This is a genomic window from Dokdonella sp. (assembly GCF_035703485.1).
Lineage (GTDB): Bacteria > Pseudomonadota > Gammaproteobacteria > Xanthomonadales > Rhodanobacteraceae > Dokdonella.
On record NZ_DASSYD010000017.1, the window covers coordinates 1 to 42,432 of the forward strand.

Below are 42,432 nucleotides of genomic sequence, written 5' to 3' on the forward strand. Positions count from 1 at the left end.
GGTCTGGCGGGCGGTGCAGGAGCATCGGGTGACCGCGTGCCCGACGGGCGATCTTCCGAACCCCCAATCCCGTCTCCCGTCTCCCGTCTCTCCCTCATCGCTGCACTTGATCGCGACTACGCCATCGGCAAGGGCAATGCCTTGCCCTGGCATCTGCCGGATGACCTCACGCGGTTCAAGGCGCTGACCTTGGGCAAGACCGTGCTGATGGGGCGCAAGACGGCACTGTCGATTGGCCGGAGTTTGCCGGGCAGAACCAACCTGGTGATGTCGCGCAACGGCGATGTGCCGTTTGCCGGGCAGATTGGCGTCGATTCTCTGGATGCCGCCGTCGCCCAAGCCAGCGGAGATGAGCTGATGGTCATTGGAGGTGGTGAAATCTACGCATTGGCCATCGCGCGCGCCGAGCGCATGCATTTGACCTGGGTCGATACCCAGGCCGCATCGGCTGATACGTATTTTCCGCACTTCGATGCTGCTCAGTGGAAGGTCATCGCCGACACGGCGCATGCGGTCGATGAAAAGCACGCCGTCGCGTTTCGCTTTGTTGACTACGTTCGAAAGCCGGTCAACAGCTAGGCCTGTTCGCACTATTACGACGATGGCGCCGGAATAGTGCGAACAGGCCCTAGTCGGTCTTGCCTTGAGGCACGGGCCGATCGGATTTGAGGACGACGTATTCGGGTTCCTCGACATCGATGCGCATGGCCGTCAATGCGCCGCCCCAGACGCAGCCGGTATCGATCGCGTGGACGCCGAGACCGGCGAAACGGCCCAGGGTCGACCAGTGGCCGCAGACAATTCGCAGTTCGCGAGGAATGTGGCCGGGTACCGAGAACCATGGGTAAATCCCCGGACGCTGGGTTCCGGGCATGCCTTTCTCTGAAAACGCGATCCGGCCGCGAATGTCGCAAAAACGCATCCGGGTCAGCACATTGATGCCGGCACGAAGGCGATCAATGCCTCGCAGTCGCGCCGACCAGGTATCCGGCTTGTTGCCGAACATCTGGCGCAGCAATCGCTTGTAGTCGTTGGCGCGCAGTTGTGATTCGATTTCCCGGGCAACGCTTTCGGCGCGGGCGAGATTCCAGTTCGGGGCGAGGCCGGCGTGGATCATCATCGTGCCGAGATCGCGATCCACATGCAGCAAGGGACGCTGACGCAGCCAGCCGAGCAGCTCTTCGCGATCAGGCGCAAACAACACGGCACGCAGCTCCGGATTGACCCTGGCCTGATCCTTTTCACTACGCGCGCTGACGGCGAGCAGGGAAAGATCGTGGTTGCCGAGGGTGACCACGGTTCGCTCATTGAGCGATTTGATCAGGCGCAAAACCTCCAGCGATTGGCCGCCACGATTGACCAGGTCGCCACAAAACCACAGCTCATCCCGTGCCGGATCATGGTTGAGCTTGTCGATTAGCCGGGCCAGTTCGTCGTAGCAGCCCTGAATGTCTCCGATCGCCCAGACCGCCATGTCAGAGCGTCTCGTCTGGGTGATCGAAAGTCGATCCGGCGCTGGGCATCAGTGCAGAGTCCGCGGGATCGAAAGCACGAACGAGGGGATGGTCGCATCAAAATGCGTTCCGTCATCGGCGAGCATCTGGTAGCTGCCATGCATCGTCCCGACGGCAGTTTCGAGTACTGCTCCCGACGTGTATTCGTAACCTTCGCCAGGGCGCAGCGAAGGTTGTTCGCCGACAACGCCGTCACCATGAACCTCACGGATGTCACCGTTGGAATCGGTGATGACCCAGCGGCGGCTGATCAGGCGGGCACCCATTTTTCCGCGATTGTGGATGGTGATCGTGTACGAGAACACGTAGCGGTTTTCCTGCGGCTTCGATTGATCATCGATGAAGCAGGCTTCGACCGAAACGGCAATATCATGGAGTTTCTTGGCATTCATGCAGTGATTGTCGGGGAGTGGGCGACGTGCGGCAAGCTGCATTCGCGGGCAAGTGCGCTGCTGGCCCGGAATCGTGAGGCCTAGCCGGTTTGTTGCCGAGCAAGAAACTCGGCAAGCCGAACGAAGGATGGTGGTGAAATCTGCTCGGCACGGGCACGCGGATCGATGTCGACAGCACGCAGATCATCGGCGCTGGCGAGACCGTCCAGCGAATTGGAAAGCGTCTTGCGCCGCTGTCCGAAAGCGGCACGCACCAAGCGCGCAATCGAATCAAGCAGTTCGACCGGGCGCTGTTCGCGTGGCAGCGGGGTAAGCCGGACCACCGCCGAATCAACCTTGGGTGGCGGACGGAATGCCTGCGGCGGAACCGGCAGCAGCGGTTCGACCCGGCAGGCCAGTTGCAGCATTACGCTGAGGCGTCCGTAGACTTTGCTGCCGGGCGCGGCCGCCATGCGATCGACCACCTCTTTTTGCAGCATGAAGATCATGTCCTCGATGGCATCCAGGTGGGTGATGCAATGAAACAGGATTGGTGACGAGATGTTGTAGGGCAGGTTGCCGATGATGCGCAGTTTGCTGGCATTGCCGGCGAGTTGGCTCAGATCGACATTGAGCACATCGGCATTGATGATTTCGACTTCGCCGATGCCTTCGCAGCGCGCCTTGATTCGCGGTACCAGATCCCGATCCAGTTCGATCACGGTCAGCTTGCCGGCTTTGCGCAGCAACGGCAGAGTGATCGCGCCTTCGCCGGGTCCGATTTCGATGAGGCGTTGGCCAGGCATAGGTGCGACCGCCTGGACGATGCGCGAGATGATCTCTTCATCGTGCAGAAAGTGCTGGCCGAAGCGCTTGCGCGTGACGTGGGGCGCATCGGCGGATCGTTCGAAAGTTCGGCTCACGGAGATTGTTTGCCATCAGGCGCTGAAATCGGGTCCGCTAGGGTACGCGAGAACCTGGCAGGCTGCGAAAATTTCCATGTCGCAATGGCTTCGGCACTCGTAAAATGCGCAATTCTCGCCCAGACCTCGCGGTCTGCCGATGGTGAGCTAAAAATTGGATGGTGCGGGCTTTTGCATCGCCACAAAACGGGATTCGGATGCCGGTTTCTTCGCTGATTCGCCTGCTTTTGCTAGGAATGATCTGGGGCGCATCGTTCCTGTTTCAGCGCATCACCGTGCCGGTGGTGGGCGCGCCGTTCACGGCGGCGATACGCATCGTGCTCTCGGCACTCATGTTGGTACTCGTGTTGCGCCTGCTCGGGCGCGCACTGGATTTGCGCAGGCAATGGCGTGCCTGGCTCTGGCTTGGCACGATCAGCGCGGCGCTGCCGTTTCTGTGTTTTGCCTACGCGGCGCGCAGCCTGCCGGCCGGCTACATGGCGGTGATCAATGCGACCGTGCCATTGCTGACCGTGATCATGGCTTCGATCATGCTGCGCGCGCGGCCATCGTGGTCTAAACGAATCGGTGTCGTGGTCGGCTTGCTCGGGGTCGGCGTACTGGCCCGCTATGGCAGCCTTGGCATGAATCAACAGACCCTCATTGCGATCGGCCTGTGCTTTTTTGCATCGACTCTGTATGCCTACAGCTCACTGTTCATCCGTCAGCGTCATGCCAGCGTCAATCCGTTGGTGCTGGCTGGTTCCAGTCAGCTCGGCGCAGCCATCGTGATCCTGCCGCTCGGTTTGTGGAGTTTGCCAGCCACCTGGCCTGATCCCGGAGTGATCATCTGCCTGCTTGCGCTGGGCTTGATCTGTACGGGACTGGCATATGTGCTCTACTTTCGCCTGATCAGTGACGTCGGCAGCGAAAAGGCCGTGACCAATACCTTTCTGGTGCCGGTATTCGCCCAGCTATGGGGTGCCCTGTTCCTGCATGAGAGGCTGACCGTGGCCGGTGCCGTTGGCTTTGCTCTGGTTTTGCTTGCGATTGCCCTCGTCCTGGAGTTCCATCCCTGGCGTCAGCGTGTAGCCTGATCGCGTAGTCGGTCGCTATCGCCCCGCCTGTTGGCGATGGGCTGCGAGTTCAATGGCGAGGTCCACTGCGGCGTGCAGGCTGCCGGCATCGGCACGGCCCGAACCGGCAAGATCCAGCGCCGTGCCGTGATCGACCGAGGTGCGGATCCAGGGCAAGCCCAGACTGACATTGACGGCATGGCCGAAGCCTGCGTGTTTTAGCACGGGCAAGCCCTGGTCGTGATACATCGCCAGCACCGCATCGAAATGTTCGAGGTGCATGGGTACGAAGGCGGTGTCGGCTGGCAGCGGACCGATCAGGCTCATGCCTTCGCCGCGCAATTGTTCGAGTACGGGAGTGATTGTTTCGATTTCTTCGCGGCCCATGTGCCCGCCCTCGCCAGCGTGCGGGTTGAGACCAAGTACGGCAATTCGCGGTGTGTTGATGGCAAATCGCTGGCGCAAATCACGATGAAGGATGCGCAGCGTTTCGAGCAAGCGCGCTCGGGTAATAGCGGCCGGAACGGAGGACAAGGGCAGGTGGGTCGTGGTCAGAGCCACCCGGAGTGACCCGGCGACCAGCATCATCACGACTTCGCAGTCGGCATGCCCGGCAAAGAATTCGGTATGCCCCGAGAACGCCACGCCAGCATCGTTGATCACGCCCTTGTGCAACGGCGCGGTGACGATCGCATCAAATTCGCCAGTGTGCGCACCATCGGCGGCGCGCTTGAGAATATCGAGCACGTGGCCAGCGTTGCGGGTATCCAGCTGACCGGCGATTGATGGTGTGGCCAGCTCGATGTCGATGACGGCAATCTGGCCGGGAACACGTCGCGTCGTGTCGATATCGTAATCGACAAATTCGATTTTTTGCCGGGTTGCGCGAGCGCGCTCGGCGAGCAACTCGATATTGCCGATCACGACGAGGTCGGCGGCGAATTCCCCGGCGGCGAGAGCGGCAACCAGTTCAGGACCGACGCCGGCGGGTTCGCCGGCAGTCAGTGCAATCCGCGGTCGTTCAGCTGCCTTTTCCGGTAGCACTTTCGGCTCCCGGAAGACGGATTTCGATGTACGCCTCAGCGCGTAGCTGGCGCAGGAAGCTCGCGTATTCTTCATCGGCCTTGCGTGAACCGATGGTTTGACGCGCCTTGTTGCGCTCGGCCTCCTCGGTTTTGTCTTCAATGCGAGTGTCGAGAAGTTCGAGAATGTGCCAGCCGGCGTCGCTCAGGAACGGCTGACTGATCTCGCCGACCTTGAGCTTGCCGAGCACCTCGGCGACCTTGTCACCATAGCCGCCGAGCACAAACCAGCCCATGTCGCCCCCAAGGTTGGCCGTCGCGGTGTCATCGGAGTTTGCCTTCGCCACCTTGGCGAAATCCGCACCCGCGACGATTTCGGCACGGAGATCCTTGATTTCCTTTTCGGCCTGCGCGGCGCTGACGATTTCGGTTGGGCGGATCATGATATGGCGCGCGTGGTATTCGGTAACCACATCGGAGGTCGGCTCACGACGCTCGATCAATTTGATGATGTGGAAGCCGTTCGGACCGCGCACGGGCGGGGCCACTTCACCCGGTTGCAGCTTGTCGGCGATCTCGGCAAATGCACTGGGCAACTCATCGTAGCCGCGCCAGCCAAGATCACCGCCATCGAGAGCATTCTGGGCATCGGAATAGCGGATTGCGGCAGCCGCAAAATCCATGCCGTTGCGCAACTGCGCACTGACCTCGTTCGCTTTCGCTTCCGCGGCAGCGATCTGATCGGCGTTGGCGCCTTCCGGAAGGGTAATCTGGATATGCCCCAGGTGCAGTTGGCCGCGTTTGACGCCGCCGCTCTTGAGCAGCAAGTCGATTTCGGTGTCACTGACCTGGACCTGGCTCTGGATGACACGCTGGCGCAGCTTCTGGATCAGCGACTCATCGCGCACGTTGTCGCGGAACTGCTCCCAGGACATGCCCTGGCTCTGGATTGCCTGACGCAACTGGTCGAGCTGCATGCGATTCTGCTTGGCAATCTGACCGAGGGTCTGATCGACCTCGGCGTCGGAAATCTTGATGCCGGTATCGTCGGCACGGGCGATTTGCAGCTTGCTCATGATCATGCGCTCGAGAACCTGGCGCTCAAGCTCGTTGCGCGGTGGCAGCTGCTCCGGCTTGTTTGCGTACTGGGCGACAACCATGCCGACCTGAAGATCAAGTTCGCTTTGCAAGATCACGTTGTTGTCGATAACGGCGACAATGCCGTCGAGCTTTTCGGTCGGCATCAATTGAGCATGGGCAATGGGTGCACCAAGGATGAAAACCAGGATCAGGGAGACAAGCAGCTTGTTCATGCGCATGAAGAGTCCGCAGCAGCCGGAAGGAAACGGGGCTGGATTGTAAGGGGGTGTGATCACGACGGCGTTAAGGAAACGTGCGTCGACAATTCTGCTTGCAGCAGACTGCCAGGCGGTGCCGCCACCTGACTGCCGGTCTGGAGCCGAATTTGTCAGTAGCCGAGAATAGCACGACGCAGGAAATCACCGGTCTTCTGGCCGATCGAACCGACACCCTTGAATTCGACTTCGAAATACAGGGCATTGGTCATGTCGCGATCGATGTTGTGCACATAGCGACGGGCCAGCAAACGCCAGGCCACACAGCAGCTATCGTGTTCAATGCCAGCGAAAGCCTCCAGTGTCTTGCGGTCGAACATCGAGTAATTCCAGCGACCAACCAGGCGCCACGAGGGATTCAGCGGAATCAGCACCGAGGCGTCGGCTTGTTCAAGCAGGTTGCGGCGGAACCGATAGGACAAATTGAATACGCCCTCACGCCCGAAACGGTTCTGGATGCCGACAGCGGAAAGATCGGTTTGATCGGTATTCGGATTCCACTGGTTGGAGAACGTCGCGCGCCAGCGGTCGTTGATGCGCAGATCGAGTTCGCCGACGTAGGTCGAGCCGTTGAAGTCCGTTTCGGCACGCCCCGGCAACTGCACGCGCTGATCACCAAAGTAGCGGATCTGACCGATGCTCGCTGAGACCCGATCAATGCCGCTGCTGTCTTCGATAAGGCGCGAAGTGAGGGCGATGGTCAGATTGTTCGCATCCATCTGTCGATCAGCACCGACAAAGCGGTTGCTGCGGAACAGCTGGCCGAAGCTGAACGGAACCTCCTGGGTGTCGAACAGTGGCAGGTTGTCCTGGTCGCGATACGGAACCCGCAAATAGTAGACACGGGGTTCCAGCGTCTGCGTATAACCCTCGCCAGCGAAATCCAGTGCGCGTTCGAAATGCAGGCCCGCATCAATGCTGGCGATCGGAGTCCCGCGATGCGGTGACTTGTCGGTATCGCGATCGATCTGGTAACTGGTGTAGCGGAAGCCCAGCTCGGGCCGGAAGAACCACGCGGCAGCTTCCATGGGGTAGGCAAGATACGGGTACAAATCGAGGCGATGAGCGTCAACCGCGCTGTCCTTGCTGAAAGAGACATATTCGGAGCGCAAGCCGGCTTCGAGATCACCAACCAGTACCTGATCAGCATCGAAGGTTGCCCGCGGCAGACGCCGATAGGGTTCGGCTGAATGGGCCAGGGTCGGATCGGTGATCTGGTATTCGTCACCACCGATGCGCGCCTTCCACCAGCTGCCCTGGCCGACGAAATACGCGCTCGATGGCAGCAAGGTGGTTGCGGCGATATCAAGACTGCGCCCGAAATCCTCAAAATAACGGTCGTCGGAGACGTGGTTGATGTTGACCAGCGCACCCCAGTTGGCATTGAAGTGGGTGGTGTTGCCCCAGTGGATCAGGCTGCGACTCGAATCGGCAGGGGTGTCACGATCGTTTGCCAACCACTCGGCTTCGAGTGTTCCGCGGCTTGAATCGGTCAGGTAGCGAAATTGTCCGCCGAGCATGAGTCCACGTTGGGTCATCAGACGTGGCGTCAGGGTCACATCGTAATTCGGCGCAAGGTTGAGGTAGTACGGCGCGCTTATGTCGATGCCACGCTCGTTGCTGTAGCCGATGGTCGGATAGAGAAAGCCTGATTTGCGCCGGTCATCGATTGGAAAGCTCGCATACGGTAGCCAGAAAATCGGTACATCGCCGACTCGAAAGGTCATGTCATGGGCACGACCGATGCCATTGGCTTGATCGAGCTCGATGTCTTCGGCGCGAAATTCCCAGCCCGGTGAATCGAGCGGACAGGTTGAGAAGGTCGCCTTGGTCAGCGCCGCATGCTCGCTGTCGACGATTTTTGCGGTAGCGGCTCGCCCGTTGCCGCGCGAGGAAAGCAGCTGATAGCGCACGTTGTTGATCGTGGCTTGATTCGGATCAGTCGTGCCTTTGGCGTCGCTGGCCGACATCAGCATGTCGCGATCCTGATAGCGAACGTTGCCTTCGGCGGTCCACTGGGTCGAGGTCCGCGCGTAGGTAAATCGATCGGCGCGAATCAGCTGGTCAAGTTGCTGGATGCTGGCATCGCCTTCAAGCGTATAGTTTTCGCCGTCGCTGGATTGGGTCTGTCGGCCCTTGATCTCGGTATCCGCCAGGCTGCGTTCGCCGCTGCTCGGCAGGTCGGCAACGTGGAAATCAAGCAGGTCACTTTTCTTGCACAGCGACCAGTCAACTGCCGGCTTTTTGCAGATCAGGGTGCCAATCGGACAGGCCGGCGACGTGTCGGCCGCCCATGCCGGAGCGGCAAGGATGATGACAATGGCGGCTGCGACAGCGCGGCGACGGAACTTGCGAAGAGTTGAGGGCAGCACAGTATTGAGGTTTGCCAAGGCTCGGGACGCGCTAGTGTAATGCTTCACCGTCATCATCGCCGAAGTTCGTCACCAGGGTTTGGATTGGACAGGGCATTGACGTGGGCGATGGTCGACTCGTACAGGGCGTTCAGGCTGTAACCGCCTTCGAGCGAAGAGATGACGCGGCCTTCGGCATGCCGGTTGGCGATACCGACCAACATTTCCGTGACCCACGAAAAATCCTCGGCAGCCAGGTTCAGACTGGCCAGCGGATCGAGGCGATGAGCATCGAATCCTGCCGATATCAATACCAGTTGCGGCGCGAAATGATCCAGCGCAGGCAGGATGCGGGTTTCGAAAGCGGCGCGGAATTCCAGGGTCCCGGCGGCGGTTGGCAGCGGGACATGAACGAGGTTGCCGACACCACACTGGTGCACTCCACCGGTACCCGGATACAGCGGCGATTGATGCGTCGAGGCGTACATCACGCGCGCGTCGGCGTGGAAAATGTCGGCTGTGCCATTACCGTGATGGACATCGAAATCAACAATGGCGATGCGCTCGATGCGGTACTCGGCCAAGGCATGCGCGGCGGCTACGGCGACATTGTTGAACAGGCAGAAGCCCATTGCCGTGTCACGTGTTGCGTGATGCCCCGGTGGGCGCACTGCACAGAATGCGCGACGCTGCGGACTGCTGAATACCGCATCGACAGCGGCGCAGACCGCACCGGCAGCGCGCAGGCCGGCGATCAGTGACCCGGGCGACATGACCGTGTCGGCATCGAGGAAGATCTGTCCGCGCAGCGGAGATGCGCCAATGACTGCATCCAGCATGGCTGGCGAATGGACGCGTGTGAGTTGTTCCCGGGTAGCCAGCGGCGCATCGAAACGTTTGGTTTGTGTGCAAGCCGGATCGTCGAGTGCTCGAAGCACGGCTTTCAGTCGTGACGGCGATTCGGGATGTCCCGGCCCGGGCTCATGGCCGAGACAATCTGCATGCGTATAGACAAGAACCATCGTGCGACTGCTGCGGATTCAGCGCTTGACGCGTTCATGTTGCCAAAGCACTTCGCCATGTGCAGAAGCTCGCGCAAGCACGCGCGCGATGACGAAAAGCAGGTCGGAAAGGCGATTCAGGTAGCGAATGGCCTCACCGCGCACGGATTCCTCACGGGACAGGGATATGACGCAGCGTTCGGCACGTCGGGCAATGGTGCGCGCCAGATGGCATTGCGCCGCGGCCATGCCGCCACCGGGCAGGATGAATTCCTTGAGGACGGGAAGATCCTCGTTGAACCCATCGAGATCATTTTCCAGACGTTCGATATCGCTGTCATGAACCATGGCCATGCCCGGAATGCACAGTTCGCCGCCAAGATTGAACAACTCGTGCTGGATACGGATCAGGACTTCGCGCACATCGTGCGCAATCTCGCATGCCAGAACCACGCCGATTGCACTGTTCAGTTCATCGGTCGTGCCGTAGGCGGAAACACGCAGCGAATCCTTGTCGACACGGGTGCCGTCACCAAGGCCGGTGCTGCCGTCATCGCCGGTACGCGTGTAGATTTTCGACAGTCGATTACCCACGGCGGGCCTGAGCGGCGGCTTGTTCGCCTGGCAGGTTCAGCCAGCGCGCAACAATGACGTGGGCGGCAACTGCGATACAGACGTACATCGCGCTGGTGCGCAGATAAGGCACGTACCAATCGGCCATGTTCTGCATCCAGCCGCTCATGCTTGGCGACACCACACTGTCACTGAGCCAGTAGAAGCTGCCGTTGGAAATGACAAAGCAGACGCTGGCAGCGGCTACCAGGCTCAGGCCGAGCAGGCCGAGCGTACGCAGACCCTGTCCCTTCATGTGCGCGCGCAGCAAACTGCCGCCAAACCACATCGCCGCGTAAGCGGCAATCAGGAACCAGTACGCCGCGGAGACACAGTAATGACTCCAGAAGCTCAGGCCCTGGCTGCTGATGACAAGAACATCAATGCCCACGGCAAGCGCCATCAAGGCCGGAAATGCCCAGCGCATCGAGCCGCGAAGATAGAAGCCGGCGAGGAAAAACACCGCCCAGGAGGCATCGGGGAGCGCACTGAAATGGTTGATGCGCGTACCCGCCATGACGAGTGCGAGAACGATGAAGATGCCGAGGCGTTGTGGCTGCGTGAGTGTCATGTTGTCAATTCCGGGAAAGCACAACCGCTATCTTAGCCGATGACTGGCTTCCCCGGGATATTCAGGATCGGACGGTCAATCGACTTCAAACCGGGTGGCATTGACGTAGCGCACGTCGAATTGACCGTTTTCGTAGCGCAGACGCGAGACCCGTGACGCATCAACGTTAATCGTCTGCGCTCGACCCGGTGGTAGTCCCAGTGCGTGGCAAAGCAGTGCGCGGATTGAACCGGCATGGGCAATCGCCAGTACGCAATCGTCATTCGCCGTTGAGCCAAGCAAGGCCGCCAGCCATGCGCCGGTGCGACGCAGGACATCGGCAAAGCTCTCACCATCCGGTGCTTCCTGAATGACCCAGTTGTCCAGCCAGTGACGATAGCTGTCTGGCTCGGATTGCATGATCTCGTTCCAGTGCCGTCCATTCCAGCGGCCATAGTCGATTTCACGCAAACGTGGATCGGTCAGCGGTTCGGTGGCAAACGCCGCGGCAAACACCTGCGCCGATTGCTGGGCGCGGCGCAGGTCGCTGGAAAAGAGAAAGCGCGGCGCGCTGCCGTTCCAGGTTGCAGCCAGTTGCTGGACGTCGGTAAAGCCCCGCGTCGACAGCGGTCGCTCCGCCTGGCCCAGACAGATGCCGGGTTCGACATCGGTGTTGCCGTGGCGAACAAGAATCAGATCCATGCATCTTCTGCAACAGAAACGTCGCTCAAGAGCCTACCACTGCCACTTGCGCTAGTCTTTGCATCCCAAGCGCTCGTTGCGTCTGTCTGGGGCAGTTGTCGATCAGCACGCGGAAAGCCAACGCTGCAAGGAATCTTCAATGAAGCCGGTCTCTGCATCCATGAGCAGTCGTCAGCACCAATTTGAAGCCCTGGTTCGAGGGCACTCGACGGATCTTTATCGCTATGCCTACTGGCTTTGTGGTCAGGACGCGCTGGCCAAGGATCTGGTTCAGGACACGTTCCTGCGCGCCTGGCGTGCACTCGACAAATTGCGCGAAGTGGGTGCGGTCAAAGCGTGGCTGATTACGATCCTGCGCCGCGAGCATGCGCGTCTGTTCGAGCGCAAGGCGATGTCATCGGATGATATCGACGATTTCGATTTGCCGGATCCGCAAGCGACACCGGAGCGCCGCACCGAAGAATCCGTTCTGCGTCAGGCGATCGCGAATCTCGACCCGAAATATCGTGAGCCACTTGTCTTGCAAGTGCTTGGCGGCTTTACCTGTGCCGAAATTGCCGAGCAGCTCGGTCTCGGTGAAGCAGCTGTAATGACCCAACTTTTCAGGGCGCGGCAGAAGTTGAAAGGGCAACTGGGATCTGAAAGCCAGAATGCCGAGGTGAGTGAGCTATGAACTGTCTGGAATTTCGCCGTCGACTCGGAAGTGAGCCTGCGAGCACGCTGGCCGCATTTGTCGCGCATCGCGAGGAGTGTGCGCGCTGCGCTTCCGCGCAGATCGCGGCGGATGAGTTTGAAAAATGCATCCGCGGATCGCTGAGCATTCCCGTGCCGGCCAATCTGGCCGATCGCATCATTCTGGCCCAGACCACGGAATTCCGTCAGCAACGGCGCAACAGCAAGCGAGGAATGGGCGCGATTGTTGTCGCGGTGGCGGCTTCGATCCTGATCGCGGTAGTTGCGCTAAGCAATCGACAAACGGAAATGCCGGCGCTTGCCGGCATGGTTGTCGAGCACCTGCAAAAGCATGTCGTCAGCGCGACGGATGCACGGAATCCAATTCCGAAACAGGATGTCATGGCCGCGTTCGCCGATCGTGGTGTGCGCCTCAACTCGGTCCCTGACGGCGTCAACTATGTGCACGAGTGCCCGGCGGGTCCTTACAAGTCGGTGCATATGGTCATGCCCGAGCGCGGTGGTCCGGTCAACGTTGTTTATGTCGTCGACAAGCCGTCTCAGCGTTCGATAGATTTCAGCCACGATGGGATGCGCGGAAGGGAGGTGCCGATCGGCAAGGGCTCGCTGGTCATGCTGGCCAGCAGCGATGGAGATTTCGATGCCATAGAGCACAGTTGGAAGCAGGCGATGGTTCAAGGCAGTACCAGCTATCTTGAAAATGCTCGTGCGTATCGGGTGGGTGTCGATCACGCCCTCAGTCCACTGGTCCGAAACACATTTCCTGCGGCGCCGTAGTTCAAGCCTGGCAGTGACGTCTTTCCTGCGGCCGGCACGACGGTATTCGCGTTGATGCATGTTCAGGTTGATTCGCGGGCGGCTCACGCGCATCTTTTCTGCGCCATGAATCGTAGTTGGGTTTGTGGCGATCAAATCGGTGTTCCGGAATCAGGCAGTTTCTGCGGAATACTTGTTGGGCCTGGGTGAGATTGCGAATTCGCAATCTTTCTCTGGTTCAGTGCGATGGAGCCCGGCGCAGTCTCGTCGGACCCTCTGTTGGAGCGCCGCTTTGGATCCGGTCGGAGTTGGCTGGATTTGAGAATGCCGCATGCCATTGAAAGGAAGCTTGTGTTGGCATGGTCTTTTGACCTGCGCGTTCGCCATGTCGGCAAACGTTGCGGGGGATGGAAGGAAAATCCTTCAGGTCGCATCAAATCAATTCAACCGTATTGGAGAACAAGACAATGAATACAATCAAAGCAGGAATCTCGGGTTTCGGTCTCGCTCTGGTCGCCGCAAGTCTGGCCAGCGTTTCAGGTCAAGCCAATGCGGCTGGGCACGACGCCGCAGCCAAAGCTGAAGTCGGTCATTGCATGGGCGTGAATGCATGCAAGGGTCATAACGACTGCAAGACCGCCGCCAATGCCTGCAAGGGTCAGGGTGCCTGCAAGGGCCAGGGTTTTGTCGCCACGAGCGCCGATGCCTGTGCTGACCTCGGTGGCAAAATGGACAAAGAGGCCGGCATGGCCATGGTCGAATCGGCTGATCACGTGAAGTGCTACGGCGCGAATGCGTGCAAAGGCCACAACGACTGCAAGACCGCTGACAATGCTTGCAAGGGTCAGGGTGCGTGCAAGGGGCAGGGCTATATCTCGATCGCTTCCGCCACTTGTGCCAATGTCGGTGGCACGACCAAGTCGTAATGACTGAGCGCGCTGAAATTGCGCGTACGCCGGCGCCCGAAGCGGATGCTTCGGGCGTTCGGCCCTGGTATGGCTACGGACTCGGTCTGCGCACCGAACATTTCGATGCCGTGCTGGATGAGAGCCCGGCGGTTGACTGGTTCGAAATCATTTCCGAAAACTTCATGGTTGCCGGTGGCAAGCCGCGTCACTATCTCGATGCCATTCGAGCGCGCTATCCGCTGGCCATGCATGGGGTGTCCCTGTCGATCGGCAGCACCGATCCGCTGGATCTCGATTATCTGCGCGAGCTGGGCCAACTGGCCCGCGATATCGAGCCGATGTGGATTTCCGATCATCTGTGCTGGACCGCGAACGGCGGCATCAATAGTCATGACCTGATGCCGTTGCCCTACACCGAAGAAGCGATCGCGCATGTCGCATCCAGGATCGGCGAGGTACAGGATTTTCTGGGGCGCGAGATTCTCATTGAGAATGTCTCGACCTATGTCAGCTTCGCCAACGCCGAGATGGACGAAGCGGCTTTTCTGAGTGAGATTGCGCGCCGCAGCGGCTGCCGTATCCTGCTTGATGTCAACAATATCTACGTCAGTTCGCGCAATCACGGCTACGACGCCGATGCCTATGTTGCGGCATTGCCCGCCGAAAAAATCTGGCAGATCCATCTGGCCGGACATAGCGACTACGGTGATTATGTAATCGATACGCACGATCATCCGGTACGCGATGAAGTCTGGGCGCTCTATGCGCGAACACTGGAGCGAGTCGGCCCGGTGACCACGATGATCGAACGCGACGACCAGATTCCACCGCTGGCCGAACTCGTTGCCGAGCTCGATCGGGCTCGGCGGATTGGCTCTGCTGCAAGGCAGCCGGCGCAGGCTGTCTGCGCATGATCCCGCTCGATTCCCTGGAGCAGCATTTCCTCGGCCATGTTCGCGGGGGCTCGGTATTTCCGCGTGAATGGTGCGCACAAGGCCTGGTCGACAGCGATATCGGCTTGTCGATCTACGCCAATGCTTATGGATCGCGTTTGCGCGAAGCGCTGGAAAATGATCACCCCGTGCTTGCCCGTTACCTTGGCGACAATCTTTGGGCCGAGTTCTGCAATGGCTATATCGAGGCGCATCCATCGCGAGTGCGTTCGCTCCGACATTTCGGCGCGCAAGGCCCGGCATGGCTTGGCTCGCAATCGCCATTCTCGGAGCATCCGGAGATCAGTGAGCTGGCTGCATTCGAGCGCGGCTTGCTTGATGTGTTTGATGCCGCCGATGCGCAACGGCTCGATTGGTCGGTCATGCAATCACTCGATGCTGCGGTCTGGCCGGACCTTCGTCTGCATTTCCATCCGAGTTTGCGCCTGCTGCCGATGCAGACCAATGCCGTCCAGATATGGCGTGCGCTGAAGGATGAAAATCGCCCGCCAGAAGTGAGCGATGCTCCTGCGCCGGCACATTTGCTCTGGCGCGACGAGGAGCGCGTGACGCGCTTTCGCCCGGCGGATGCGGTTGAGCTCGCCGCCCTGGATGCCTGCCTGCTGGATGCGCAGAACTTCGCTTCCTTGTGCGAACGATTGGCGCAGAGTCAGCCGGTTGATGAAGTGCCGACGCTGGCGGTCGGATTCCTGCGTCGATGGTTCGAGGAAGGAATCATCAGCCGTCTTGATACTGCCGCTGGCCAATAGGCTTTGCTCTGTTGAACTCGCTTCAGGTGTGTCCAGAAGCTCATTCTCGTTGTCCTGCGAAGGCAGCGATCCCGCGCCGCTGCCTTGTGTCAGCAGTGCAGGAAAACGCAATCATCGGAGTCCTGATCGGTCCTGGACTTGTCTCAGCGCTGCGCGACATAACCTCCCGGCACGCCACGCGGGCTGAAAACGATTTGCCAGAGCTGGTCTCGGCGCGAGCGGAACGCTGCTGCGGAGGCGGCCAGATAGTAGTGCCACATGCGACGAAAGCGTTCACCATAGCGAGCTGAAAGCTGCGGCCAGGACTGCTCGAAATTCTGCATCCAGGCCATCAGGGTGCGGTCATAGTAGGGTCCGAATCCGTGCCAGTCTTCGAGCACGAAGTTTTTTTCCGCTGCTTTCGAAATTTGTGCCGCAGAAGGAATCATCGAATTCGGAAAGATGTATTTGGCGATCCACGGATCGGTGTGGTTCGACGACGTATTGGCACCGATGCAATGCAGGAGAGTCAGGCCATCGTCGATCAGACAGCGGCGGACCACTTCGAAATAGCGGCGATAGTTCTTGACCCCGACATGCTCGAACATGCCGATCGAGAAGACCCTGTCGAATTGCTCATCGAGTTCACGATAGTCCTGGACGCGAATTTCGATGGGCAGCCCCCGGCAAAGCTCGCGAGCAAATTCAGCCTGCTCGTTGGAAACCGTGACGCCGACGCCGCTGATGCCATAGCGTTCGGCGGCCAGTTTCAAGGCTTCACCCCAGCCGCAGCCAATATCAAGGACGCGCATGCCGGGCACCAGTCCCAATTTTCTGCAGACGAGGTCGAGCTTGGCTTCCTGTGCAGCATCGAGATCGCCAGCCGATTTCCAATAACCACAACTGTAGACAAGACGCTTGCCAAGCATGGCGCGGAACAGGTCGTTGCCGAGATCATAGTGGCGTTCGCCAACCTCGTAGGCGCGACGCCCGCGTTGCAGGTTGCGAAACTCCGCCTTGAGCCACAATCGCGCGTCATCGATCTTGCCAGTACGTTCATCGATATGCGCATTGAGCAGCTTGAAAAGGAAGGCATCGAGCTGCACGGCATCCCACTGCTCATCCATGTAGGACTCGCCGAGACCGAGTGAGCCGTGGGCAATGACCCGCGCGTAAAACTCCTCGTCATGAATGCGGATATCCCAGGGCGCATCGCCACCGACTTCAATGCCGCAGTCGGCAAGCAGTGAGATGACGCGATTCTTGAGGCTGGCACGAGGCATGACGAAAACTCAATAGCGCAGGATCGTACGAATAACGATGATTCCAAGCAGGGCGGCCATTATCGACCCGGCGACATGAACAAAAACCAGCGCGCTCGCCCAACCCCATTGCTGGCGCAAAAGGTGATTGACAGCTTCACCGCTGAAGGTTGAGAAGGTGGTCAAGCCACCGAGAAAGCCAGTGGTGATGGCGAGCCTCCATTCCAGTGGCAAGGTCTGGAACTGGTCGAGCATGCCGATAACCATACCCATCAGAAATCCACCGATGATGTTGGCGACCAGTGTGCCCAGCGGGATTGACGGAAGTACTTCGTTGAGCGCAAGGCCGAGCATCCAGCGCACCAGGGCGCCGGCGCCGGCGCCGCCTGCGACGGCCAGCGGGGAAACCAGATTCATGCTTTTTCCTTGACGACAATGTCCATGGATTGAAGTGTGCTGATCAATCTTAATCCATGCAGCTTGCGGATGACTTGGCTTGAGCCAGTCCGTAGCATGTGCCAACCGGTATCCCGTCTGGAAAAACCCTTCGTGTCCGCCATCTCCAAGCCGAGCAATCGACGCCTTGCGCTGCTGCTCGCGGGGCTGGCGATGTTCGGTCCGTTCTCGATCGACACGATGTTTCCTGCTTTTCCGGCGATCGCTGCGCAGTTGCAAGCGAGCCCGCTGGCGATGCAGCAAACCCTCAGCGTCTACATGATCGCCTATGCGCTGATGTCGCTGGTGCATGGCCCGCTTTCCGATTCACTTGGGCGACGCAAGGTGATTCTTGTCGGAGTTGTTGTTTTCGGGCTCGCCTCGATCGGCTGTGCGATATCCACTTCGATCGGCGAATTGCTCGCTTTCCGAGCGGTGCAGGGCATGTCTGCCGGTGCCGGAATCATCGTCGGGCGAGCAATCATCCGAGACTGCTTCGAAGGTGCGCCTGCACAGCAGCTGATGTCGACGGTGTCGATGATTTTCGGTGTGGCGCCGGCGATTGCCCCGATCATTGGCGGCTGGATCATCGCTTTCGCACGCTGGCCGATGATTTTCTGGTTTCTTGCCGCATTCGCCGGCCTGCTTTGGTTCGCTTGCCTGGGAATGCTGCCGGAAACCCATCCGCCTGAGCGACGCACGCGCTTGTCACCGGGCAGCATGTTGACGACCTACGGCAAGATCCTGCGTGATCCGGTTTTCCTGCCCCTGGTGTTCGCCGGAACCCTCGGCTTCAACGCCTTGTTTGTCTATATCTCCTCGGCACCGGCCTTTGTCATCGGTTTGCTTGGGCTTGATGCCCAGCAGTTTGCCTGGTTGTTCATTCCGGCTATTGGCGGCTTGATGCTCGGTTCGTTCCTGTCCGGGTGCCTTGCTGGCCGGGTCAGTGGGCGGGCCACGATCCGATTGGGCTACGCGATCATGCTCGGTGCATCGGCGATCAATCTGATCAGCGCGTGGATGCTGCCGAAACCTGTGGTGCCGTGGTCGGTACTGCCGATCGGCTTGCACTCGATGGGCATCGGAATTGCCTTCCCGACGCTGACTCTGAACCTGCTTGATCGATTTCCGCGCCATCGTGGTGGAGCATCTTCGATGCAGGCATTTTTCAGCCTGGTCATCAGTGCCACGCTGGCAGGCGTGGTTTCACCACTGGTTTCCGACAGCAGCATGAAATTGGCCGCAACAGCGGCCGGGATCACCCTGGTCGGTTTTATCGCATGGAGAATCTGCCGTCTGATCGAGTACCGCTATCCGGCACCTTCAATTGACTAGGCCGGGTCGGCAGGAGCCGCTGCTGCGGCGTTGCTGCCGCCGAGGATTCCGCGCAGCAATCCAAAGATTTCCTCTTTGCTGCCGATTACGTTGATTTGCGCTTCGCGCGGAAAATCGGTGCCGAGGTTGACCGCGTAAGTGAGGCCGAGATCGTTGCCATCCTCATCAAAGCGATTGAAGGTTTCGACCTTGCCGATATAGGCGATGCGATTGGCATCGAGGAAGCGGCCATCCGGAATTTTTACCCAGCGTTGCATGCGATCACCTGCGCTTGTCCGTCGAAATCACCCGCCGCAGAGAAATCCCTCACTGCGGTGGGTGATCATGCCATATCAGCCCTGCCAGCCGCAGTCCTTGCCGGCATTCTGTTTCTCAAGCCAGGCATTGAGCGGGGCAAAGTAGTCGATGATCGCGCTGGCATCCATTTGCTCGCTGCCGGTCAGTTCTTTCAAGGTTTTCGGCCAGGGCTGGCTGCCACCTTTGCCAAGCATGGCCCAGAACTTCTCGCCGGCCTGTTTGTTTCCATAGATGGAGCAGTCGTTCAGAGGTCCCTGGAAACCGGCCGCCTCGCACAATGAGCGCTGGAACTGGAACTGCAGAATGTGGGCGAGGAAGTAGCGCATGTACGGCGTATTCGCGGGGACATGGTATTTCGCTCCTGGATCGAAATCCTCTTCGCTACGCGGGATTGGAGCCGAGATTCCCTGGTATTTCTGGCGCAACTGCCACCAGGCGGCATTGTAGTTTTCCGGCGTGATCGTTCCATCGAACACGCCCCAACGCCATTCATCGATCAGCTTGCCGAATGGCAGGAAAGCAATCTTCTCCAAAGCCAGTTGCATCTGCGCGTTGATCAAGGCCTTCTCGTTGTCCTTCGGCGTGCCAGCCAGACCAATCTGATGCAAATAGGCCGGGGTCAGATTGAGCTGCACGGTATCGCCGATGGCTTCGTGGAAGCCATCATGCGCACCGGTCTGGAACAGCGGCGGCAGGTTGGTGTAGGCAAGGTAGTAATAGATGTGGCCGAGTTCGTGGTAGATCGTGCGGAAATCCTCCTCGGTTGGCGTGATGCACATCTTGATACGTACATCGCCTTCAAGATTGATGTCCCAGGCACTGGCATGACAGACCACATCACGGTCACGCGGGCGCACCAGCAGTGAGCGCTCGTAGAACGTGGCGGGCAAAGCAGGCATGCCGAGAGACTGGTAGAAATCCTCGGCGCTGCGCACCATCTTCTCGGGCGTGTATTTCTGCTCCTTCAAGGCGGCAGTGACATCGACACCGGTGACGCCCGGATAGGGTTGCACCAGCGGATACAGAGCGGACCAATCCTGCGCCCACATATTGCCGGTGATATGCGCGGGGATCGTGCCATCGCCGGGCATCTTGCCGGGGTATTCTTCGTCGAGCTTGCCGCGCACATAGCACTGCAATTGCGAGTACAGCGGCTTGACCTGTCCCCAAAGGCGATCGGTTTCGCTACGCAGGTCGGCTGGATCCATGTCGTATCCGGAGCGCCAGGCCTGGCCGGCATCGGCATAACCGGTATCGCGCGCGCCTTCATTGAGCAGTTCGGCGAAGCGCTGATAGTTGGCACGCATACCGCGTCCGACCGTATGCCAGCCCTGCCAGGCTTCAAGATCCGCATCCCAATCGCGGTTTTCTGCAAGTACCTCGGACAGTTGATTGAGGTTTCTGCAGGTTTCAGGATCGTTCGGATCGGTGCAGTATTTACCGGAGCCGTAGGCGGCTCCGAGCTTGGACGCGAGGGTGGCCATTTCGGCCAGATCCGCCGGGTCATTCGGAGTTGGCATTGCACTTTGACGCTTGAGCATCTCGATGCCGCGCGCGGTTTCCGCACTGATGCCAGCTACGCCATCGAAGCGCTTCGAGGCGTCAATCGCATTCTTCAGGCGAATCAGGCTGCGCTCACTGGACTTGGCCTCGAGTACGCCAGTGTCCACCGTGATGTAGGTCGCCGCCACCCACTGTGCGGCGGCATCCTCGACATAGTGGTCGCGAATTTCCTGGTTGACCTCGGCGACGAAGACATCGGCGTCGGCAGCGGTCACGGTTTCCACCTTGGCCGAAGCGGGCGCTTTCAGGTTCGGGGAATGGCTGTTGCACGCAGCCAGTACGAAAGTGCCCGCCAGAATTGGCAGCAGCGTGAGGTTCTTCATGGATGATCTCCGCAAATCGAACCCGGAGGCTAGACCGATCGCGCATGCCGACGCAAGGCAGGAGGCAGACCGATAGGGCCAGCTGCGTCCTTCAGGCGACCGACCCATAGAGCTTCTGCCGAGTGTCCGTCCCGATCGGACGCCGCTGCATTGCGAGTCGTGCCCAATGACGTATGGACGCCTGACTCTCATCCCCCTAATATCGGCGGACTCCGTCGTCCGACGGATGGCACGGGGACAAACATGAATTTTCGCGTCGTTGCGGCAACCTTGCTTCTGGGAGCAGTGGCCATCGCTGGCGTTGTGTCGTGGACACACCAGGAGGTCGGTGACGCCGACAGCAAAGGTCCCTGGGCCAAACCGATGACGGGCGATTTTTGGGCGCATCGCGTCGCCTATCCGACCATGCATTTCAGTCCGGGCTGGTATGAGGCGGCGAAGCCGGCCGATCGGCAGATTGTTTCGAGCGTTCCTGCTGGCGAGAAGAGCTATCTGCGCTCGGTACAGTCGCCATTGACCTTGATGCCGAATGGCTGGACCTTCCTCGGGCCATCGCCGCTGCTCAGCAGCGGCTCCAAGGTTGCCGGTCGAATCAATGTGATTGCCGTCGATCCACGCGGACCTGATATCAATGGTTTGCACACCGTCTTCGCAGCATCAGATGGCGGCGGATTGTGGAAATCGACCAATTGCTGCAGTGCAGCCACTACCTGGCGCAACGTCACCGATGATCGTGCGATTGCCAGCACTGCAATCGGCGACATCTATATCGAGCCGAGCAATCCCGACGTTATCTATCTCGGTACGGGCGATCTTCGCTACGGTTCGTTTTCGTTTGGTTCTTCAGGCGTGCTCAAGAGTGTCGACAATGGTGAAACCTGGGTCGTGCTTGGTGAGGATGTGTTCAATCCCTACTATCCGCCTTCGGCAGGGCTCGGCTTCCCTCAGTACCAGGCCGTAGGCAAGGTCAGGACCAACCCGAACGATCCCGCTACGATCATCGTCGGTACCAAGACCGGCTTGTTTGTTTCCAACAATGACGGCATCGACTGGACCGGCCCTTGCTACACCAACGCCCATCTCGATCAACGCCAGGACATTACCGGTTTGATCGTCCAGGATGCCGGTGGCGGTGCCGCCCGGGTATTTGCCGCCGTCGGCACGCGAGGACTGCCGACGACCGTGCAACCCGATCTTTCCGAACTCGGCGCCAATGGTGTGTATCGCACCACGCTGCCGACAACGGGCTGTCCCGCGACCGGCGATTGGACCTTGCTCGACAACGGCTGGCCAGCCGGGACCGGCAATGGCGATCCGGCGGGCAAGACCCTCGGGCGCATTGAGCTGGCCGATTCGGCGAGCAATCCGGACACCCTTTATGCGATGGGATCCAACGCCTCGACCAGTTCGGTTCTCGGCGTCTGGCGCAGTGACGATGGTGGAAACAGCTGGGTACAACGGGCAACGAGCTCAAGCGTGCAATCGGGCGGTTGCAGCAATGCATCGGGTGGCGGCAGCCAGATGTGGTACGACGCGGGCTTGAGCGTGTTTCCCGAAAATCCGGAAATCGTCCTGCTCAGTGGCGTCGACATGTATCGATCGACCGACGGTGGCAGCACCTTCAAGGACATCACCTGCGGATACGGCAATGGCAATGTGCACGTCGATCATCATGCCCGCGCATTCCTGCCAAAACCATTTGGCGGCCATGACAGCAACAAGGTGCTCAGTGGCAGTGATGGCGGCGTCTTCTATACCGAGAACGCACAGTTCGGAACGGGCGGCGCATCCAGTGCAAACCGGCCAAGCTTCATTTCCCTGAATCAGACCATCGGTTCGATCGAGCTCTATTCCGGTGACATCACTGCCAACTTCGCCACCGCGGCGTCGCCAGGTGCCAGCGCCGGTGCGCAGGACAATGGCAGCGATGCGGTGCGCTGGAGCAATACCGATCCAGCACCGGTGCAATGGAATGTGCGCTTGGGCGGTGATGGCATCTACACACGGATCGAGCCGGTCAACGAGCTGCGCTGGTACTACTCGTCGCAGAATGGAAATCTGGTGGTTTCGCAAACAGGCCCGAATGGCGGTACGACCTCAGCCAACAACGGTTGGGGCGGCGATACCCTGAGTTTCGTCATGCCGATCGAAATCTATCGCTATGGCGCGCTTGATGTAGCCGGCAGCGGTTGTTCGTCATCGATTGGCTGCAGCTACATGCTCGGCGGCACCAACCGCGTCTGGGAAACCCTGCTCGGTGGTATTCCGAGCAGCAGCTGGTATGCCAACAGTCCGAATCTGACCAAGGACACGCTGGGCAATCGTTCCTTCATCAACCAGCTCGCGCATGCGACGAAGACCCCAAGCGTGGTTATCGCCGGCACCAACGATGGCAATGTCCAGCTCGGCTACGGCATGAATCAGGGTACGACGGACTCCGCGACCTGGGTCAATCTCACCGACAGCAATGCGGTGCTGCCGAATCGGCCGGTCATGGATGTAACGGTGGATGTAGCCGATGCGGGCAATCCGGCCGCGGCTGCGACTGGCTATGCCGTGCTCGGCGGCTTCGATCAGAATACGCCGGCGACGCCCGGGCATGTCTATCAGGTCAGCTGTCAGAACAACTGCTCGACATTCACCTGGCGCAATGTCAGTGGCAATTTGCCGAACATTCCGGTCAATGCCGTGGCGGTCAATCCGAACATGCCGAATCAGGTCTTCGCCGGCAGCGACTGGGGCCTCTACTACACCGACGATGTCAGCGCTGCATCGCCGGTCTGGTACCGGTTCGAGAACGGTCTGCCGCGCGTGATGATCTGGGATATGGCCATCGATCGCGGATTCAGCACGCTGGCCGTGTTCACGCGCGGTCGTGGTGCCTGGGCCTGGCCGCTGCCGAGCGGTCCGATCGACCTGATCTTTGCGGATGGTTTCGAAGGGCCCTGAGCGATACCCGGGAGCCAGAGTCAGGATTCGTGTGTTCGGCGTTGCCGGATCAGTTGATGGCGTTGCGTGTTGTGGGCGATAGCAGCAAACGGGTCTGCAGCCACTCGCGCGCCTCGGCCGCGTCGTTCTCGAACCACGCGCGGGTCGAGCCGAGGCGGAAGGTATAGCCCCACTCATCCATGTCGGCCATGAGTCGCTCGCGGCCGACACCGGGCAGGGCGTCGGCAAGGACAATCTGTAGATAGCAACTGGCGTCTTCTTCGGCGATTGAGTCGGTGGCATCGGTATGCACACGCGCGCGCCGCTCGGTTGGCATGACAATCAGATGGCAAGCCTCGTGCAGCACGGAATGTACCGGGGTATCAGCGCGTGCGAATACGGTTGCGCCAATCAAGCCGGCTTCCGGCTCGCCCCAGTAGCTGCCTGGAATGGGCAGCTCATCTGCGACAATTTGCAGATCGAGGTCATGCGCCCGCAACAGTTCGCGAAGCGCTGACGCATCGATATCAGCCAGGTACAGCAAGCGGGATCAGTCCTTGCCGAGTGCCGCGCCGGCTTTCTCTGGCAGCGCTACCGACAGTTCAAGCACCTCCTGATCGCCATCGCGTTCGACGTTGATCAGCACCGCATCGGGATCGACATTGACGTACTTCTTGATCACTTCGAGGATTTCGCGACGCAGGGTCGGCAGATAGTCCGGACTGTCGCGCTGGGCACGCTCCTGCGCGACGATGATGCGCAGGCGTTCCTTGGCGACATTGGCTGTGTTCTTCGGCTTGGACTTGAAGAAATCGAGAATTCCCATGCTCAACTCCTGAAGATTCGTGAGAGCAGACCTTTCTTCTGCGCATCGATGAAGCGCAGCGGCCGTTCCTCGCCAAGCAGGCGTGCAACAGCATCCTCGTAGGCAAGGCCCGCATTTGAGCCCTCATCGAGGATCACCGGTATGCCGGAATTGGATGCGGCGAGCACGCCCTCGGATTCGGGAATGACGCCGATCACCTCGATGCCGAGAATTTCCTGTACATCGGTGATGCTCATCATGTCGCCCGACTCGACCCGGCTCGGGTTGTAGCGGGTCAGCAGCAGATGTTGCTCAACCGCACCTTCTCCGATTTCGGCACGACGGGTCTTGCTTGCGAGCAGGCCGAGGATGCGATCGGAATCGCGCACACTGGAGACCTCCGGATTGACCACGACAACAGCACGATCGGCGAAATACATCGACAAGGCAGCGCCTTTTTCGATACCGGCCGGAGAATCGCAGATGACGTAATCAAAACCGTCTGCGGCCAGAGCCTTGAGCACCTTGTCGACGCCCTCCCTGGTCAATGCATCCTTGTCGCGAGTTTGCGAGGCAGCGAGAATGAACAAGCTGTCATAGCGCTTGTCCTTGATCAACGCCTGCTTGAGCGTGCATTCGTCGTTGATGACGTTGACGAAATCATAGACGACGCGACGCTCGCAACCCATGATCAAATCAAGATTGCGCAAGCCGACATCGAAATCGATAACGGCGACTTTCTTGCCACGCTTGGCCAAGCCGACCGCGATTGACGCGCTGGAGGTGGTCTTGCCCACTCCACCCTTGCCTGATGTGACGACGATATTCTCAGTCAATGTCCCAACTCCCTATGGCTCTTGTTGATTCCACCGTCAGCCGAGCCTGGCCAGCAGCAGTTTTTCCCCCTCCAGCCAGGCCTGCACGGGCTTGCCGCGCAGGTCTTCCGGAAGATCCTCGAATACTCGGTACTGGCCCGCGATGGATACCAGTTCGGCGTGAAACTCCTGGCAATAGATTCGCGCACTCTCATTGCCCTGGGCACCCGCCAGGGCGCGCCCGCGAAGCGCGCCGTAAACATGGATCGAGCCGTCCGCAATGACTTCGGCGCCGTTTGCGACCAGCTTGGTGACGACCAGATCGCCGTCACGCGCATACACCTGCTGGCCGGAGCGTACAGGGTTGTCATGATGCAGGCTGAGCACATTCGCGCGACTTGGCGGAGGCGGTGTCGACTGGCTCGCCGCTGACCTGGCGGGCGCATCGGCGACGACAACAGGTGCTGCGGCGGCGACCGGGTCGCCGCTACGCTCGAACGCAGTACGGAACTTGGCAAACAACGGCAGATCCAGCGAGCGCGCCAACTCCTCGTTTTCGGTGGTGCCATAAGACAGACCGACGGGAAGCATGCCCGCGCCGCGGATGCGCTCGAACAGATCGCGGACCTGATCTCGATCTGGCAGCGCTGGCAAGTGACTGAGATCGAGAATCACCGGCGCGTGCAGGAACAATTGCGGCGCGCTGGTCAGTCGGGCTGCCAGTTCGTCCGACAAGGCCTCCGCATCGAATCGCTTCAGACGCAGGTTGGCGACGCCGACCTGGCCGGATTTGAGTTCGGATACGGGCTCGATTGACTGGGCGGAATCGCTCATGGTGACCGCTCAACGACCGTTTGCATGGGCAACAGATTGGGCCGGAAAAGCACTGAGGCGCTCGCCGAGCCAGTCCAGATCGGGGAGTTCGCCCGATCCTGCCTTCAGATAGGTATCACGTACGAACTCGAAGCTGCACAGCGGTTTCGCCAGCAAACTGACCGGGCGACCGACCTCGGCCATGAGGTGTTGACCGACCTCGTTGAACCCGTAGGTGCCATGGAACAGGACGGCGGCGTCGTCACGCGGCTCCAGAAATACTTCGCAAGTGAGCAACGGGACGCGCAATTCGGCATAGCTGGTGACATCGCAATAGAGGATTCGACCGAGCCCGTCGCGGCGGTATGACTCGGCGATCACGATGCGATCGACATACAGAAACTCCGGGTAGCGTTCACGAAACCAGAGGAAATTCGCACTCGTATGCGCGGTATGTTCGCGCATCGCGATCAGGAAGCCGGCAATGATGCCATCGACCTCGGCAACCCGAAAATAGGAGGCGTTGGCATAGAACCAGCGCAGGCGCGATGCATCCAGCGACAGAATGCGAGGCCCGACGGCGTTGTTGAGAGCGAGCACCGAATCGAGCTCGGTCTCTCGAACGTCGCGAATTGACAGGGTCATGCGATGTGGCGCTCCGGCAGAGTTCAACGTTGCCGAATCGTTCGGCACGAAACCCGGATTATCGCATGGGCCAGATCAACGAACCATTAAGAAACAGCTATTCGGATTCAACAGTGAGTCAATAGGCCATTGCATGGCGCCCGCGACTGGCAGCCTGGCACGCTTTGCCGGTTTGGCCGAGAAATTGGCGAACTCTGGGCGCACGAAGACGCTTCACAGGGATCGTGCGATTGCCGCACCACCAATGGCACGTTTTTCCCGCGTTTTGCGTATGAATAAGCGAACACGGGCATTCCGACATACAGGCCACGAATTCAGTGGCGGCGAATGCACGAGCGGATCCGTACGATTTGGTCAAATTTTGAGGTGAAGCATGTGGAGAACGAAATCGAAACTGATGGTCGTCATTGCGACATTTGCGATCAGTTTTTCGGCTGCCGCCAAAGAAATGCCCAATGTTGATGCGCTGCGCGTCAACGCCGAACACGGTGATGCGCAAGCGCAAGCCAGCTTGGGTGAGGCGTACGCAAACGGCGAGGGGGTAGCGCGGAATTTCACTGCGGCATTCAAGTGGTTTCACAAGGCCGCAGAGCAAGGTGACGCGAATGCGCAAGATAATCTCGGCGCTTTGTACATGAAAGGCTTGGGCGTGGCAAAAAATGAGGCCACTGCCGTGAAGTGGTACCGCAAAGCCGCCGATCAAGGCGTCGCACGTGCGCAATACAACCTCGGCCTCTCGTATGTGTACGGCCAAGGTGTGGCGAAAGACAAGGCTGTAGCCACGAAATGGTTCCGCAAGGCCGCCGAACAGGGTTACGTAATGGCCCAATACAGCCTCGGCGTTTTATACGACCGCGGTGATGGCGTAATAAAAGACGAGGCCGCTGCCGTGAAATGGTATCGCAAGGCCGCCGAACAAGGCGTCGTGCAGGCGCAATACAACCTCGGTGCCATGTATGGCGGTGGCTTTGGCGTGGCAAGAGACCAGACCGCCGCAGCGAAGTGGTTCCTCAAGGCTGGCGAATTGGGCTTCGCACCCGCGCAATCCAGTCTCGGTTTCATTTATTACAACGGTGAGGGTGTAAAAAAGGATGAAGTCGCAGCTGCGCAGTGGTTCCGCAAGGCTGCCGATCAGGGTGATGCGGAGGCGCAATACAACCTTGGCAAAATGTACGAAACCGGTGAAGGCGTGGCAATGGACAAAGCCGCCGCTGCGAAGTGGTACCGCAATGCCGCCGAGCAGGGCTATGCAATGGCACAAAGCAATCTGGCCAATTTTTATGAGCACGGCGACGGCGTGGCAAGAGACAAAGCCGCCGCTGCGAAGTGGTACCGCAATGCCGCCGAACAGGGCAACGCAAATGCGCAATACAACCTCGGCATCTTTTATCTCAATGGCGATGGGGTGACAAAAGACGAAGCCGAAGCCGCGAAGTGGTTCCGCAAGGCCGCCGACCAGGGCTACGTCAAGGCCCAATTCAACCTGGGCATCGCGTACGACAATGGCGACGGCGTGGCAAAAGACCAAGCCCTGGCCACGAAGTGGTATCGCATGGCCGCTGACCTGGGTGATGCGAATGCGCAGTTCAACCTTAGCAGCAATTTCGCGCACGGCACGGGTGTGCCCCGCAACCTGGAACAGGCCTGTTACTGGCTATCGTTAGCCCGGCCCGACGCCATGCAGCCGGACGCGGAGCGTGACAAGGCTTGCGCACAGTTGGATTCAGCGCAACGCGATGCGGTGATGGTCAAGGTCGCGGAAGCGCAGTCGCAACTCAAACATCGAACGTCGGAAAGCAAGCCTTAGCGCTATTCCAGACTGGAAGCCGAACATGAACGAAGATATTCCCCCTGCCCCCGGATTGCCTTTGATCATTGCCACGATGCGAATCCTGGCCGCGCGTGGTGCCCCTCCAGCCTTGGAAAATAACCTATGCAGGCGATACCGGCGTCGAGATCGGTACACAATGCAAATGGGCACGGGCATCGTTCACTCGTCAAACTGATGGAAAAATCATGAAAACGTTCGTGAAAGTTCTGATCGGATTCTCCCTGCTGGCGGCAGTTCTCGTCGCGGTCGTGTTCTACATGACATCCGGTATGAGTGACTCGGCGGACAAGTTTTTCGAAGCCGCTTCCGCAAAGCGCTATGAGCAGGCCTATCAATACGTTTCTCGGGATTTCCGCAAGGCGACGTCATCAAACGAACTTACCGCATTTCTGAGCAGTAGCGGACTGTCCGGTTTCGAGAGTGCATCCTGGAACAAGCGCTCGTTCAGCGGCAATCGCGGCACGCTGGTTGGCACCGTCAATACTCGTAGCGGCGGCACCATTCCCGTCAACCTGGGATTGGTGAAATCCGAGAGTCAATGGCTGGTCGATTCGATCTTCAGACCGCAGGCCGGGATTCGCGCTTCAGTTGACGGGAGTGTGCCCGGCCGATCGGCTCAGGTCGCGCTTGTGCGCGCAACAATCAGGGATTTCGCCAGTGCCGTCGAGAAGAGCGATTTCTCCGAATTTCACCGCGCGATTTCTCCACTGTTGCAGGAGCAGATTTCGGAGAAGGAATTGCAAAAGACCTTCAAATCCTTTGTCGATGGACCCTGGAATTTGACGGCTCTCAACGATATTTCCCCGATTTTCGACAAACAGGCGTTTACTGATTCCAACGGAATACTGCACCTCATTGGTCACTATCAAACTCACCCCGACCAGGTCGGATTCAATCTGAAATATATCTACCGGGGGACGCAATGGAAACTGTTTGGTATCGCAGTGAATATTCCGCCGGTCGATCACAAATAAGTCGGGTCGACCTGCAGCGTCTCAAGCAGACTGCGTTGTCACACCAATATTTCTCGTCGGCGCGTGCGGCACGGAAGATTCGTCGTAAATCGATGGGATCAGGTTCGATAGAACTATGGCGACGTTTTTTGGAGGCGTGAGAGTTTCCTGCCGCCGCCGTATTGCACGGCCTCCAGACCTCGTTTCAACTGCCGCCGAAAGCACTGCTTGATGCGATAGCCGCAGGGTGCCTGAGGCTTGATGGTGGAGTTGGAATATTCAAATCTGACGTCATTGATCATGTGATCTTGTGGCACGTTTTGCCGCCGCTTTACGAATGAACAGACGAACACAAGCAATTTGACGCGCAGGCCACGGATTCAGCAGTTGCGAACGCGCGAAGGGGCCGAGCGCGATCTGAGCAAGCCGGGAGATGGATCATGTGGGGAGTCGGCGTAAAACTGGTAATGGTGGTTGTTGGATTGTCGATGGCTGGCACGCAGCCATCCGGACTGGACGCGCTGCGGGGCAAAGCCGAGCAAGGTGATGCAGCGGCGCAAAACGATCTCGGCGTCTATTACACCAACGGCAATGGCGTGGCAAAAAACGAAGCCGTTGCCGCGAAGTGGTACCGCAAGGCGGCCGATCAGGGCTACGCCACGGCACAAAACAACCTCGGCGTCTTCTTCGACAAAAAGCCCGGGCTGGTTCTTGCAGCCAATGGCTTCGTGGACAATGCCAGTGCAGTCGCGGCGGGGTTCGTTCCGTGGAGTAAGGTTACGGACGTACAGACATTCCAGGTCGCGCGACAAGAAATGCTTATCGTGATGGTTGGCGATCCCGAACGCTACATGCGCCGCGGCAATGCGCTGAAGCAAGCCATCAACCGCGCCAACTTCAAGCTGTGCGGAAGCCCGATCGCCATTTCATCGAATGCGCTCAAAATCGGCTTCGACGAGCTGTCGTCCCTGTTCAAATCGTACTGGTCGAAGTACGGCCACGCCGATCAACATGCGCAGGCTTGCGGCCCGGACAACACCTGCAATGAGCAGCCCACATGAAAACTGGCGGACAAACACGCCATGTTTGACGATATTCGCCAAGGACTTCACGAGGTTCGTGATGAAGCCCGAGAATTCTTGCAGAAGAACGATCTCAGCCCGAATTTCCGCGTATTTCTGGCCGGCTTTGGCACATTTTTCGAGAACATCCCGATTGTCTGCCGTCTGATCGTGCGTGAGCCGGAGATATTGCTGTTCGCCGCCACCCAGTGGCTGGTCATCTGGCTGGCTTATCTGGCATGAACCCAGGCGCTGTACTGGATTCCCGATAGCGTCTGGCAGGCGATCGCGGCGGAACGCAACCCGAGTCACTCGTCGTATTTCTGGGGCGTCGACATGTTCCTGCTCGGCTGGTCATTCCTGGTCGTTGCGGTCGCGTCGTATCCGATCGGTCTTCTGAATGCCGCCATGGTCGCCGTGCACAACTTGCGCCGCAGTGGCGAGACCTCAACCATCGGCAGGAGCCTGGTGATCGCCGAACGCAATCTGGGTCGCATCTGGTTTTTCACTGTCTGGGACAGTTGGATCACTGTAACCGCCATACTCGATCGTCTTCCGAAGAAGAATAGGCGACGCAAGGCCGGCTCCGAATTGCTCTACTACGCGTGGAAGCTGGCGACCATGGGTGTGCTTGCGTCGCTCGCCGTGGGTCGCGGCTACGTCGATGCCGGCAAGGATTCACTGAAACTGTTGACGTCGCAGCCAGGCCGGGCGTTGGGTCTTCAATTTGGCTACGGCGCCGTATGCTGGGTCGTGGGCATCGTCACCTACGCTGCAGCGCTTGTGCTGTCTCCATGGCGGGCCTCCGACCTGCACACCCCGCACATCATATTCATGTTCTATCAGTGGGCAGCGTGGCCGATCATGATTGCGGCGGGCGCCGTATGCGTTGTGATCCGTCCTTTTTTCCTGCTCAGCGTTGCGCAGCTGTATACCGATGTGATCGATATCCGCGCCGATGTGGAGGGCGAGGTCTGGGTGGTCACCGGCGCAGGACAACGCAGCCTGACCTGGGTCTCGCTTGTTTTTGCCGTGTTACTGGTCGGACTCTTGATTGCCGTGTTTTTCCCCGACCAAAGCGGACTCACCGCGGTGATCGAAAATCTGGCGCAATGAATGGAGGTTTGTCGGCATCGTTGCACTTCCTGCAACACGCAGTGAGGTACCAACTGCGCGCAAAAAATATTTGGATACGAGTTTGGCCAAGCCACAAATCGTTGGCCGCATTCCATGATTTCGGCAATCGCCTCCCGGTGATTCGGGTCGGCGGAGAACGTCGCATGAAGCTTGTGTCCGCGGCCGCAAACACGAAATTTCCGGCTGAAGTCGGCATCGCCGAATTGATCGGTGGTGCCTAACGGCTTCGAGAATGCGTCCATGCCTGTCTTGCGTGGCATGTGGAATTTGAGCTCGGGGGCTCCCCTGGTGCGAAGGCGCAATTTCAGGTAGTCGGACTTCGAGCCGTCGATATGACTGTACTCAAGCGTAGGACGAATAACGTATTGATACGCTGTTCTCTTGTGGGCACCTGTCCAACCGCGCAAAAACGTTCCCTTGCTGCCGCCTTTTCGCGCCAGCTGGCGAAATGGAGTGAGAGAATCAAGGAGCCAAAAGTGTCTTGCATAAACACCATGGCCAAGACCAAACAATGCGAACAAGATGACCATGTGCAACAGATTCATTTCCTTCCTCGCTGGCGTGTGCTTCATCGCGCACATTCGTCAAACGGCGTCAGAGTGTGCCAAGTTGATCAGCGTTGTCTTGACTCGGCCTACCTGCCAATTCGTCTGCACGGTCCATGGTCCAGCCAATATTCGACCTCTGGCATGGCGATACGAGTCACGCAACTTGGCCGAACTGGAACGGTCGCTGTCCGCCATTCATTTCCTGGTCCGGTTGGATCGCGACCTGCCAATGACTTCGGGCAGGTTACGGCGGATGCCTGCGCGCCTATGATGGTGGCATGCCGATGACCGAATTCAATCACATCCGCCTGCTTCGCTATGCGAGCTTGTTTACTTACGCTTGCGTGGGTATTCCGCTGCTGCAATTCGATACGGTTGTGGCGGAAATGCTGGATCGGGGGCGGCCCGCCTGGTTTTACGATATCTGGCTCGGCAGCTATCTCGCTTTCGGTCTGGTGTTCTGGTTTCTGACCCATGACATGGGTTCACGCAATCCGTCAGGTTTGCGCCGCCTGGCTCAGATCGGTCTTCTGCTGCTGCTGAATTTTCTCGCCATCGCGGTCGGCTGGCTCAGCCAGAGTGGCTTGTGTGCCTTGTTGCTGGTTGTCGTTTCGGTTGCCTTGCCGTGGATACTGAACGTCCGCGTCGGTATTGCCTGGATGATCCTGCAGAATTTTTCGCTGCTGCCCTTGTTTGCATCCTGGCCGACCTATTCACTGAGTCTCGCGGCCTGGCAGGCGATCATGTACCTCGGCATTTCGGCGACGACTTTTTTTACTTCACTGATTGCCAGGCAACAAGCCGAAGCGCGTGAAGATCAGCGCCGGCTGAACGCCGAATTGCGCGCTACCCGCGCCTTGCTCGCGGAGTCGAGTCGGCTCGGCGAGCGCATGCGCATCTCGCGCGAATTGCATGATCTGGTGGGTCATCACCTGACCGCCTTGAGCCTGAATCTCGAAGTCGCCAGCCATCTGGTCGGCGGCAAGGCGCAGGAGCATGTGCGCCAGGCGCAGTCGGTCGCACGTCTGCTGCTGACCGATGTGCGCGAAGTGGTCAGTCAATTGCGCGAGGACGACAGCATCGATCTGGCCGCTGCCCTGCAATCGCTGACCGAAGGCGTGCCTGGCCTCAGCATCCACCTCGATCTGCCGCAACGCTTTACCATTGATGATCCACGCCGCGCGCAAGTTCTCTTGCGTTGCGCCCAGGAGATCATCACCAATGCCGTGCGCCACGCCCGCGCGCAAAATCTGTGGCTGTCATTTGAACGCACACCGGATCGCAAATTGACTATCCATGCGCGCGACGACGGTCGTGGTGCGACCTTGCTCAAGCAGGGCAACGGCCTGACCGGCATGCGTGAGCGACTCTCGCAGGTTGGCGGGCAACTCGATATTGTCACGGCCAAGGATCAAGGATTTACGCTTGATGTCTGGCTGCCACTGGAGGCAACACAATGATTTCCGTCTGCCTGGTCGATGACCAGACCCTGGTTCGTCAGGGTATTCGCTCGCTGCTGGAGCTGTCTGATTCGATCCGCGTCGTTGCCGAGGCTGTCGATGGTGCGCAGGCCGTGCAGATGATTCCCGAGGTCAAGCCGGATGTCGTGTTGCTGGACATGCGCATGCCCGGCATGTCCGGACTTGATGTGCTCAATGCCCTGGGTTCAACCGACCAGTTGCCGCCAACGATTATCCTGACCACATTCGACGATGAACAACTGGTTCTGTCCGGGCTCAAGGCGGGTGCGCGCGGGTATTTGCTCAAGGATGTGTCACTGGATCAGCTCGTCGATGCGGTCAAGGTGGTGGCTTCGGGTGGCTCGCTGGTTGCGCCGATGGTTACCCAGCGCCTCTTGTCGGGTCTGGAGCGCATGCACAATGATTTCACCAGTCTGGATCGCCCGGATCCGCTGACTGAGCGCGAAACCGAGATTTTGCGCCTGATGGCAGGGGGTTACAGCAACAAGGAGATCGCCAATTCGCTGGGCGTGGCCGAGGGAACGGTCAAGAATCATGTCTCCAATATTCTGTCCAAACTGGGTGTGCGCGACCGTACCCGGGCCGTTCTCAAGGCTTTCGAGCTCGGAATCGTCTGAACCAAACTGCGGCCGCAGATACAGACTGCAATTCAGGTCGTAGCCATCGGGGCCAAGAGTCAAGTAACATGCCGGATCTGCGCCATACGGGTCGTTTGTGGTCCGAGTATGGGGGTAGCAACACGCCGGACTCGGCGATCTATCGCGACATAGCGAAAGATTGGCCGTTATCATGCGCCGGTGATCAACCAAGAGCTGGAGAGGTCCGGAATGACGCGTGTTCTCGAATTGCTGGTTTCCCTGCTGATCGTCGCCGTACTGGTGGTCGTGGTCGGCGCACTGTTGCCCGATCATGGGCACATCCAACGTACAACCGAAGTATCCAGCCCGGTGCGGCAGATTTTCGATGCTGCCAATACCTTGCGGCGTTTCCCGGACTGGTCTCCGGAACGCAGGCTCGACCCGCAATTGCACATGGAGTACAGCGGTGAACGCAATGGTCCCGGTGCCAAGGTTTCCTGGTCCGGCAATGAAGCGGTCGGCAAGGGTAGCCTGACGATTGCGTCGTCGGATGAAGACAGCCAGGTCAAGATGGACGTGGTCAACGACTGGGCAGGTGTCAACAAGTACTACACCGTTACCCTCGATCCGGCGGAAAACGGCAAGACCACAAAGATTACGTGGGCCTACGATGTCGACTATGGCTGGGATCTGAAAGCGCGCTACGCCGGACTCTATATCCATGGCAAACCGGATACCAACGTACAGACTGCGCTGGGCAATTTCGCCAACATGCTGGCCTCGTTCCCGAACGTCGATTACAAGGATCAGGATATCCAGCCGGTCGATGTGACTGGCGTGCCGGAGTTGTTCGTCTCGACCAAGGCACCGCGTACGCTCGACGAAGTTGATGAGGCCACTGCGAACGCGGTTGCTGAAATCGAGGCGGTCATGCAGAAGATTGGTCTCAACCAGGCCGGTCCGGTACGTACGATCACCTCGAACTGGGGTGACGAGAATTACGTGTTCGATGTTGCGATTCCTGTGGATTCGACCGAATTCACCGTCGACGGCACCACCTACACGATTCCGGTGCCGGTGGTTTCGGAAATAATCGACGAGGATATCGACACTTCCGTGGCGCCCGAGCTAAAGCTTGGCGACAAAGACGAGGATGGTTTTCTCTTTGTCGAGGGCAAGGTCAAGGCCAAGGTCAGCTACAGCGGCCTCGCTCTGGTCACCGAATACAGTGGCAGCCCGGCAGCATTGCCGCTGCTGCGTCTCCAGGAAAAAGCGTTTGCCGAAACCCATGGCTATCTCTACAGCGAGATGAATGGGGGTCGATTCTGGGATGAGATCACAGCGACCAGTGAGGACGGCGAAAAGACGTTCAAGGTCTATCTGCCTGTTGAACCCTGATCTGCGAAACGCCAGGATCATCTGAATGATGTTGCGGGCGGGCCGAAAGGCTCGCCCGTTCTCATTTCCGGGTTGGCGCCACCAGGGGTTGTTCGTAGCACACCCGCGTGACCAGGCAGCGACGCAGACCTTGCGGGGTCTGCACTTCGAACTCGTCGTCCACGCGCCTCTTGAGCGCAGCGCGCGCAAAAGGTGCATCGATGCTGATCCAGCCCAATCCAGCGTCAGTCTCGTCGGCACCCACGATGCGGTAGTCGTGTTCACTGCCGTCGTCATCCTCGACCGAGAACCAGGCACCGAAATAGATTGCCGAGCGATCGGTGGGCAGTTCAGTGGCGGGTCGCAAAGAGGGTATGCGCTTGCTCAGATAGCGAACGCGTCGATCAATTTCGGCGAGCTGCTTCTTGCGATAGATGTATTCCGCATTTTCAGATCGATCGCCTTCGGCCGCCGCCGCGGTGATTGCTGACACCACTTCAGGCCGGCGCACTCTCCAGAGCTCATCGAGTTCGCGTTGCAGCCGATCGAGGCCGGTTACCGTGATCAAGGTCGAGGAGATCTCGCCAGGCGGGCGCCATCGACTCATCGGGCGATGTTCTCAACGGCCCTTGAAGATGCCGCCGAGGACACCGCGCATGATCGAGCGGCTCATCTGGCTGCCGGCATTGCGTGCCGCGGACTTGGCCATCGCCTCGATCATGCCCTGGCGACGCCCGGTTCCGAACAACATGCCGCTGAGCTTGTCCATGAAGCCACCACCTGACGGTTTCGGCGCGGTTTTCGACGGAAGTGCCTCGGTGGATGGTTGTTCAGAGGCTGTCGCCTCGGTGCGGGCCGCCAGTTTCTCGAATGCCGATTCGCGGTCAGCCAGAGTGTCGTATTTGCCGCTGAACGGAGAGCGCGACCGAATGGTGGCGCGCTCCTCATCGGTAATTGTGCCGATACGACAGCCCGGTGAGGCAATCAGGGTCTGCTGGACTGGCAGCGGTATGCCGCGATCCTGCAGCGTTGTGACCAGCGCTTCGCCGACGCCGAGTTGGGTGATGGCTGCGACCACGTCGACTTTCGGATTCGGCGGGAAAGTTTCAGCCGCGGCGCGCACGGCTTTCTGGTCGCGCGGCGTAAATGCACGCAGGGCGTGCTGGAGGCGATTGCCGAGTTGGCCGAGTACGGTCTGCGGCACGTCATCAGGGTTCTGCGAGCAGAAATACACTCCGACCGCCTTCGAGCGAATCAGGCGCACGACCTGCTCGATACGCTGAATCAAGGCGGGTGGTGCATCGTCGAAAAGCAGATGCGCCTCGTCGAAGAAGAACACCAGTTTTGGTTTCTCCAGATCGCCGGCTTCGGGAAGGTTCTCGAACAACTCCGACAGCATCCAGAGCAGGAAAGTCGAGTACAGTTTCGGTTTGAGGATCAATTGATCCGCGGCGAGGATATTGATGATGCCGCGGCCGGACATGTCCTGACGCATGAAATCGGCAAGTTCCAGGGCCGGTTCGCCGAAGAAGTGATCGGCGCCGGACTGTTCGAGCGAGAGCAGGCTACGCTGGATCGCGGCCAGCGAAGACGTACTGATCAAACCGTACTGTTTCGAGATGATCTTGGCGTTGTCCGAGGCGAAATTGAGCATCGCGCGCAGATCCTTGAGGTCGAGGATCAACAGGCCTTCGTCGTCTGCTGCCCTGAACACGACTTCAAGCACGCCCTGCTGGGTATCGTTGAGTTCGAGCAGGCGCCCGAGCAGATGCGGCCCCATCTCGGAAATCGTTGCTCGAACCGGGTGGCCGAGCTTGCCGTAGATATCCCAGAACACGACCGGGTTGGCGCCGGCTGTCCAGTCGATGCCGAGCCGGTCGATGCGTGACTTCAATTTGTCGTTCATCGCCCCGGCCTGGGCCAGACCGGCCAGATCGCCTTTCACATCAGCAAGGAAAACCGGGACCCCGAGTTTCGAGAAGCCTTCGGCGAGAACCATCAGGCTGACCGACTTTCCGGTACCGGTGGCGCCGGCGATCAAGCCATGGCGATTGGCGTACTTCGCATGCAGCCAGACTTCCTGATCGCTCTTGCCGACTAGAATATCGTTCACCGGTGATTTCCTCGTTACGTTTGAACGTCGATTGTAGACCAGCGTGGAAATCGAATGAGCCTGCATCGTCGCCTGGCGAGCACCGCGATGCATGCGCCTGGCTGGATTCCCTAAGGCAATTCTGATCAAGTGGCGCAATCGTCACGACACCTGTCTGCGCACAACCAGGTGTCGCCTAACCGATTGTTTTTGTTGAAACAGGTGGCATCCAGAAGGTCCGCCAGCCGCACCGCGCGGCTGGTCAAGACAACCAGCCTTCACTTCGCCACGCAGCACGACTGGCGAACCTTCTGAATGCCATGACGGTTGGGCCACTTGATCAGCGTTGCCCTAAATCATGCATTGCCGCGAGCCTCTTCACTCGGGTACGGTGGGCGTTTGACCAACTGGATCGATTGCCGATGTTGCAGATTTCCCGCCTCGCCCTGACCCTCTGTATTGGCGGCTTGACCGCATGCGCTGGCGTTTCCAGTCAAAGTCGCCCGGCATCGACGGATCAGGTCGACGAAACGGCGGTGAATGTGTTGTTTGCCCGGTTGGACAAGGACAGCCAGCGCTTCGAGGCCGGACTGGCTCTGGCCAGGAGTGGCGAAGTCGAGCGTGCGCAAACCGAGATCAAGGCGGCTCTGGATGATCTTCAAGCCAATGCCGAGCTTTGCGGCAAGCTTGCCGGTTGCGATCAGGCGAGATTCTTTTCTGCTTACGATCGCTTGCTGCGTCTCGATGTCGATTCGCCTTCGCTGGCTACGGACGCCGATGACGATATCGACGTCAATGCGGAGGACGCCACAGTCGAGGTAGGTGAGGACTCGCCGGTCATTGCCAGTCTGCCGGAAATGGAACGCACGATCACCTTGCTCAATGGTCGTGAGCTCGCCGATATCCTGACCATCAACGATGCGGTCAATGCCGGCATCGAGAAGTGGTTGAGCCAGTATCGCCCGAACCTGATGACCACGTACGTCAACTACGAATTCATGCGCTATCGCATGTGGCCGGAATATCACAAGGCCGGACTTCCGGAAGCGCTGTTATTCGGGATGCTGGCCAAGGAATCGAATGGACGCGTGCATGCGGTTTCGCGCGCAGGTGCTTCTGGGCCGCTGCAGTTCATGTACACGACCGGGCTGCGATTCGGACTCAGTGCGCAAGATGGCTTTGATCAACGTTTTGATCCAGGGATGTCGGCGCGTGCGAATGCCGCTTACATCAACGAACAGCTGAAGGTGTTCAACGGCAATCTGGAGCTGGTGATTGCTGCCTACAACGGTGGCGAGGGTCGTGTGCGCCGGCTTGCCGCACGCGGCGGTTCGACCAGCTTCTGGGATCCGAAGATCTATTCGATCCTGCCCGACGAGACGCGAGACTATGTGCCAATGGTGCTGGCCGCATCCTGGCTGTTTCTGCACCCGGAGCGCTATAACCTGGATTTTCCCAAGCTCGATATTCGTCCCGGTGCCATCGAGTTGCAAACTCCCGCGACACTGACTGAGCTGAGCGTCTGTTTTGGCAATGAAGGCGGCTTGTACGATGGCTGGTTTCGGACGTTGCGCAATCTGAATCCGGCATTGGATCCACAGAAAAAATTGCCTTCAGGTACCCGTCTTGAAGTGCCAATGCAATTGCAGATGGCTTATCCGGGCAAGTGTGCAGGCGGACAATGGGCCAATCTGGCCAAGAACCTCAGTGCGGCAACGCTGGCAATGCATCCTGTGCGACAGGCCAATGCCAGTCACGCAAAAATCTATACCGTTCGCCGTGGCGACAATCTTGCCTCGATCGCGCGAAAGAACGGCTGCGTCAAGATCAGGGATATTGCGCGAGTAAACAATATCCGCGCGCCAGCCTATCGAATTCGTGCCGGGCAGAAACTCCGCATACCTTCCTGCTGAAGCTGTTGCTCCTTCCAGATGCAGGAAAAGCGCAGTTCTCACTGCGCTTTTCCTGTGCATACCCGGATCGGTCGCTGACCGAGCCGTCGCCTGTGGAGAGTCAGGCTGCCTGTGTTTGAGTTCCCATCATTTGCGACATCTCGTTGGCGGGTACTGATTCCTTCAAGGTGCGCAGGGTGCGCATGACCAGGCGGTGCAGTTCGCGCTGATCCGTATATTGCGAATCCTTTGTTTCATGGAAGGTGACCGTGAGCCACAGCGCCAAGCCGCGCAGGCGCACCTGCAGGCTGTCGGATTTCATGCGCTCGTAGCCAATTGCCGTGCCGCTGCCCCAGGGGGAGTATTTCTCTTCTGGCGGTGTTGCATAGAGATGCGGATATTCGCACTTGGCTGCATTCGAAAATTCGCGCATTGACAAGGCGGCGAGTTGACGACGGGAGTTCGGTGGAAGCTGCTCCAGCATCTTTTCGATCTCCTTGAACTGGCGCCGAAGCTGCATGCCGCGAGTCAGAGCAATCAGGCGAGTAATCAGATGCATGGAAGGTCCCCTTGGGTATTCGTCAGCCGCGCCATGTGACGCGGAGTGTAATGTTCTGACAATTCTAGTCCCAAAGCAGGTGCCAATGCCATGCCTGTGTCACAGTTTGGCCGCTGGCATGATTGGCCACGGCGAAAAACTCCAGAGGCTCGTGATTGCAGCCTCAGGATTCTGCCGGTCGCGCCCTGCCGATGGTTTGGCCGACACGCACGGCCTGTTCGGCGAGTAGTCCTGAATCGAGTGTCGATCCGTCGGCGGGGAGCAGCAGGATAACGGTCGAACCCATGTTGAAACGACCCATTTCTTCGCCGCGCTTCAAGCGAATATCGCGGTCGCCATAGCTCTTCGTGCGGATTTTCGAGGCATAGGGAGGGATTTCCAGATCCGCCCAGACCGTCGACACGCTGGAAACCAGCATCGCGCCAACCAGAACCATCGCAAACGGCCCGTGTTCGCCCTGAAAATGGCAAACCAGCCGCTCGTTGCGCGCAAACAGACGTGGAATGGATTCAACGGCTTTCGGCGCGACGCTGAAAATCCGTCCCGGGATATGCGCAGTGGAGATCAGCGAGCCATCCAGCGGCATGTGCACGCGGTGATAATCGCGCGGCGACAGGTAAACCGTAATGAATTGGCCTTCGGCATAGGGCAGGGCAGTCGCGTCGTCACCCAGCAGTTCCGCTGCCGTGAAGTCCTGGCCCTTGGCCTGGAAGATGCGGCCGGCCCTGATCGGGCCCGATTGACTGATGTGGCCATCTGCAGGACAGAGCAGGGTGGCCGGATCGGTATCAATCGGTCGTGCGCCGGCCTTCAATGCCCGGGTGAAGAAGGCATTGAAATGGACATAGGCATCAACGTTCGGCTCAGCGGCCTCGTCCAGGTTTACCTTGAAACGCTGCGTGATCTGGCGAATCAGCAGGTTTTTCCAGGGCTTCCAGGTCCAGCGTGTCGCCTTGAAGACGATCCGCGAGAGCAATCGATGCGGCAGCAGATACTGCAGCAGGATCGACGGCGCCATCAGTGCCAATCCACCAGGCTGGTGATGTCAGCGCTGATCGGAGTGACCTCGAACGGCGGTCGAAACAGCCCGGCGCGGCGCCCCTTCGGGTCGATGATGACGACCGAAGCACTGTGATCGATGGAATAACCGCCCGATTCGTCGGGAACCTTGGCATAAACCAGGCCCAGCGCCCGCGTCAGCCGGGTCAGCTGATCGTCGGCACCGGTGGCGGCAATGAAATCCTTGTTGAAAAACGCGATGTAGCGGGCGAGCTGTTCCGCCGTGTCGCGCTCGGGATCGACCGAAACGAAGACGAACTGAACCTTGTCGGTCTTGCCCGCCGCGGCGAGCTTGATCCAGACCTGCTTGAACACCGTCAGAGTCGTCGGGCAGATGTCCGGGCAATGGGTGAAACCGAAGAAGGTGATCGTCCAGTGCCCCTGGAGGTTGGCAGCAGTAAAGGCTTTGCCATCCGAGCGCTGCAACTCGAAATCAGGAATCGTCAGTGGAGCCGGATACATCACGGCGGTCTTTAGTTCAGGCGGTGGTTCTTGTCCGAGCCAACGTGTTCCGGCCCAGAGGCCAACGGCGACCGCAATGGCGGCCAGAACGAAAAGTTGTGTGGTGCCGATGCGACCACGAATCGAGGAAAGTTTCATCCGCGCAGTATAGCCGCCGAGCGGTATCGCTACTCAGCGTCACCGTGTCGCAGAACCTTGTCCCTGCGGATTCGCCGGGTCAGGGCTAATCAGAGCCCGCCCAAGCCGCTTATACTTGCCGACCGATTCCGAGTTGCGCCGCCATGACCGCCGAACTTTCCTCGATCATCGATTTCATCCGCTATGGCGCCAGCCGTTTTTCTGCGGCCGGGTTGAGCTTTGGCCACAGCTACGACAATGCGCTGGATGAGGCCACCCACCTGGTCCTGCAGACCTTGCATCTGCCGCATGACCTGTCACCGGCCTATGGCCAGGCCAGGCTCGTGGCCGCTGAAAAATCGGCCGTACTGGATCTGATCGAGCGCCGCATCAACGAACGGACGCCGGTAGCCTATTTGACCGGCAAGGCCTGGTTTGCCGGCCTCGAATTCATTTCTGACAAGCGTGCGCTGGTGCCGCGTTCACCGGTTGCCGAGATGATTCTCAATGGATTCTCTCCCTGGCTGGATGATCGCGAAGTGTTTCGCGCTCTGGATCTGTGCACTGGCT

At 59.1% G+C, this 42,432-nt stretch carries 42 protein-coding genes and 1 pseudogene; 19 read left to right on the forward strand and 24 right to left on the reverse strand.

Annotation, left to right across the window (positions count from 1 at the left end):
* Positions 1 to 66: 66 nt before the first annotated feature.
* A complete protein-coding gene (locus tag VFN25_RS01435) occupies positions 67 to 579 on the forward strand; it encodes a dihydrofolate reductase (protein ID WP_325138129.1) in 513 nt (170 codons plus the stop codon).
* A gap of 49 nt (positions 580 to 628) precedes the next feature.
* Here the strand turns inward: VFN25_RS01435 and VFN25_RS01440 are convergent, their stop codons facing one another.
* The 3 genes from VFN25_RS01440 to rsmA form a co-directional block, all read right to left on the reverse strand.
* The gene (locus tag VFN25_RS01440; RefSeq protein ID WP_325138047.1) at positions 629 to 1,474 is read right to left on the reverse strand and encodes a symmetrical bis(5'-nucleosyl)-tetraphosphatase; all 846 of its coding nucleotides are present in this window, start codon (positions 1,472 to 1,474) and stop codon (positions 629 to 631) included.
* A gap of 48 nt (positions 1,475 to 1,522) precedes the next feature.
* The gene (apaG, locus tag VFN25_RS01445; RefSeq protein WP_325138050.1) at positions 1,523 to 1,906 is read right to left on the reverse strand and encodes a Co2+/Mg2+ efflux protein ApaG; all 384 of its coding nucleotides are present in this window, start codon (positions 1,904 to 1,906) and stop codon (positions 1,523 to 1,525) included.
* An 80-nt stretch (positions 1,907 to 1,986) separates the two neighbouring features.
* Positions 1,987 to 2,808, reverse strand: a complete 822-nt coding sequence (rsmA, locus tag VFN25_RS01450; protein WP_325138052.1) for a 16S rRNA (adenine(1518)-N(6)/adenine(1519)-N(6))-dimethyltransferase RsmA — start codon at positions 2,806 to 2,808, stop codon at positions 1,987 to 1,989.
* A 197-nt stretch (positions 2,809 to 3,005) separates the two neighbouring features.
* On the opposite strand from rsmA, the gene VFN25_RS01455 reads away from it, so the two are divergent.
* A complete protein-coding gene (locus VFN25_RS01455) occupies positions 3,006 to 3,884 on the forward strand; it encodes a DMT family transporter (protein WP_325138054.1) in 879 nt (292 codons plus the stop codon).
* Between the two features lie 15 nt (positions 3,885 to 3,899).
* On the opposite strand, the gene pdxA is transcribed toward VFN25_RS01455, so the two are convergent.
* The 7 genes from pdxA to VFN25_RS01490 form a co-directional block, all read right to left on the reverse strand.
* Positions 3,900 to 4,907 (reverse strand): 4-hydroxythreonine-4-phosphate dehydrogenase PdxA, encoded by a 1,008-nt coding sequence (gene pdxA, locus VFN25_RS01460; protein WP_325138056.1) that lies wholly within the window; start codon positions 4,905 to 4,907, stop codon positions 3,900 to 3,902.
* Entirely contained in the window at positions 4,885 to 6,198 is a 1,314-nt protein-coding gene (locus VFN25_RS01465) for a peptidylprolyl isomerase (protein ID WP_325138059.1), read from the reverse strand. Before VFN25_RS01465 ends, pdxA begins: the two co-directional genes overlap by 23 nt.
* 155 nt (positions 6,199 to 6,353) lie before the next feature.
* The gene (locus VFN25_RS01470; protein WP_325138061.1) at positions 6,354 to 8,630 is read right to left on the reverse strand and encodes an LPS-assembly protein LptD; all 2,277 of its coding nucleotides are present in this window, start codon (positions 8,628 to 8,630) and stop codon (positions 6,354 to 6,356) included.
* A 35-nt stretch (positions 8,631 to 8,665) separates the two neighbouring features.
* Positions 8,666 to 9,613, reverse strand: coding sequence for a histone deacetylase family protein (locus tag VFN25_RS01475; RefSeq protein ID WP_325138062.1), 948 nt, complete (start codon positions 9,611 to 9,613; stop codon positions 8,666 to 8,668).
* Between the two features lie 18 nt (positions 9,614 to 9,631).
* The gene (locus VFN25_RS01480) at positions 9,632 to 10,186 is read right to left on the reverse strand and encodes a cob(I)yrinic acid a,c-diamide adenosyltransferase (protein ID WP_325138065.1); all 555 of its coding nucleotides are present in this window, start codon (positions 10,184 to 10,186) and stop codon (positions 9,632 to 9,634) included.
* Positions 10,179 to 10,775, reverse strand: coding sequence for a hypothetical protein (locus VFN25_RS01485; RefSeq protein WP_325138067.1), 597 nt, complete (start codon positions 10,773 to 10,775; stop codon positions 10,179 to 10,181). Before VFN25_RS01485 ends, VFN25_RS01480 begins: the two co-directional genes overlap by 8 nt.
* A 75-nt stretch (positions 10,776 to 10,850) precedes the next feature.
* Complete coding sequence (locus VFN25_RS01490; RefSeq protein WP_325138069.1) at positions 10,851 to 11,456, reverse strand: histidine phosphatase family protein; 606 nt, start codon at positions 11,454 to 11,456, stop codon at positions 10,851 to 10,853.
* A 76-nt stretch (positions 11,457 to 11,532) separates the two neighbouring features.
* Between VFN25_RS01490 and VFN25_RS01495 the strand changes: the two genes are divergently transcribed.
* From VFN25_RS01495 to VFN25_RS01515, 5 genes are all read left to right on the forward strand, one after another.
* The gene (locus VFN25_RS01495) at positions 11,533 to 12,129 is read left to right on the forward strand and encodes a sigma-70 family RNA polymerase sigma factor (protein ID WP_325138071.1); all 597 of its coding nucleotides are present in this window, start codon (positions 11,533 to 11,535) and stop codon (positions 12,127 to 12,129) included.
* A complete protein-coding gene (locus VFN25_RS01500; RefSeq protein ID WP_325138073.1) occupies positions 12,126 to 12,926 on the forward strand; it encodes a DUF3379 family protein in 801 nt (266 codons plus the stop codon). Before VFN25_RS01495 ends, VFN25_RS01500 begins: the two co-directional genes overlap by 4 nt.
* 446 nt (positions 12,927 to 13,372) lie before the next feature.
* Positions 13,373 to 13,831, forward strand: a complete 459-nt coding sequence (locus VFN25_RS01505; RefSeq protein WP_325138075.1) for a hypothetical protein — start codon at positions 13,373 to 13,375, stop codon at positions 13,829 to 13,831.
* The gene (locus VFN25_RS01510) at positions 13,831 to 14,727 is read left to right on the forward strand and encodes a DUF692 domain-containing protein (RefSeq protein ID WP_325138077.1); all 897 of its coding nucleotides are present in this window, start codon (positions 13,831 to 13,833) and stop codon (positions 14,725 to 14,727) included. Before VFN25_RS01505 ends, VFN25_RS01510 begins: the two co-directional genes overlap by 1 nt.
* The gene (locus VFN25_RS01515; RefSeq protein ID WP_325138079.1) at positions 14,724 to 15,515 is read left to right on the forward strand and encodes a DNA-binding domain-containing protein; all 792 of its coding nucleotides are present in this window, start codon (positions 14,724 to 14,726) and stop codon (positions 15,513 to 15,515) included. Before VFN25_RS01510 ends, VFN25_RS01515 begins: the two co-directional genes overlap by 4 nt.
* Positions 15,516 to 15,658: 143 nt before the next feature.
* On the opposite strand, the gene cfa is transcribed toward VFN25_RS01515, so the two are convergent.
* Together cfa and crcB are read right to left on the reverse strand one after the other, a co-directional pair.
* Entirely contained in the window at positions 15,659 to 16,777 is a 1,119-nt protein-coding gene (gene cfa / locus VFN25_RS01520) for a cyclopropane fatty acyl phospholipid synthase (protein ID WP_325138081.1), read from the reverse strand.
* 9 nt (positions 16,778 to 16,786) lie between these two features.
* A complete protein-coding gene (crcB, locus tag VFN25_RS01525; RefSeq protein WP_325138083.1) occupies positions 16,787 to 17,173 on the reverse strand; it encodes a fluoride efflux transporter CrcB in 387 nt (128 codons plus the stop codon).
* A gap of 132 nt (positions 17,174 to 17,305) precedes the next feature.
* Between crcB and VFN25_RS01530 the strand changes: the two genes are divergently transcribed.
* Positions 17,306 to 18,526: a multidrug effflux MFS transporter gene (locus VFN25_RS01530; RefSeq protein ID WP_325138085.1), complete on the forward strand. Its 1,221-nt coding sequence runs from the start codon at positions 17,306 to 17,308 to the stop codon at positions 18,524 to 18,526.
* Here VFN25_RS01530 and VFN25_RS01535 read toward each other — a convergent pair.
* Both VFN25_RS01535 and VFN25_RS01540 read right to left on the reverse strand, forming a co-directional pair.
* Complete coding sequence (locus tag VFN25_RS01535) at positions 18,523 to 18,783, reverse strand: hypothetical protein (protein WP_325138087.1); 261 nt, start codon at positions 18,781 to 18,783, stop codon at positions 18,523 to 18,525. The two genes, VFN25_RS01530 and VFN25_RS01535, sit on opposite strands and share 4 nt — an antisense overlap.
* Positions 18,784 to 18,858: 75 nt before the next feature.
* Complete coding sequence (locus VFN25_RS01540) at positions 18,859 to 20,709, reverse strand: M2 family metallopeptidase (protein ID WP_325138089.1); 1,851 nt, start codon at positions 20,707 to 20,709, stop codon at positions 18,859 to 18,861.
* Positions 20,710 to 20,952: 243 nt separating this feature from the next.
* Here VFN25_RS01540 and VFN25_RS01545 point away from each other — a divergent pair, with 243 nt between their 5' ends.
* Positions 20,953 to 23,658, forward strand: coding sequence for a hypothetical protein (locus VFN25_RS01545; protein WP_325138091.1), 2,706 nt, complete (start codon positions 20,953 to 20,955; stop codon positions 23,656 to 23,658).
* 49 nt (positions 23,659 to 23,707) lie between these two features.
* Here VFN25_RS01545 and VFN25_RS01550 read toward each other — a convergent pair whose 3' ends face one another.
* Genes VFN25_RS01550 through VFN25_RS01570 form a run of 5 tightly spaced genes read right to left on the reverse strand, consistent with a single transcriptional unit; the run spans position 23,708 to position 26,715 of the window.
* Complete coding sequence (locus VFN25_RS01550) at positions 23,708 to 24,181, reverse strand: hypothetical protein (RefSeq protein ID WP_414648825.1); 474 nt, start codon at positions 24,179 to 24,181, stop codon at positions 23,708 to 23,710.
* Positions 24,182 to 24,187: 6 nt separating this feature from the next.
* Positions 24,188 to 24,463: a cell division topological specificity factor MinE gene (minE, locus tag VFN25_RS01555; RefSeq protein WP_325138093.1), complete on the reverse strand. Its 276-nt coding sequence runs from the start codon at positions 24,461 to 24,463 to the stop codon at positions 24,188 to 24,190.
* Positions 24,464 to 24,465: 2 nt separating this feature from the next.
* The gene (gene minD / locus VFN25_RS01560) at positions 24,466 to 25,278 is read right to left on the reverse strand and encodes a septum site-determining protein MinD (protein ID WP_325138095.1); all 813 of its coding nucleotides are present in this window, start codon (positions 25,276 to 25,278) and stop codon (positions 24,466 to 24,468) included.
* Positions 25,279 to 25,314: 36 nt separating this feature from the next.
* Positions 25,315 to 26,091 (reverse strand): septum site-determining protein MinC, encoded by a 777-nt coding sequence (gene minC, locus VFN25_RS01565; protein ID WP_325138097.1) that lies wholly within the window; start codon positions 26,089 to 26,091, stop codon positions 25,315 to 25,317.
* Between the two features lie 9 nt (positions 26,092 to 26,100).
* Positions 26,101 to 26,715 (reverse strand): GNAT family N-acetyltransferase, encoded by a 615-nt coding sequence (locus tag VFN25_RS01570; protein WP_325138099.1) that lies wholly within the window; start codon positions 26,713 to 26,715, stop codon positions 26,101 to 26,103.
* 397 nt (positions 26,716 to 27,112) lie between these two features.
* Here VFN25_RS01570 and VFN25_RS01575 point away from each other — a divergent pair, with 397 nt between their 5' ends.
* From VFN25_RS01575 to VFN25_RS01610, 8 genes are all read left to right on the forward strand, one after another.
* Positions 27,113 to 28,522, forward strand: coding sequence for an SEL1-like repeat protein (locus VFN25_RS01575; protein WP_325138101.1), 1,410 nt, complete (start codon positions 27,113 to 27,115; stop codon positions 28,520 to 28,522).
* 95 nt (positions 28,523 to 28,617) lie between these two features.
* On the forward strand, positions 28,618 to 29,520 hold the full coding sequence (locus VFN25_RS01580; protein WP_325138103.1) for a hypothetical protein: 903 nt from the start codon (positions 28,618 to 28,620) through the stop codon (positions 29,518 to 29,520).
* Positions 29,521 to 29,939: 419 nt separating this feature from the next.
* The gene (locus VFN25_RS01585) at positions 29,940 to 30,560 is read left to right on the forward strand and encodes a tetratricopeptide repeat protein (protein ID WP_325138105.1); all 621 of its coding nucleotides are present in this window, start codon (positions 29,940 to 29,942) and stop codon (positions 30,558 to 30,560) included.
* A 21-nt stretch (positions 30,561 to 30,581) separates the two neighbouring features.
* Positions 30,582 to 30,803, forward strand: coding sequence for a hypothetical protein (locus VFN25_RS01590; protein WP_325138107.1), 222 nt, complete (start codon positions 30,582 to 30,584; stop codon positions 30,801 to 30,803).
* A 93-nt stretch (positions 30,804 to 30,896) separates the two neighbouring features.
* Positions 30,897 to 31,676: a DUF6159 family protein gene (locus VFN25_RS01595; protein WP_325138109.1), complete on the forward strand. Its 780-nt coding sequence runs from the start codon at positions 30,897 to 30,899 to the stop codon at positions 31,674 to 31,676.
* Positions 31,677 to 32,529: 853 nt separating this feature from the next.
* On the forward strand, positions 32,530 to 33,705 hold the full coding sequence (locus tag VFN25_RS01600; RefSeq protein WP_325138111.1) for a sensor histidine kinase: 1,176 nt from the start codon (positions 32,530 to 32,532) through the stop codon (positions 33,703 to 33,705).
* Complete coding sequence (locus tag VFN25_RS01605; protein ID WP_325138114.1) at positions 33,702 to 34,343, forward strand: response regulator transcription factor; 642 nt, start codon at positions 33,702 to 33,704, stop codon at positions 34,341 to 34,343. The genes VFN25_RS01600 and VFN25_RS01605 overlap by 4 nt, the downstream gene beginning before the upstream one ends.
* Before the next feature lie 210 nt (positions 34,344 to 34,553).
* Entirely contained in the window at positions 34,554 to 35,702 is a 1,149-nt protein-coding gene (locus VFN25_RS01610) for a hypothetical protein (RefSeq protein ID WP_325138116.1), read from the forward strand.
* A 61-nt stretch (positions 35,703 to 35,763) separates the two neighbouring features.
* On the opposite strand, the gene greB is transcribed toward VFN25_RS01610, so the two are convergent.
* Complete coding sequence (greB, locus tag VFN25_RS01615; RefSeq protein WP_325138118.1) at positions 35,764 to 36,288, reverse strand: transcription elongation factor GreB; 525 nt, start codon at positions 36,286 to 36,288, stop codon at positions 35,764 to 35,766.
* A gap of 12 nt (positions 36,289 to 36,300) precedes the next feature.
* Entirely contained in the window at positions 36,301 to 37,794 is a 1,494-nt protein-coding gene (locus VFN25_RS01620; protein WP_325138120.1) for a helicase HerA-like domain-containing protein, read from the reverse strand.
* 401 nt (positions 37,795 to 38,195) lie between these two features.
* Between VFN25_RS01620 and VFN25_RS01625 the strand changes: the two genes are divergently transcribed.
* Complete coding sequence (locus tag VFN25_RS01625; RefSeq protein ID WP_325138122.1) at positions 38,196 to 39,686, forward strand: transglycosylase SLT domain-containing protein; 1,491 nt, start codon at positions 38,196 to 38,198, stop codon at positions 39,684 to 39,686.
* A gap of 100 nt (positions 39,687 to 39,786) precedes the next feature.
* On the opposite strand, the gene VFN25_RS01630 is transcribed toward VFN25_RS01625, so the two are convergent.
* The 3 genes from VFN25_RS01630 to VFN25_RS01640 all read right to left on the reverse strand — a co-directional run bounded on the left by VFN25_RS01630 (position 39,787) and on the right by VFN25_RS01640 (position 41,883).
* Positions 39,787 to 40,224 (reverse strand): hypothetical protein, encoded by a 438-nt coding sequence (locus VFN25_RS01630; protein WP_325138124.1) that lies wholly within the window; start codon positions 40,222 to 40,224, stop codon positions 39,787 to 39,789.
* A 163-nt stretch (positions 40,225 to 40,387) separates the two neighbouring features.
* Positions 40,388 to 41,242, reverse strand: a complete 855-nt coding sequence (gene asd / locus VFN25_RS01635; protein WP_325138126.1) for an archaetidylserine decarboxylase — start codon at positions 41,240 to 41,242, stop codon at positions 40,388 to 40,390.
* A complete protein-coding gene (locus VFN25_RS01640) occupies positions 41,242 to 41,883 on the reverse strand; it encodes an SCO family protein (protein WP_325138128.1) in 642 nt (213 codons plus the stop codon). Before VFN25_RS01640 ends, asd begins: the two co-directional genes overlap by 1 nt.
* A 143-nt stretch (positions 41,884 to 42,026) precedes the next feature.
* On the opposite strand from VFN25_RS01640, the pseudogene VFN25_RS01645 reads away from it, so the two are divergent.
* Positions 42,027 to 42,432 (forward strand): annotated as a pseudogene (locus tag VFN25_RS01645) (50S ribosomal protein L3 N(5)-glutamine methyltransferase); the annotation flags it as partial.

Bases quoted from the DNA above. Each gene is read 5' to 3' on its own strand.
- VFN25_RS01440 (WP_325138047.1), bottom strand. From the start codon at position 1,474: ATGGCGGTCTGGGCGATCGGAGACATTCAGGGCTGCTACGACGAACTG.
- apaG (WP_325138050.1), bottom strand. From the start codon at position 1,906: ATGAATGCCAAGAAACTCCATGATATTGCCGTTTCGGTCGAAGCCTGC.
- VFN25_RS01455 (WP_325138054.1), top strand. From the start codon at position 3,006: ATGCCGGTTTCTTCGCTGATTCGCCTGCTTTTGCTAGGAATGATCTGG.
- VFN25_RS01465 (WP_325138059.1), bottom strand. From the start codon at position 6,198: ATGAACAAGCTGCTTGTCTCCCTGATCCTGGTTTTCATCCTTGGTGCA.
- VFN25_RS01475 (WP_325138062.1), bottom strand. From the start codon at position 9,613: ATGGTTCTTGTCTATACGCATGCAGATTGTCTCGGCCATGAGCCCGGG.
- VFN25_RS01485 (WP_325138067.1), bottom strand. From the start codon at position 10,775: ATGACACTCACGCAGCCACAACGCCTCGGCATCTTCATCGTTCTCGCA.
- VFN25_RS01490 (WP_325138069.1), bottom strand. From the start codon at position 11,456: ATGGATCTGATTCTTGTTCGCCACGGCAACACCGATGTCGAACCCGGC.
- VFN25_RS01500 (WP_325138073.1), top strand. From the start codon at position 12,126: ATGAACTGTCTGGAATTTCGCCGTCGACTCGGAAGTGAGCCTGCGAGC.
- VFN25_RS01505 (WP_325138075.1), top strand. From the start codon at position 13,373: ATGAATACAATCAAAGCAGGAATCTCGGGTTTCGGTCTCGCTCTGGTC.
- VFN25_RS01510 (WP_325138077.1), top strand. From the start codon at position 13,831: ATGACTGAGCGCGCTGAAATTGCGCGTACGCCGGCGCCCGAAGCGGAT.
- VFN25_RS01515 (WP_325138079.1), top strand. From the start codon at position 14,724: ATGATCCCGCTCGATTCCCTGGAGCAGCATTTCCTCGGCCATGTTCGC.
- cfa (WP_325138081.1), bottom strand. From the start codon at position 16,777: ATGCCTCGTGCCAGCCTCAAGAATCGCGTCATCTCACTGCTTGCCGAC.
- crcB (WP_325138083.1), bottom strand. From the start codon at position 17,173: ATGAATCTGGTTTCCCCGCTGGCCGTCGCAGGCGGCGCCGGCGCCGGC.
- VFN25_RS01535 (WP_325138087.1), bottom strand. From the start codon at position 18,783: ATGCAACGCTGGGTAAAAATTCCGGATGGCCGCTTCCTCGATGCCAAT.
- VFN25_RS01540 (WP_325138089.1), bottom strand. From the start codon at position 20,709: ATGAAGAACCTCACGCTGCTGCCAATTCTGGCGGGCACTTTCGTACTG.
- VFN25_RS01545 (WP_325138091.1), top strand. From the start codon at position 20,953: ATGAATTTTCGCGTCGTTGCGGCAACCTTGCTTCTGGGAGCAGTGGCC.
- minE (WP_325138093.1), bottom strand. From the start codon at position 24,463: ATGGGAATTCTCGATTTCTTCAAGTCCAAGCCGAAGAACACAGCCAAT.
- minC (WP_325138097.1), bottom strand. From the start codon at position 26,091: ATGAGCGATTCCGCCCAGTCAATCGAGCCCGTATCCGAACTCAAATCC.
- VFN25_RS01570 (WP_325138099.1), bottom strand. From the start codon at position 26,715: ATGACCCTGTCAATTCGCGACGTTCGAGAGACCGAGCTCGATTCGGTG.
- VFN25_RS01575 (WP_325138101.1), top strand. From the start codon at position 27,113: ATGGTCGTCATTGCGACATTTGCGATCAGTTTTTCGGCTGCCGCCAAA.
- VFN25_RS01585 (WP_325138105.1), top strand. From the start codon at position 29,940: ATGTGGGGAGTCGGCGTAAAACTGGTAATGGTGGTTGTTGGATTGTCG.
- VFN25_RS01590 (WP_325138107.1), top strand. From the start codon at position 30,582: ATGTTTGACGATATTCGCCAAGGACTTCACGAGGTTCGTGATGAAGCC.
- VFN25_RS01595 (WP_325138109.1), top strand. From the start codon at position 30,897: ATGTTCCTGCTCGGCTGGTCATTCCTGGTCGTTGCGGTCGCGTCGTAT.
- VFN25_RS01600 (WP_325138111.1), top strand. From the start codon at position 32,530: ATGACCGAATTCAATCACATCCGCCTGCTTCGCTATGCGAGCTTGTTT.
- VFN25_RS01605 (WP_325138114.1), top strand. From the start codon at position 33,702: ATGATTTCCGTCTGCCTGGTCGATGACCAGACCCTGGTTCGTCAGGGT.
- VFN25_RS01610 (WP_325138116.1), top strand. From the start codon at position 34,554: ATGACGCGTGTTCTCGAATTGCTGGTTTCCCTGCTGATCGTCGCCGTA.
- greB (WP_325138118.1), bottom strand. From the start codon at position 36,288: ATGAGTCGATGGCGCCCGCCTGGCGAGATCTCCTCGACCTTGATCACG.
- VFN25_RS01625 (WP_325138122.1), top strand. From the start codon at position 38,196: ATGTTGCAGATTTCCCGCCTCGCCCTGACCCTCTGTATTGGCGGCTTG.
- VFN25_RS01630 (WP_325138124.1), bottom strand. From the start codon at position 40,224: ATGCATCTGATTACTCGCCTGATTGCTCTGACTCGCGGCATGCAGCTT.
- asd (WP_325138126.1), bottom strand. From the start codon at position 41,242: ATGGCGCCGTCGATCCTGCTGCAGTATCTGCTGCCGCATCGATTGCTC.
- VFN25_RS01640 (WP_325138128.1), bottom strand. From the start codon at position 41,883: ATGAAACTTTCCTCGATTCGTGGTCGCATCGGCACCACACAACTTTTC.